The 57,671-nt window shown below is 32.2% G+C and carries 59 protein-coding genes and 1 other RNA gene (1 of these 60 cut by a window edge); 47 read left to right on the forward strand and 13 right to left on the reverse strand.

Annotated features, from left to right (window positions below):
• On the reverse strand, nucleotides 1-1,135 hold a 1,135-nt coding region (locus tag HMPREF3023_RS03980; protein ID WP_070700966.1), incomplete at its 3' end, for an alanyl-tRNS synthetase.
• 75 nt (nucleotides 1,136-1,210) lie between these two features.
• Here HMPREF3023_RS03980 and HMPREF3023_RS03985 point away from each other — a divergent pair.
• The 3 genes from HMPREF3023_RS03985 (at nucleotide 1,211) to rpsT (ending at nucleotide 4,821) form a co-directional block, all read left to right on the forward strand.
• Complete coding sequence (locus tag HMPREF3023_RS03985) at nucleotides 1,211-3,484, forward strand: DNA internalization-related competence protein ComEC/Rec2 (protein WP_070700968.1); 2,274 nt, start codon at nucleotides 1,211-1,213, stop codon at nucleotides 3,482-3,484.
• The gene (holA, locus tag HMPREF3023_RS03990; RefSeq protein WP_070700970.1) at nucleotides 3,456-4,466 is read left to right on the forward strand and encodes a DNA polymerase III subunit delta; all 1,011 of its coding nucleotides are present in this window, start codon (nucleotides 3,456-3,458) and stop codon (nucleotides 4,464-4,466) included. Before HMPREF3023_RS03985 ends, holA begins: the two co-directional genes overlap by 29 nt.
• 85 nt (nucleotides 4,467-4,551) lie before the next feature.
• Nucleotides 4,552-4,821, forward strand: coding sequence for a 30S ribosomal protein S20 (rpsT, locus tag HMPREF3023_RS03995; RefSeq protein ID WP_070700973.1), 270 nt, complete (start codon nucleotides 4,552-4,554; stop codon nucleotides 4,819-4,821).
• Nucleotides 4,822-4,938: 117 nt separating this feature from the next.
• Here the strand turns inward: rpsT and hemW are convergent, their stop codons facing one another.
• The 3 genes from hemW to lepB are packed head-to-tail and all read right to left on the reverse strand — an operon-like array spanning nucleotide 4,939 to nucleotide 8,430.
• Complete coding sequence (hemW, locus tag HMPREF3023_RS04000) at nucleotides 4,939-6,078, reverse strand: radical SAM family heme chaperone HemW (protein ID WP_070700975.1); 1,140 nt, start codon at nucleotides 6,076-6,078, stop codon at nucleotides 4,939-4,941.
• Complete coding sequence (gene lepA, locus HMPREF3023_RS04005; RefSeq protein WP_070700977.1) at nucleotides 6,065-7,876, reverse strand: translation elongation factor 4; 1,812 nt, start codon at nucleotides 7,874-7,876, stop codon at nucleotides 6,065-6,067. The genes hemW and lepA overlap by 14 nt, the downstream gene beginning before the upstream one ends.
• A 35-nt stretch (nucleotides 7,877-7,911) precedes the next feature.
• Nucleotides 7,912-8,430 carry a signal peptidase I gene (gene lepB / locus HMPREF3023_RS04010; RefSeq protein WP_246829181.1) on the reverse strand — a complete coding sequence of 173 codons (519 nt, stop codon included), beginning with the start codon at nucleotides 8,428-8,430 and terminating at the stop codon, nucleotides 7,912-7,914.
• 249 nt (nucleotides 8,431-8,679) lie between these two features.
• Between lepB and hrcA the strand changes: the two genes are divergently transcribed.
• The 34 genes from hrcA (at nucleotide 8,680) to HMPREF3023_RS04180 (ending at nucleotide 38,876) form a co-directional block, all read left to right on the forward strand.
• A complete protein-coding gene (hrcA, locus tag HMPREF3023_RS04015) occupies nucleotides 8,680-9,702 on the forward strand; it encodes a heat-inducible transcriptional repressor HrcA (protein ID WP_070700981.1) in 1,023 nt (340 codons plus the stop codon).
• 8 nt (nucleotides 9,703-9,710) lie between these two features.
• Nucleotides 9,711-10,238 (forward strand): nucleotide exchange factor GrpE, encoded by a 528-nt coding sequence (gene grpE, locus HMPREF3023_RS04020; RefSeq protein WP_070700983.1) that lies wholly within the window; start codon nucleotides 9,711-9,713, stop codon nucleotides 10,236-10,238.
• Between the two features lie 21 nt (nucleotides 10,239-10,259).
• Nucleotides 10,260-12,080 (forward strand): molecular chaperone DnaK, encoded by a 1,821-nt coding sequence (gene dnaK / locus HMPREF3023_RS04025; protein WP_070700985.1) that lies wholly within the window; start codon nucleotides 10,260-10,262, stop codon nucleotides 12,078-12,080.
• 169 nt (nucleotides 12,081-12,249) lie between these two features.
• On the forward strand, nucleotides 12,250-13,380 hold the full coding sequence (dnaJ, locus tag HMPREF3023_RS04030) for a molecular chaperone DnaJ (protein WP_070700987.1): 1,131 nt from the start codon (nucleotides 12,250-12,252) through the stop codon (nucleotides 13,378-13,380).
• A 73-nt stretch (nucleotides 13,381-13,453) separates the two neighbouring features.
• Complete coding sequence (gene prmA / locus HMPREF3023_RS04035) at nucleotides 13,454-14,359, forward strand: 50S ribosomal protein L11 methyltransferase (protein ID WP_070700989.1); 906 nt, start codon at nucleotides 13,454-13,456, stop codon at nucleotides 14,357-14,359.
• Complete coding sequence (locus HMPREF3023_RS04040) at nucleotides 14,352-15,041, forward strand: RsmE family RNA methyltransferase (protein ID WP_070700991.1); 690 nt, start codon at nucleotides 14,352-14,354, stop codon at nucleotides 15,039-15,041. The genes prmA and HMPREF3023_RS04040 overlap by 8 nt, the downstream gene beginning before the upstream one ends.
• Nucleotides 15,041-16,339 carry a tRNA (N(6)-L-threonylcarbamoyladenosine(37)-C(2))-methylthiotransferase MtaB gene (gene mtaB / locus HMPREF3023_RS04045; RefSeq protein WP_070700993.1) on the forward strand — a complete coding sequence of 433 codons (1,299 nt, stop codon included), beginning with the start codon at nucleotides 15,041-15,043 and terminating at the stop codon, nucleotides 16,337-16,339. Before HMPREF3023_RS04040 ends, mtaB begins: the two co-directional genes overlap by 1 nt.
• Nucleotides 16,340-16,723: a DUF1284 domain-containing protein gene (locus HMPREF3023_RS04050; protein ID WP_070700994.1), complete on the forward strand. Its 384-nt coding sequence runs from the start codon at nucleotides 16,340-16,342 to the stop codon at nucleotides 16,721-16,723.
• A 2-nt stretch (nucleotides 16,724-16,725) separates the two neighbouring features.
• Nucleotides 16,726-17,064, forward strand: coding sequence for a histidine triad nucleotide-binding protein (locus tag HMPREF3023_RS04055; RefSeq protein WP_070700996.1), 339 nt, complete (start codon nucleotides 16,726-16,728; stop codon nucleotides 17,062-17,064).
• 193 nt (nucleotides 17,065-17,257) lie between these two features.
• On the forward strand, nucleotides 17,258-18,097 hold the full coding sequence (locus tag HMPREF3023_RS04060) for a patatin-like phospholipase family protein (RefSeq protein WP_070700998.1): 840 nt from the start codon (nucleotides 17,258-17,260) through the stop codon (nucleotides 18,095-18,097).
• A 15-nt stretch (nucleotides 18,098-18,112) separates the two neighbouring features.
• Nucleotides 18,113-18,871 (forward strand): TVP38/TMEM64 family protein, encoded by a 759-nt coding sequence (locus tag HMPREF3023_RS04065; RefSeq protein WP_070701000.1) that lies wholly within the window; start codon nucleotides 18,113-18,115, stop codon nucleotides 18,869-18,871.
• Nucleotides 18,872-19,007: 136 nt separating this feature from the next.
• Entirely contained in the window at nucleotides 19,008-19,187 is a 180-nt protein-coding gene (gene rpsU / locus HMPREF3023_RS04070; RefSeq protein WP_005957648.1) for a 30S ribosomal protein S21, read from the forward strand.
• 13 nt (nucleotides 19,188-19,200) lie between these two features.
• The gene (locus HMPREF3023_RS04075) at nucleotides 19,201-19,644 is read left to right on the forward strand and encodes a GatB/YqeY domain-containing protein (protein ID WP_070701002.1); all 444 of its coding nucleotides are present in this window, start codon (nucleotides 19,201-19,203) and stop codon (nucleotides 19,642-19,644) included.
• Nucleotides 19,645-19,748: 104 nt separating this feature from the next.
• On the forward strand, nucleotides 19,749-20,660 hold the full coding sequence (locus HMPREF3023_RS04080) for an HAD family hydrolase (RefSeq protein ID WP_070701003.1): 912 nt from the start codon (nucleotides 19,749-19,751) through the stop codon (nucleotides 20,658-20,660).
• A 154-nt stretch (nucleotides 20,661-20,814) separates the two neighbouring features.
• Nucleotides 20,815-21,537 (forward strand): NfeD family protein, encoded by a 723-nt coding sequence (locus tag HMPREF3023_RS04085; RefSeq protein ID WP_070701005.1) that lies wholly within the window; start codon nucleotides 20,815-20,817, stop codon nucleotides 21,535-21,537.
• A gap of 8 nt (nucleotides 21,538-21,545) precedes the next feature.
• The gene (gene floA / locus HMPREF3023_RS04090) at nucleotides 21,546-22,538 is read left to right on the forward strand and encodes a flotillin-like protein FloA (RefSeq protein WP_070701007.1); all 993 of its coding nucleotides are present in this window, start codon (nucleotides 21,546-21,548) and stop codon (nucleotides 22,536-22,538) included.
• Between the two features lie 20 nt (nucleotides 22,539-22,558).
• Nucleotides 22,559-23,212, forward strand: a complete 654-nt coding sequence (locus HMPREF3023_RS04095) for a hypothetical protein (protein ID WP_144019625.1) — start codon at nucleotides 22,559-22,561, stop codon at nucleotides 23,210-23,212.
• Between the two features lie 81 nt (nucleotides 23,213-23,293).
• Complete coding sequence (locus HMPREF3023_RS04100; RefSeq protein WP_144019626.1) at nucleotides 23,294-24,307, forward strand: PhoH family protein; 1,014 nt, start codon at nucleotides 23,294-23,296, stop codon at nucleotides 24,305-24,307.
• Complete coding sequence (gene ybeY, locus HMPREF3023_RS04105) at nucleotides 24,307-24,753, forward strand: rRNA maturation RNase YbeY (RefSeq protein ID WP_070701011.1); 447 nt, start codon at nucleotides 24,307-24,309, stop codon at nucleotides 24,751-24,753. The genes HMPREF3023_RS04100 and ybeY overlap by 1 nt, the downstream gene beginning before the upstream one ends.
• Before the next feature lie 5 nt (nucleotides 24,754-24,758).
• Nucleotides 24,759-25,466: a diacylglycerol kinase gene (locus HMPREF3023_RS04110; protein ID WP_070701013.1), complete on the forward strand. Its 708-nt coding sequence runs from the start codon at nucleotides 24,759-24,761 to the stop codon at nucleotides 25,464-25,466.
• Nucleotides 25,467-25,880 (forward strand): cytidine deaminase, encoded by a 414-nt coding sequence (locus HMPREF3023_RS04115; protein ID WP_070701015.1) that lies wholly within the window; start codon nucleotides 25,467-25,469, stop codon nucleotides 25,878-25,880. It begins immediately after the preceding gene.
• The gene (gene era, locus HMPREF3023_RS04120; protein WP_070701017.1) at nucleotides 25,867-26,772 is read left to right on the forward strand and encodes a GTPase Era; all 906 of its coding nucleotides are present in this window, start codon (nucleotides 25,867-25,869) and stop codon (nucleotides 26,770-26,772) included. The genes HMPREF3023_RS04115 and era overlap by 14 nt, the downstream gene beginning before the upstream one ends.
• Complete coding sequence (gene recO, locus HMPREF3023_RS04125) at nucleotides 26,756-27,460, forward strand: DNA repair protein RecO (RefSeq protein ID WP_083315509.1); 705 nt, start codon at nucleotides 26,756-26,758, stop codon at nucleotides 27,458-27,460. The genes era and recO overlap by 17 nt, the downstream gene beginning before the upstream one ends.
• 10 nt (nucleotides 27,461-27,470) lie before the next feature.
• Nucleotides 27,471-28,355 (forward strand): glycine--tRNA ligase subunit alpha, encoded by an 885-nt coding sequence (locus HMPREF3023_RS04130; protein ID WP_070701019.1) that lies wholly within the window; start codon nucleotides 27,471-27,473, stop codon nucleotides 28,353-28,355.
• Nucleotides 28,348-30,417 (forward strand): glycine--tRNA ligase subunit beta, encoded by a 2,070-nt coding sequence (glyS, locus tag HMPREF3023_RS04135; RefSeq protein WP_070701021.1) that lies wholly within the window; start codon nucleotides 28,348-28,350, stop codon nucleotides 30,415-30,417. Before HMPREF3023_RS04130 ends, glyS begins: the two co-directional genes overlap by 8 nt.
• Nucleotides 30,418-30,429: 12 nt before the next feature.
• On the forward strand, nucleotides 30,430-31,059 hold the full coding sequence (locus tag HMPREF3023_RS04140) for a transcriptional regulator CcpN (protein WP_070701023.1): 630 nt from the start codon (nucleotides 30,430-30,432) through the stop codon (nucleotides 31,057-31,059).
• 8 nt (nucleotides 31,060-31,067) lie between these two features.
• Nucleotides 31,068-31,889: a pyruvate, water dikinase regulatory protein gene (locus HMPREF3023_RS04145; protein WP_070701025.1), complete on the forward strand. Its 822-nt coding sequence runs from the start codon at nucleotides 31,068-31,070 to the stop codon at nucleotides 31,887-31,889.
• A 4-nt stretch (nucleotides 31,890-31,893) separates the two neighbouring features.
• Complete coding sequence (locus HMPREF3023_RS04150) at nucleotides 31,894-32,904, forward strand: deoxyguanosinetriphosphate triphosphohydrolase (RefSeq protein ID WP_070701027.1); 1,011 nt, start codon at nucleotides 31,894-31,896, stop codon at nucleotides 32,902-32,904.
• Nucleotides 32,905-34,695, forward strand: a complete 1,791-nt coding sequence (gene dnaG, locus HMPREF3023_RS04155; RefSeq protein ID WP_070701029.1) for a DNA primase — start codon at nucleotides 32,905-32,907, stop codon at nucleotides 34,693-34,695.
• Entirely contained in the window at nucleotides 34,688-35,776 is a 1,089-nt protein-coding gene (gene rpoD / locus HMPREF3023_RS04160) for an RNA polymerase sigma factor RpoD (protein ID WP_070701031.1), read from the forward strand. The genes dnaG and rpoD overlap by 8 nt, the downstream gene beginning before the upstream one ends.
• Nucleotides 35,773-36,465 (forward strand): tRNA (adenine(22)-N(1))-methyltransferase, encoded by a 693-nt coding sequence (locus tag HMPREF3023_RS04165; RefSeq protein WP_070701033.1) that lies wholly within the window; start codon nucleotides 35,773-35,775, stop codon nucleotides 36,463-36,465. Before rpoD ends, HMPREF3023_RS04165 begins: the two co-directional genes overlap by 4 nt.
• Nucleotides 36,449-37,225: a Nif3-like dinuclear metal center hexameric protein gene (locus HMPREF3023_RS04170; RefSeq protein WP_070701035.1), complete on the forward strand. Its 777-nt coding sequence runs from the start codon at nucleotides 36,449-36,451 to the stop codon at nucleotides 37,223-37,225. Before HMPREF3023_RS04165 ends, HMPREF3023_RS04170 begins: the two co-directional genes overlap by 17 nt.
• Before the next feature lie 25 nt (nucleotides 37,226-37,250).
• Nucleotides 37,251-37,576: RNase P RNA component class A (gene rnpB, locus HMPREF3023_RS04175), an RNA gene on the forward strand.
• 169 nt (nucleotides 37,577-37,745) lie between these two features.
• Entirely contained in the window at nucleotides 37,746-38,876 is a 1,131-nt protein-coding gene (locus tag HMPREF3023_RS04180) for a C40 family peptidase (RefSeq protein ID WP_070701037.1), read from the forward strand.
• Nucleotides 38,877-39,012: 136 nt separating this feature from the next.
• Here HMPREF3023_RS04180 and HMPREF3023_RS04185 read toward each other — a convergent pair whose 3' ends face one another.
• The 4 genes from HMPREF3023_RS04185 to amaP form a co-directional block, all read right to left on the reverse strand.
• The gene (locus HMPREF3023_RS04185; protein WP_070701039.1) at nucleotides 39,013-39,903 is read right to left on the reverse strand and encodes a radical SAM protein; all 891 of its coding nucleotides are present in this window, start codon (nucleotides 39,901-39,903) and stop codon (nucleotides 39,013-39,015) included.
• Nucleotides 39,904-39,985: 82 nt separating this feature from the next.
• A complete protein-coding gene (locus HMPREF3023_RS04190) occupies nucleotides 39,986-40,549 on the reverse strand; it encodes an Asp23/Gls24 family envelope stress response protein (protein WP_070701041.1) in 564 nt (187 codons plus the stop codon).
• Between the two features lie 32 nt (nucleotides 40,550-40,581).
• On the reverse strand, nucleotides 40,582-40,917 hold the full coding sequence (locus HMPREF3023_RS04195; RefSeq protein ID WP_083315510.1) for a DUF2273 domain-containing protein: 336 nt from the start codon (nucleotides 40,915-40,917) through the stop codon (nucleotides 40,582-40,584).
• A 9-nt stretch (nucleotides 40,918-40,926) separates the two neighbouring features.
• The gene (gene amaP, locus HMPREF3023_RS04200; protein ID WP_070701043.1) at nucleotides 40,927-41,472 is read right to left on the reverse strand and encodes an alkaline shock response membrane anchor protein AmaP; all 546 of its coding nucleotides are present in this window, start codon (nucleotides 41,470-41,472) and stop codon (nucleotides 40,927-40,929) included.
• A 323-nt stretch (nucleotides 41,473-41,795) separates the two neighbouring features.
• On the opposite strand from amaP, the gene HMPREF3023_RS04205 reads away from it, so the two are divergent.
• A complete protein-coding gene (locus tag HMPREF3023_RS04205) occupies nucleotides 41,796-42,989 on the forward strand; it encodes a dicarboxylate/amino acid:cation symporter (RefSeq protein ID WP_070701045.1) in 1,194 nt (397 codons plus the stop codon).
• Between the two features lie 69 nt (nucleotides 42,990-43,058).
• On the opposite strand, the gene gltS (HMPREF3023_RS04210) is transcribed toward HMPREF3023_RS04205, so the two are convergent.
• Complete coding sequence (gltS, locus tag HMPREF3023_RS04210) at nucleotides 43,059-44,288, reverse strand: sodium/glutamate symporter (RefSeq protein WP_070701046.1); 1,230 nt, start codon at nucleotides 44,286-44,288, stop codon at nucleotides 43,059-43,061.
• A gap of 594 nt (nucleotides 44,289-44,882) precedes the next feature.
• Nucleotides 44,883-46,112: a sodium/glutamate symporter gene (gltS, locus tag HMPREF3023_RS04215; protein WP_070701048.1), complete on the reverse strand. Its 1,230-nt coding sequence runs from the start codon at nucleotides 46,110-46,112 to the stop codon at nucleotides 44,883-44,885.
• Between the two features lie 177 nt (nucleotides 46,113-46,289).
• Here gltS (HMPREF3023_RS04215) and HMPREF3023_RS04220 point away from each other — a divergent pair, with 177 nt between their 5' ends.
• The 3 genes from HMPREF3023_RS04220 to HMPREF3023_RS04230 all read left to right on the forward strand — a co-directional run bounded on the left by HMPREF3023_RS04220 (nucleotide 46,290) and on the right by HMPREF3023_RS04230 (nucleotide 48,155).
• Complete coding sequence (locus HMPREF3023_RS04220) at nucleotides 46,290-46,718, forward strand: flavodoxin (RefSeq protein ID WP_070701050.1); 429 nt, start codon at nucleotides 46,290-46,292, stop codon at nucleotides 46,716-46,718.
• The gene (locus tag HMPREF3023_RS04225) at nucleotides 46,718-47,305 is read left to right on the forward strand and encodes a DUF3793 family protein (protein ID WP_070701052.1); all 588 of its coding nucleotides are present in this window, start codon (nucleotides 46,718-46,720) and stop codon (nucleotides 47,303-47,305) included. Before HMPREF3023_RS04220 ends, HMPREF3023_RS04225 begins: the two co-directional genes overlap by 1 nt.
• Before the next feature lie 184 nt (nucleotides 47,306-47,489).
• Nucleotides 47,490-48,155, forward strand: coding sequence for a hypothetical protein (locus HMPREF3023_RS04230; RefSeq protein WP_070701053.1), 666 nt, complete (start codon nucleotides 47,490-47,492; stop codon nucleotides 48,153-48,155).
• Nucleotides 48,156-48,241: 86 nt separating this feature from the next.
• On the opposite strand, the gene HMPREF3023_RS04235 is transcribed toward HMPREF3023_RS04230, so the two are convergent.
• The gene (locus HMPREF3023_RS04235) at nucleotides 48,242-49,954 is read right to left on the reverse strand and encodes a zinc ribbon domain-containing protein (protein ID WP_246829182.1); all 1,713 of its coding nucleotides are present in this window, start codon (nucleotides 49,952-49,954) and stop codon (nucleotides 48,242-48,244) included.
• 148 nt (nucleotides 49,955-50,102) lie between these two features.
• Complete coding sequence (locus HMPREF3023_RS04240; protein WP_070701057.1) at nucleotides 50,103-50,384, reverse strand: hypothetical protein; 282 nt, start codon at nucleotides 50,382-50,384, stop codon at nucleotides 50,103-50,105.
• A 190-nt stretch (nucleotides 50,385-50,574) separates the two neighbouring features.
• Here HMPREF3023_RS04240 and dnaX point away from each other — a divergent pair, with 190 nt between their 5' ends.
• The 5 genes from dnaX to HMPREF3023_RS04265 all read left to right on the forward strand — a co-directional run bounded on the left by dnaX (nucleotide 50,575) and on the right by HMPREF3023_RS04265 (nucleotide 56,673).
• Complete coding sequence (dnaX, locus tag HMPREF3023_RS04245) at nucleotides 50,575-52,305, forward strand: DNA polymerase III subunit gamma/tau (protein ID WP_070701059.1); 1,731 nt, start codon at nucleotides 50,575-50,577, stop codon at nucleotides 52,303-52,305.
• A gap of 8 nt (nucleotides 52,306-52,313) precedes the next feature.
• Complete coding sequence (locus tag HMPREF3023_RS04250) at nucleotides 52,314-52,655, forward strand: YbaB/EbfC family nucleoid-associated protein (RefSeq protein ID WP_070701061.1); 342 nt, start codon at nucleotides 52,314-52,316, stop codon at nucleotides 52,653-52,655.
• A 1-nt stretch (nucleotide 52,656) separates the two neighbouring features.
• The gene (recR, locus tag HMPREF3023_RS04255) at nucleotides 52,657-53,259 is read left to right on the forward strand and encodes a recombination mediator RecR (protein ID WP_070701062.1); all 603 of its coding nucleotides are present in this window, start codon (nucleotides 52,657-52,659) and stop codon (nucleotides 53,257-53,259) included.
• Nucleotides 53,260-53,314: 55 nt separating this feature from the next.
• Nucleotides 53,315-55,219: an ATP-dependent zinc metalloprotease FtsH gene (gene ftsH, locus HMPREF3023_RS04260; RefSeq protein WP_070701064.1), complete on the forward strand. Its 1,905-nt coding sequence runs from the start codon at nucleotides 53,315-53,317 to the stop codon at nucleotides 55,217-55,219.
• Nucleotides 55,220-55,374: 155 nt separating this feature from the next.
• The gene (locus HMPREF3023_RS04265) at nucleotides 55,375-56,673 is read left to right on the forward strand and encodes a Na+/H+ antiporter family protein (RefSeq protein ID WP_070701066.1); all 1,299 of its coding nucleotides are present in this window, start codon (nucleotides 55,375-55,377) and stop codon (nucleotides 56,671-56,673) included.
• Nucleotides 56,674-56,858: 185 nt separating this feature from the next.
• Here the strand turns inward: HMPREF3023_RS04265 and HMPREF3023_RS04270 are convergent, their stop codons facing one another.
• Nucleotides 56,859-57,272 carry a Fur family transcriptional regulator gene (locus HMPREF3023_RS04270; RefSeq protein ID WP_083315511.1) on the reverse strand — a complete coding sequence of 138 codons (414 nt, stop codon included), beginning with the start codon at nucleotides 57,270-57,272 and terminating at the stop codon, nucleotides 56,859-56,861.
• A 121-nt stretch (nucleotides 57,273-57,393) separates the two neighbouring features.
• Between HMPREF3023_RS04270 and HMPREF3023_RS04275 the strand changes: the two genes are divergently transcribed.
• A protein-coding gene (locus HMPREF3023_RS04275; RefSeq protein ID WP_070701068.1) for a metal ABC transporter substrate-binding protein crosses the window boundary here: on the forward strand, nucleotides 57,394-57,671 show its 5' portion. It continues 796 nt past the right edge of the window; only the first 278 of its 1,074 coding nucleotides appear in the window; it begins with the start codon at nucleotides 57,394-57,396; its stop codon lies beyond the right edge, outside the window.

Here is a 57,671-nt window from a genome sequence, read left to right on the forward strand (position 1 = left end):
TATCGTGGAAAAATTTTGCATCATACTTTTCTACATTTTTATTTTGAGACTTTGATTTGTTCTCTTCTTTATCATTTTCACTTGAAGATTGTTCTTTGTTAGACTTATTAAACTTGTTTAAGTCCTTAAAGGCTTCAAGCCTATACTTTTCATGGAAAAGTTTAGAATCATATTTTTCTTTTGTGCTCTCACTTTTTGATTCTTTATCTTCTGTAGCTTCTTCATTATTTGTGACTTTATTTTTATTTTCAAATCCTATCTCTTGATTCTTATCTTTAGAATCTTTAACTTCCATAGGTGAAGAATCTTTTTGATCATTTGATTTTATCTTGAAATCTTCAGAAAGATTTGAAGATTTTTCGTTCTTTTCTTTTTCTTTGTCTCTTTCGAAATCCTTATTAAGGCTTCTTGATGAAGAAATATTAGATCTTAATTTTTTAACATCAGAGAAGACTGAGTTAATGCTGTCGCTATTGAGATACATCTTCATATTATCTAGGATGTTTAAAGAATTACGAGCCAGCTTATAGGCATTTTCTCCTGATGTAATTGTAAGTCTAATCACTGAATTTAACTTTTCAACAGAAGAAATTAAAATCATTCCAATTTCCCCAGTCCTAGTTAAAGCTGGTCCTTCATAGGGAATGTCCGCAAGTCTTTCAATGGATATGTGGTCATCAAAATTTTCGATGGCAAGATTAGAAAAGACTGCATAGTTTGCAAGAGACTCAATATTTTTTGCTGTCATGAACTTAAAGTCTTTTGCGGATACGTCGATGTAGGATGAAGAGTTTTCAACCTTGTAGTTAATAATTTCTATGTTAGTGTTTGTAACAAGAAAATGTCTAACTAAGGCGTTACCAAGATTTTCTTGCATAAGAAGGAGCCTGTTCTTCCAGCCAATTTCAACTTCAACATTTTTAGTATCTTCATCAATCTTAAAATAGGACTTGTTGCCTGATAGAAATTCTGCTTCTTCTCCATTTATTATTATTTGGTCAGCTACAACTCTCTCACTTCCCACAAAGAAAGGAGGGTTTTCAAGCTTTCCATAAGTAATCCCGTCACGATTTATTTTATTAATTATTTCTAATTTGTATTTTGTTTTGTAAGGGTTTTTGTAAATTGAATTCATAATTACCTCCTCTAATATATTATCATATTTCATGGTCCATAAGATAAAAAAGATATATAATGAAGAGGGGTGCCTATGTATTTATTCGCTGGAGTTATGGCTGGGATTATACTTTCCATTTACATAAAATCCTATATTCTTGTAGGAATAATTTTATTAATATGCACTGGCTATATTTTGTCTTTAAAAAATAGATATAATTTTTTATACCTGCCTCTTGTGGCCCTCTTAGTATTTATAAATTTTAACGCAAGAGATTATAAACTCAATTCTTTTGATGGAGACGTAGTGGGTAAAGTGGTCCTCTCAAATGAAAATAAGTCTGTCATTAAAACAGATTTTATTAAGGGGAAAAATTTTAAAACTAAAGTATTAGTCTATGAAAAATTAGATAGGGGAGGAACCTATAAAATTCGTGGCAAGTTTTATCCACCCCTTCCTGACATGAACAAGGGGACCTTTGACTACGAAAAAAATAATAAGGCTCAGGGGATTTATCTACTTGGGAAAATTAGTGGATATGAAAAAATTTCCGAACCAAGGGGAACTTATAAAATCTCAAATATATTTGTTGATAGGGCAAAATATTTTTTCAACAAGAACTTAAATGAAAGGAATGCAGGCTTACTCGCTTCTTTAATCTTAGCTGATAAGTCCCTTGTTGATTCAATGGATAGGGACAGGTTTGATTCTCTTGGCATTAGTCACATCTTGGCTGTGTCTGGACTTCACATTGGAGTCTTGGCACTATTTTTGGAATTTATAATAAAAAAGATAAGTAAAAATAAAAAGTTTACAGACTTAGCCCTGGTAATAATTTTATTCTTATACATAATGGCAATTGGTTTTCCAATTTCTGCAGTTCGTGCCTTCTTGTTTTATATTTTATACAAGGGGAACACCTATCTCGAAAAGGACATAGACAATAGGGATATATTCTTCTTAAGTCTTTCTATAATACTTTTTATAAATCCCGTGGCTATTTATTCTATTTCACTATTATTGTCTTATGGAGCAATTTTTGGTTTGATATTTGTTTATCCTCAACTTATTGAAAGAGTTTCTAGTAAAAGTCTTGTAAATAAATCAATAATCGGGACCTTGTCAGTATTAATTTCTGTTTTTCCTCTGATTAATTATTATTTTTCTGGATTTTCACTTTTAGTTTTTGTTGCAAACTTATTTATTGTTCCAATTTATTCTATTATTATTTCCCTTGGATTTATTATGGGTATTGGAATTTTCCCTAGCTTAATAGGTAGTTTCTTAGACATACTAATGAACGCAACCTATGGACTTGAATCTTTATTAATCTCAAAGGGATCAATATTTTTAATATTAAAAGCCTTTAAGTTTGAATATATTTTCGTCTATTATATTTTTCTTATTCTTATACTAAATACACATAAGATTAATGAAATTATTAGTACAAATTTAAAACTTATTGAAATTTATATGACTGTTTCTTTTATAGTTATGGGTATTGGGATTTATAAAGACCTTATGACTTTTGAGATAAGTCAGCTTTACGTTGATCAAGGGGACTGTACACTAATTTCTTATAGGGGAAAGACTTATTTAATTGACACAGGCGGAGCAAGGTTTGAGAATAAGATCGCAGAGAAATATTTATTTCCAAGTCTTAAGTTAAGGGGAATTTCTACCATTGATGGAATCTTTATTTCTCATTTTGATGAGGACCATGCTGGTAATTTAAATAAAATCTTAAAAAACTATAGGGTTAAGAATGTTTTTGTAAATCATATTCCAGAAGATGAGAGTATTTTAGATAATGCCGAAAAGTATTCAAATATTATTCAATTATCTAAGAGAGACAGGGTTAAACTTTTTAAAGACACAAGCATGGAAGTTTTATTGGACAATAAAGACAGGTCAGATGAGAATGACAAGTCCATGGTCCTACTCCTAAACCACAAGGGCTTTAAGAGCTTATTTACTGGAGATATTTCAGCAGAAGTTGAAAGTCAAGTTGATAGAGAGATTAATCTATTAAAAGTTGCTCATCATGGATCAAAAACATCAACAAGTGAAGAATTTTTAGAAAAAACAAAACCCGTATTTGCCATGATTTCAGCAGGTTATGAAAATTCTTATGGACATCCTCACAAGGAGGTTCTGAAGAATTTGGAAAAACATGGTATCATATACTATGTCACTTCAAAAGATGGTGAAACTGATTTTAAAATTTTTGGAGATAAGCTTCAAATTGATATTCATAACAAGGAAGAGGATTATAAAACTTATTTACTTTTAATTATTTTAAAGACAGGTTTATTATATATTTTTGCGAGGAAAAATTATGAACTACAAGAAAATTTACAGAGATAAAGACCATTCAGGGGCCTATTTATTTTATGGAAAAGAAAAATATTTAATAGAGAATGCCGTTGGCTATTTAATAAATAAATATGTAAAGGGGACTGAGGCCTTTAACTACACTAAGTTTAAAGGAAGTGAGGTCAAGCCAGAAGATATTATTTCTGCCTGCGAGACCTATCCTGTTATGAATGATAAAAAATTAGTCCTTGTTCGAGATGTGGTAGACTTCCTAGGTGAAAATGACTTAAAAGATTCTTTTTATGATTTTTTAGATGACCTATCTGACTTTGTAATTCTAATTTTTTGGGACACTGGAAGTTTAAAAAAGACTACAAAGTTTTATAAATTTTTTAAGAAAAAAGATAGGGACATGGATTTTGCAAAATTGAGCCCAGCAGACTTAAATAACTTTATAAAAGGCTATTTTATAAGGAAGGGCAAGGAGATTGGCCCTAGTGAACTTGCACTTTTTATCTCAGAAAGTGGCTATAATTCTAAAAATGAAGATGTGAGTTTATTAGATTTAAAGACAGAAATGGATAAGATTGCAGCCCATGCCAAAGATAAAAGAATTTTGCGAGAAGACATATCAAGCTCAATAACAGAAAATATTGATACAAATATTTTTAAATTCTTAGACTCCATGATGGGAAGAAGAAGTGAGGAGGCCTTAAAGGAACTTCACAACCTCTATAAACTGAGAGAGCCTTCTCTTAGAATTTTCACCATGATAATTAGACAGGTAAAAAACTTTTTGTCCTATAAAATTTTATCCAATAAAAATATTAGTCAGGCTGATATAATGAATAAGATGGAAGTAAAAAAATATGAGTTTGGAAAAATAAAGTCCTTTGAAAAGAACTTTACAAAAGAATTTTTAATTGATTTTTATGAAGAACTCATAAAGTCTGATGAGCTCTTTAAGACGTCATCAATTGATGAAAAACTAATTATGGAGACCTTAATAATTAAATATTGCAATAATTTTTAATTTTGTAGGACTTAATTAAAAAACCTTGCAATGACATAAAATTCATGGTAAAATAGCAAAAGCGTTAAATATTGGAGGTGAAATAATGGCAAATATTAAATCAGCTATCAAAAGAATTGATATTGCAAAAAGAAACTCTGAACACAATAAACCAATTAGAACAGAAATGAAAACTGCAGTTAAAAACTTTAGAACAGCTCTTGACGAAGAAAGAATTGACGATGCAAAGGAACTTCTTATCGTTGCAGACAGAAAACTAAAGAAGGCTGCTAACAAAAATATAATTCACAAAAAACAAGCTTCCAGAAAGCTAAGTCGACTAGCTAAGGAACTTAACAGCAAGATCGCTGGCTAAGAGAAATTTTCCCGGGAAAGTTTCTCTTTTTTATTTAAGTTTGACAAATAAAAGTGAATAAAAAAGAGAATAAAAGAAGAGGTAGATTAAATAGTCTACCTCTTTTTGTGTGCAAATTTATTTAAAAAAGTCTAACTCCACTTGATTTGAAAGGTCGCGTCCCTTTTCTGTAAGTTTGAGATTATCGTCGTCTAAAATAATTAAATCTGATTTTAAATTCTTTTCTATTTCTTGTTCATAAATTTTTAAAAAGTTTTCATTAAATTTTTCATTGAATTCATTTATGTCCACGCCAGAATTAAGCCTTAGGCCCATCATTACAAACTCGTTCATCCTATCAGTTTTACTTAATTTTTCAGAAAAGACTATAGGACTTTTATTTTTTTCGAGAGCTTCATAGTAATCTTTGAAGTCATAAAAATTTGTGTATCTCAAGTTTCCAATATTTGATGATGCAGAAAGTCCAAAGGAAATATAATCTCTTAGTTTCCAATAAGACATGTTGTGGCGACACTCAAAGCCTTCTTTTGCAAAATTAGATATCTCATACTGCTTTAGGCCTATTTTTTCGAGCTTATTAACTACATAGTGATACATCTTCCTGTCTTCATCTTCATTAGGGAAGGCAAGAGGAGACTTCTCATGGTCCCTATGAAGTTTAGTCCCTTCTTCAAGAATAAGTGAATAATATGAAATATGCGGAAGTTTTAATTTTTCTACTTCTCTTATAGACTCTTCAATATCTGAAAACTTTTGACCAGGTAGGGCAAGCATTAAATCTAAATTTATATTTTCGAAGCCTGCTGATCTTGCATTTTCTATGGCCCTATAAATATCATCTTTTTTGTGAATTCTTCCAATTCTTTTTAAAATTTCTTCATTAAAAGACTGAGCTCCTATAGAAATCCTATTTATTCCTGAAGAAAAATAAGTTTTTGCTTTTTCTAGAGTAAGAGAATTTGGGTTTGACTCAATTGTAACTTCGATGTCTTTTGAAAATTCAAAGGCAGACAAGTCTTCCATAATTTCTTTTATAAATTTAGGGTCTACAGAAGAGGGAGTTCCCCCTCCAATAAAGACAGTATCAATTATCTTGTCCCTTAAAAAGTCTTCTTGTAACTTTATCTCCTTGCGCAAATATTTAAAATATTTCTCTACATTAGATCCTTCTAAAAGAGAAGAGCAGAAGTCACAATAGTGACATCTACTCTCACAAAAGGGTATATGAATATAAATTGAAATTTTATTTGTCTTCATCGTATTTTAATACAGATAAGAAGGCATCTTGTGGAATTTCTACGCTACCCACAGTACGCATTCTCTTCTTTCCTTCCTTTTGTTTTTCAAGAAGCTTTCTCTTTCTTGAAATATCTCCACCATAACATTTTGCAAGTACGTCTTTTCTAAGAGCACGAATTGTCTCTCTTGCAATTATTTTATTTCCAATTGCTGCCTGGATAGGAACTGCAAATTGGTGCCTAGGTATTACATCCTTTAATTTTTCACAAACATTTCTTGCACGAGTGTAGGCAGAAGATTCGTGAACAATTAGGGAGAAGGCGTCAACAAGTTCTTCATTTATTAAAATATCAAGCTTAACAAGATCAGATACTTCGTAGCCAATAAGTTCGTAGTCATAGGATGCATAACCACGTGTCTTTGACTTAAGGGCATCAAAGAAGTCATAAATTACTTCGTTGAGTGGCATGTGGTAGGTGATAAGGGCCCTAGTTTCTTCTAGGTATTGCATATCCTTAAAGACACCACGCCTGTTTTGGCAAAGCTCCATAACTTGTCCAACATAATCAGTTGGAGTCATAATCTCTGCCTTAACAATTGGTTCTTCCATGTATTCAATTTCAGTTGGGTCAGGAAGGTTTGATGGGTTTTGAATAGAAATCATTTCGCCATCTTTTTTCATTACATTGTAGATAACAGATGGGGCAGTAGTGACAATATTTAAGTCAAACTCTCTCTCAAGTCTTTCTTGGATAATTTCCATGTGAAGAAGACCCAAGAAGCCACATCTAAAACCAAAGCCAAGGGCTACAGAAGTTTCTGCTTCAAAGTCTAGGGCTGCATCATTTACTTGAAGCTTTTCAAGGGCTTCACGAACGTTGTTGTATTCTTCGCCTTCGCCAGGATAGACACCACAGAAAACCATAGGTACAACTTTTTTGTAACCTGGCATTGGTTCTGGAGTCCTATTGTTCTTAAGGGTAATTGTGTCCCCAACTCTCGCATCCTTAACATTTTTAATGGAAGCAGTTATGTAACCAACTTCTCCAGCACTTAAAGTATCAAGAGGGATATGTCCATTGGAAGTAACACCAACTTCAACAACTTCAAAAGACTTGCCTGTTGCCATCATAGTTATTTCATCACCAGGCTTAACTGATCCATCAATAACTCTTACGTGGCAGATTACTCCCTTGTAAGAATCGTAGAAGGAGTCAAAGATTAGGGCCTTAAGTGGTGCGTTGTGGTCTCCACTTGGTGCAGGAACCTTATCTATAATAGCATGGAGGACATCGTCAATACCAATACCTTCTTTTGCAGAGATTAGTGGAATACCTTCAGTGTCTATTCCTATAATATCTTCAATTTCTTCTTTTATTTCATCTGGCCTAGCACTTGGTAGGTCAATTTTATTTATCACTGGCACAAGTTCAAGGTCTTGGTCAATGGCAAGATAAACATTGGCAAGAGTTTGTGCTTCAACACCTTGTGCAGCATCAACAACGACTATGGCACCTTCACAAGCTGCAAGGGAACGTGAAACTTCATAGTTAAAGTCTACGTGTCCTGGAGTATCAATAAGGTTTAGGATGTATTCTTGTCCATCTCTGTCGTCCTTATAGATTAGTCTAACTGCCTTTAATTTAATTGTAATTCCTCTTTCACGCTCAAGATCCATGGAGTCAAGAACTTGCTGTTCCATTTCTCTCTTTGTAAGCATGCCTGTTGATTCAATTAGTCTGTCGGCAAGAGTTGATTTTCCATGGTCAATGTGTGCGATTATTGAAAAATTTCTTATATTTTTTTGATTTCTCAAATTTTTTACCTCCGATTTCTTGGGGATTTTATATTTTAAATTTTTCCTCTATTATTAAGAGGTAAAATCCTATAAACTGCGGCTGACTTTATTCTTTTCTTTTCAATTGGTCCAAAGTATCTTGAGTCAATGCTCATACCAGGAAGTCTGTTGTCTCCCATTACGAAGTACTCATCATCTTTTAGTGTAAAACTTTCTACATCGGACTCAGTGTAATCAGTAGAAGTGTAAGATTCTTCTAAAACTTTTCCGTTTAATATAACCTGACCATCTTTAAATGCTATTGTGTCCCCAGGCTTTCCTATTAATCTCTTAATATAGTTTCTATTGTCGTTAGGTGCATCTATGACCACAATTTCTCCGCGAGGTAGGTCGGTGTATCTCTTGTAGGAAAGGCAAATTAATTTATCCCTTTCATTTAAAGTAGGGTGCATAGACTCTCCATTAACTACAGCTATATTAAAAATAAAAGTTCTCACAAAAAGTGCAATTAAAACTGCAGCTACAATTGTAACAACAAAAGATAGGGTTTCATTCTTCTTCAATGTAATCATCTCCAATTTCTAATTTTATCATAAATAGAGGAAAGAATGGATAACTATTTATACGTTATAACGTATATATAGATTGATTTGTAAGAAGCTAGATTATAAATTATCAAAATAATAGGAAATAAATTATTTAAAAGAAAGTCAAAATTAGTCAAAATAATTTTTAAAAATCCTTGACAAAGTCCTAGGTGTGAAGTATTATATACATAGATTAGCACTCGGGGTTAATGAGTGCTAACAAAAGGAGGGGTTATGGATACTAGAAAAATTAATATTTTAAATGCCATAATTGAGGCATATATCGATATGCCTACTCCCGTTGGATCGAGAACTCTCTCCAAAGATTACAATCTTGGAGTTAGCTCTGCAACTATAAGAAATGAAATGGCAGATCTTGAAGATCTTGGTTTTTTAAATAAGCCCCATCAATCAGCAGGAAGAATTCCTTCTGACAAGGCTTACCGCTTCTATGTCGATGAACTTTTTAAAAACTTTAATAGCTTTCACGACCTAGATGCCTCACAAAAAATCATGGAGAGACTCTTATTCTCTTCGAGAAATCACGAAGAATTTTACAAGAATGTAGTCAATCTCCTAGCCAATATAAGTTCTTGTACGGCTTATCTCATAACACCACAGAAGGCCGATACAAAAATAAAAAGACTTACTCTAGTTAAGTTAGATGAATACACAGCTCTTTTAGTTTTAATAGGAGACAAGGGAGTTATTGAGAAATACTTTTTAGAAATAGAAAATATTTCTGACGAAGATTTTTATCTAATAGAGAAGGTCTTAAATGAAAAGATATCGGGAATTGATTTCAGCGAAATTGAATCTCTTAAGATTTCACTTTCAGATGACTATATAAGGCATGGAAAATTTATTTCTGATATTGTAAAAATTGCTAGTCAATTTAACAAAAAAGTCTCTTCTATTGACATCTATTATGATGGTCTTACAAATATTTTAAACTTTGATGAATATAAGGACATAGACAAGGCAAGAGATTTCATGAGTCTAGTAGAAGATAGGGACAGCCTATTTCAAATTCTAAAAAATGATAATTTTACCAGCGATGTTGAGGTTATTATTGGAGCAGAAAATAGTGCAAGTCTCATGAAGGAAAATACTATTATTAGAGCTCCTTTCTCTAGAGAAAATGGAATCTATGGAAGTATTGGACTTATTGGACCAGTTAGGATTGACTACATGAGATTGGTTAAAGTTGTTAAAGTATTTAGCGACGCTGTGAAAAGTGGATTGAAAGAAATGTGAGGGAGTACATGACGAATGAAGATATAAAAAAAGATGATTTACAAAATGAAGAAGATATAGATATGAAAGAAGAAGAACTTGATATAAATGAAGAAGCTGAAGTAGAAGCTTCTGATGATGAAAAATATCAAGACTTAACAGATAAATTTATGAGACTTCAAGCAGACTTCTCTAACTATAAGAGAAGGACTGAGGCACAAAAGTCTGAATATGTTGAACTTGGAGTTAAAAAAATTGCAAATGACTTACTTCCTGTCATAGATAATTTTGAAAGAGCCTTGGATTCCATAAAGGACAAGGACTCAACTTATGAAGGAATATTAATGATAAAAAATCAACTTACTGACGTTCTTGCAAAAGACGGTATAGTTGAGATGGAAGCATTGGGACAAGAGTTTGATCCAATGTATCATCACGCAGTACTCACTGAAGATTCTGATGAATACGACAGTGGTTATGTTATAGAAGTATTGCAAAAAGGTTATTTAATTAACGAGAAAACACTAAGACCTGCAATGGTCAAAGTTTCACAATAAGAATTTTAGGAGGAAATATATATGGGAAAAATAATTGGTATTGACTTAGGTACAACTAACTCTGCAGTAGCAGTAATGGAAGGTGGAGAATCTGTAATTATTCCTAACATTGAAGGTAACAGAACTACTCCATCAGTAGTAGCTTTTACAAAAGATGGCGAAAGATTAGTAGGTGAAACTGCTAAGAGACAAGCAATCACAAACCCTGATAGAACAATCTCTTCTATTAAGAGACACATGGGTTCTGATTTTAACGTAAAAATTGACGACAAAACTTACTCTCCACAAGATATTTCAGCTATGATTCTACAAAAATTAAAGGCTGACGCAGAATCTTATCTTGGAGAAAAGATTACAGAAGCTGTTATTACAGTTCCAGCTTACTTCACAGATGCTCAAAGACAAGCAACTAAAGACGCAGGAAGAATTGCAGGACTTGATGTAAAGAGAATTGTAAACGAACCAACTGCAGCTGCACTTGCTTATGGAGAAGACAAGGACACTGAAGCACAAACTGTTATGGTTTATGACCTTGGTGGTGGTACATTTGACGTATCTATCCTTGAACTTTCTGACGGTGTATTCGAAGTACACGCAACTCGTGGTAACAACAAACTTGGTGGAGATGACTTCGACAATAGATTAATCGACTATATTGCTGAAGAATTCAAAAAGGAAAATGGAATTGATCTTAAGTCTGACAACATGAGTCTTCAAAGACTTAAGGAAGCAGCTGAAAAGGCTAAGAAGGAACTATCTTCTACAATGTCAACAAATATCAACCTTCCATTTATCACAGCTTCACAATCTGGTCCACTTCACTTAAATATGGACGTATCTCGTGCTAAGTTCGATGAACTTACAGCAGATCTTGTTAAGAAGACTGAAGGACCTGTTAAGGATGCTTTAAAAGATGCAGGACTTAATGCAAATGAAATAGACAAGGTTCTTTTAGTTGGTGGTTCTACAAGAATTCCAGCAGTTCAAGAATGTATTAAAAAGTTAACTGGAAAGCAACCTCAAAAGGATATTAATCCAGACGAATGTGTAGCTCTTGGTGCAGCTATCCAAGGTGGAGTTCTTTCTGGAGATGTTAAGGACTTACTTCTTCTTGACGTAACACCACTTTCTCTAGGAATTGAAACAATGGGTAACATTACAACAAGACTTATTGAAAGAAATACAACAATCCCAACTAAGAAGTCACAAGTATTTACAACTGCAGCAGATAATCAAACTTCTGTAGAAATTCATGTACTTCAAGGTGAAAGACAAATGGCAAAAGACAACGTAACTCTTGGTAGATTTACACTTGATGGTATTGCACCAGCAAGAAGAGGAGTGCCACAAATTGAAGTAACATTTGATATTGATGCAAATGGTATTGTAAATGTAAGTGCTAAGGACAAGGGTACTGGTAAAGAACAACACATCACTATTACATCTTCAACTAACTTAAATGAAGAAGAAATCGAAAAGAAAGTTAAGGAAGCAGAAATGTATGCTCAAGAAGATGCTAAGAAGAAAGATTTAATCGAAGCAAGAAACAACGCTGATTCAATGATTTACCAATCTGAAAACACACTTAAGGATGTTGAAGGAAAGATTTCTGATGCAGACAAGACTAAGATTGAAGAAGCAATCAAGGGACTTAAGGATGTAAAAGATGGCGAAGATCTTGAAGCTATTAAATCTAAGACTGAAGAATTAACTCAAGCCTTCTACGCAATTTCAGAAGAAATTTATAAACAACAAGAAGGTCAAGCTGATGGTGGACAACAACAAGCTGATGACGATGTAGTTGACGCTGACTATGAAGTTGTAGACGAAGACGAAGAATAATAATTAAATAAAAATGTTGCAGTTTCGGCTGCAACTTTTTTTATGTAGAAAATTATATTCTGAATTTTTATAAATTTTCTTTTTAAATCTAGTATAAAAACATAAAAGTAGAATTAAACTTTCTTTTTTGTAGTTTTTATATTAGAATATAGAACTATTGAGGTGGAAGATGAGAAATTTTTATGAAATTCTTGAAGTTGAAAAAAATGTAACTAAAGAAGAATTGAAGAGATCTTATAAGAAGCTTGCTAAAAAGTATCACCCCGACTTAAATCCAGGAGATGAAGTTGCTGAGGCAAAATTTAAAGAAATCTCCTATGCCTATGAAGTCTTAGCCGATGATGAAAAAAGACAAATCTACGATGTCTATGGCGAAGAAGGACTTAAGGGCAACATGGGTGGATCTGGAGGCGGTGGCTTCGGAGGTTTCTCTGATATCTTTGATGACATCTTTGATATTTTTGGCGGCTCAAGATCAAATAGATATGAATATGCAAACAGAAAAGACATGCCAAAGAAGGGACCTGATGCAAGAGTAGACATAACTTTAGATTTCTTTGAAGCAATTTTTGGTGTAGAAAAAGAAATTTCTGTAAAGGTTAGGGAAGAGTGTTCCCACTGTCACGGCAGCAAGATGGAACCGGGAAGTGAAAAACACACTTGTGAGACTTGTAACGGCTCAGGTCAGGTTACCTCAGAACAAAACACACCTTTTGGTAGGTTTGTAAGGACTTCTGCATGTGAAGATTGTAATGGAACAGGCGAAGTTATAGAAAAGCCTTGTAAGGAATGTGGCGGAAGAGGATCTAAGGCACGAACTAAGAAGTTAAAAGTAAACATTCCTAAGGGAGTTGACACTGGAAACATTATTTCACTTAGGAACCAAGGATCTGTTGGAGAAAATGGTGGAGAAAATGGAGACATTTTTGTCTACATTAGAGTTAGGTCAGACGCAGTCTTCAAGAGAGAGGGCAATGATATTTACCTAAATATTCCAATTTCTTATTCAGACGCAGTCCTTGGTGCAAAGATAAAAGTTCCAACACTTGAAAAAATTGTTGATTATGATATTCCAAAGGGAACTACAGGTGGAACTGTCTTTAGACTAAAGGGAGAAGGAGTTTCTTATGTCAACAGGGACAAACAAAGGGGAGACCTCTTCTTCAAAGTTGACATTATAATTCCTAAGAAGGTTAGCAATGAACAAAGAAAACTCCTTGAAGAGTTAAGAGAGACTGAACCAGAAGTTGCAGAAAATAAAAAATCATTTTTAGATAAGTTGAAAAATTTATTTGATTAATGCGGATCACTGATTCGCATTTTTTAAATTGTATAAAAAAATTATCTATAATATAATGAAACAAGGTGATTAGATGAAATACATTGAAATGACAATAAATACTTCAAAGGATAAAAAAGATATCATTGAAGGAATTCTATTTGATTATGGAATTTATACAACAGAAGAAATTTCTAGCGACATAGTGGATGAGCTTGACCAAGATGAGAAGGATTGGGACTTTATTGACTATCCTCTTTTAAATTCAAATGAAGATATCTTTGCTCTTAGGGTTTATCCAGAAAATATGGAAGATGCAAATAATTTAAAGGCTGAGTTAAGTGAAAAGAAACTTGGTCAATGTCTTGTTGAAGAAAAGGACGATGAAGACTGGGCGAATAATTGGAAAAAATATTATAAACCACTAGAAATTGGCGAAAAGCTTGCCATAGTTCCTGAGTGGGAAGATTATGACAATGATAATAGAGTCGTTATAAAAATTAATCCAGGTATGGCCTTTGGTACAGGAACTCACGAGTCAACTTATATGTGCCTTGAACTCTTAGAGAGATATGTAAATAAAGACGATGATATTTTTGACATAGGTTGTGGTTCAGGCATACTTGCTATAGCAGGTCTAAAACTTGGGGCAAAGAAAGCTCTTGCAGTTGATATAGATGATAAGTGCATTGATGCTTCTCATGAAAATGCAGGTCTAAATAATCTTGAAGACAAGGTGGAAATTAAGAAGGGAAATCTTCTTGATGTTGTTAAGGGAAGAGCAGACCTAATAGTTTCCAATATTATTGCAGAAATAATTGTAGATGAGATCAAAAATCTCAAGAACCACATGGAAAAGGGTGGAATTTTTATAACTTCTGGAATTATAAAAGAGAGAAGGCAAATGGTAATTCATGCCCTAGAAGAAAATGGTTTTGAAATCATTGATGAACTAGAAAAAAATAATTGGGTTGCCATTGTAGGAAGATTAAATGTATAGATTTTTTGAAGATAGAAGGTTTGAAGGTAATACAAATCTTAAAGAAGAAACCCTCCACCACCTTAGAAATGTAATTAGAATAAATGATGGGGAAGTCTTTCAAGTTGTTTTTGAAGATGGGATTTTTTCTTTCGTTTATGAAGGTGGAAAAATAAAAAATCTTGGGGAAGTTCAAGAATCCAATGAATCTAAGGTGAGACTTTCCTTATTTTTTGGTATCCTCAAAAACAACAAGTCTGAAGATGTCTTAAGGCATGCAACAGAAATTGGAGTTAGCGATTTTTATCCGGTTATAATGGACAGGTCTATCTCAGATATTTCTAAGAAAAAAGAAAAGAAAATGGAAAGATTTCAAAAAATCGTAGAATCTGCTGCAAAGCAATCAAAAAGAGATGTCATACCTCTTGTTCACGACATAATAAAGACAGAAGACATTTTAAAGTTTTCTGGAGATTTAGTTTTATGTTATGAAGATGAAAATAGGACCCAATTAGGAGAAATAACAAGATCTCTTAGTAACAATATTGGACTTGTCATTGGTCCAGAGGGTGGCATATCAGAAAGAGAACTTAAAATTTTAAGTGAAGCTAAAAAAGTTGGGCTTGGCAGAAGGATACTTCGCGCAGAGACTGCAGCAATAACAGCTTCTTTTTATATAATACACGCAAAGGAGTGTGAGTAATGGAAAAAACTTTTTCAATTTTAACTCTTGGCTGTAAGGTTAACCAGTACGAATCAGAAGCCATGAGTGAACTCTTTGAAAGTAGGGGATATAGACAAGTTGAAAATGATGACTTTAGTGACGTTTATATTGTTAATACTTGCACAGTTACAAATTTATCAGATAGAAAATCAAGACAGTTTATTAGGAAATCAAAGAAAAACAACCCAGATTCAGTTGTGGCAGTAGTAGGTTGCTATTCACAAGTTTCTCCTGATGAAGTAAAAAGTATTGAGGGAGTTGATGTTGTTGTTGGAACAACTGAAAGAGATAGGATTGTTGACTTAATTGAAGAATCTAAAGAAAGTAATGAAAAAATAAATATTGTTAAGAACTTAAAGAATGTACGTGAATTTGCAAATACGACAAATTTTGACAGCAACAACAGGACTCGTGCCTATATGAAGGTCCAAGATGGCTGCAACAGATTTTGTACCTACTGCATAATTCCTTTTGCAAGAGGACCCATTAGGTCTAGAACAATTGAAGACTCAGTAAGAGAGGCAAGAACACTTGCAGATAGGGGCTTTAAAGAAATTGTCTTAACAGGAATTCACATTGGGTCTTTTGGCAAGGACCTTGGCGATATGAGATTAATTGACCTAATCGAAGCTATTGCTGAAGTTGATGGAATCGAAAGAATTAGACTTTCTTCAGTTGAACCGCTTATTATTACAGATGAATTTATGGAAAGGGCAGTAAAGACAGGAAAATTATGCGATCACTTCCATCTTTCCCTTCAAAGTGGATCTAACAATATCTTAAAGGCAATGAATAGAAGGTACACTCGTGAAGAATATATTGAAAAGGCAAAAATAATTAGAAAATATATGCCTCATGCAGGACTAACAACTGATATAATAGTTGGCTTCCCTGGAGAAAGTGATGAAGATTTTGAAGATTCAATGAATATTGTAAGAGAAGTTGGATTTTCAAGGATTCATGTCTTTAAATATTCCAAGAGAAAGAATACAAAAGCTGCTGAAATGAAAAATCAAATTGATGGCAATATTAAAAAAGAAAGGTCTGAAAAATTAATTGCACTTGGGGAAGAATACCAAGAAATATTTGAAAGAGAAAATATGAAAAACCCTCAATCAGTTTTATTTGAAGAAGAACATGATGGAGTATATTATGGCTACACAACAAACTACATTAGGGTAAAGGCTAAATCCAATGAAGACCTTACAAATAAAATTAAGAAAGTAAAAATTTTGGACACAGGTGAAATTGCAAATTGTGAAGTTATTGGTGATTAAATGTTAAAGATTAGAGCACACCACCTCTTGTGCACAGAAAACTTTGTTGGTGAGGGTTACAGTGATGACTTTTCAAAAAATATGGCAAAAGTCATTGGACAGCTAAAAGAGAATCCGAAAGTTAAATTACTTGCAGACCTTGACGATATTTGTGGTCCTTGCCCAGAAAATCTCGGGACTAGGTGCGAGAATGATGACTTGGTAAAATCTTATGATAAAAAAGTTTTAGAAGTTTTAAACTTATCAGAAGGTGAAATTTATTCATGGGCCGACATAAGAAAGCTTGCCTGTGATATAATATTTGCAAAGAATAGGCGAGAAGAAATTTGTGGAGAATGTCAGTGGAATGAACTCTGCAAAGAAGTTGAAGCCAAAAGGAGGTAAGTATGGACTGTTTATTTTGTAAAATAATTAAGGGAGAGATTCCCTCAACAAAACTTTATGAAGATGAACTTGTGTATGCTTTTAGAGATATAGACCCACAAGCTCCTACTCATTTTTTGATTGTTCCTAAAGAGCACATTGGATCAGCTGATGATCTTGATGAAGACCATAAAGAACTAATAGGTCACATCTTCTTAGTTGCGAAAAAGCTTTGTGCAGAAGAAGGGCTTATAAAGGGATACAGAATTGTAAATAATTGCAAAGAAGACGGAGGTCAAACTGTAGACCACCTTCACTTCCATGTACTTGGAGGAAGAAGTTTAAATTGGCCACCAGGTTGATAAAAAATTTTACTAATGCCGGGATTATGTCCTGGCATTTTTTTATTTGTATAATAACTTATAATAAAAAAATTTTTAATTAAAAATTGTAACACTTTTAAACTTTTGGTTATATCAATAATTGAAAATATTTAATATAATAAATTTAAGAATACATTATGGGAAAACAGACTCTAAAGAAGGAAGATGATTTATGAAATTAGGATTTGTTGATGTTGGTGGAGGAACACGTGGAATTTATGGAGCAGGAGTTTTTGATTATTTAATGGAAGAGGGCATAAGCGGAGACTACTTTATTGGAGTTTCTGCTGGAGCTGCTAATGGTGCGTCTTTTCTTGCCAAGCAACCAAGAAGAAATTTTGTCTTTTATAATAATTATGCCTTTAGAAAAGAATATATGAGTCTTAAAAATTATTTAAAAACGGGTTCATATATTGATTTAGATTATATCTATTCGGACTTAAGTGCATCAAATGGAGAAAATCCACTTGACTATAAAACTATGATGGAAAATCCCATGGAATTTGAAATAGTTGCAACAGATGCAAGGACAGGCAGGCCAAAATATTTTAATAAGAAAGACCTTATTATTGATGAGTATGATCCAATTAAAGCATCATGTTGCGTTCCAGTCCTTTGTAATCCCTATGAGGTCAATGGAGTCCCTTACTTTGATGGCGGTCTGTCTGACCCAATTCCCTTTAAGAAAGCCTTTGAAGCAGGCTGTGACAAGGTTATTCTTGTTCTAACAAGACCCAAAGATTATTTTAGAGAAAAGAGGAAGGACAAAAAGTTTGTAAGATTACTTAGGAGAAATTATCCAAGAGTTTCAAAAACTTTTGCGAAGAGATATGAAGTTTACAATCAAAGTCTAAGGGAAGCAATCAAACTTGAAAAGGAAAATAAAATTATAATTATTGCACCAAGTGACATTGGAAACTTAAAAACTCTAAGCCAAGACCATGGACAGTTAGAAGACTTGTATGAAATGGGAAGAAGGGATGCAAGAGAAGTTCTTAGTTCAAAATTATAAAAATGAGATGATTATATGAAAAATATAAAAGAAAAGTTAAAACAAATAGAAGATAGGGGAGAAAAAAACAATAACTTAAGTGAGAGCGATAAAAATATAAAAAATAGATTTAGAAAAATCCAAATTGTTGCCTTAGTTTCTTTCACTTTAATAGTAATACTCTTAATTCTAACTCGAAGTGGAAATATGAGTATTGATTCTGTAATTGAAAACGCAAGTGGTAACCCAAGGAAGTCTATTATTTCTCTTTTAAGTCTATTTGCTCTTAAGAGCCTTACAATTATAATTCCTCTTCCATCTCTTTACCTAGCAAGCGGAATTTTATTTGAACCAGCAAAAGCTATTTTGGTGAGTTATCTTGGTTTAGCCATTACACTCACAATTCCTTTTGTATTGGGAAGATGGTCCGGTACAGAAGAAATGGATTATCTAAAGAAAAAATATCCAAAGATTGATAAACTTGTTGAGATGCAAAAGAGAAATGAATTTCTTGCAAGTTTTATAATCAGGCTAATAGGTTGGTTTCCCTGTGATATTTTAAGTTTTTATTTTGGAGCCTGTAAGACCAATTATATAAAATACATAACTTCATCATTATTAGGTGCGTCCATTGGAGTTATAACAAACACCCTTCTTGGAGATGTTATCTTAAATCCACTTTCTTGGCAGTTTATGGTGCTAATGCTAATAAAGATTTTAATTTCAGCTTCTGTCATAGGAATAACTTATCTTGTTAATAAGAAGAATGAAAGAAAAAATCACGACCTTAGATAAATAAAATATTCAAGAAATATTTTAAAAATTAAATTTTAAATAAGAAAAATATTATTGAAGTTTTGGGATTTATAGAGTATAATAAACCTAAATTGGCCGAAAGGCCATACTCTTTTCTACGAGAGGAGGTTAAAAAATGTCCGAAATCAGGGTTGGTGAAAACGAATCTTTAGACAATGCTCTAAAAAGATTCAAAAGACAATGTGCCACAAGTGGAGTTCTCAAAGAAGTAAGAAAAAGAGAACATTACGAAAAACCAAGTGTTAGAAGGAAGAAAAAATCCGAAGAGGCACGCAGAAAAAAACACAGATACTAAAGAGGGTGTTCTTATGTCTCTAAAAGAGAGACTCATGGCAGATCTAAAGGATGCTATGAAAAATAAAGATAAACTTCGAAAAGATGTTATCACCATGGTTCGTGCAGCTATTAAACAAAAAGAAGTAGATGAACGAGTTGAGCTTACTGACAGTGATGTTGAAAACATTATTGGAAAACAGCTAAAAGAAAAGAAATCGTCAATTGAAGAATTTAAAAAAGGTAATAGAGAAGACTTGGTTGAACATACTAACCAAGAAATTGAAATATTACTTGATTACTTACCTGAGCAATTATCAGATGAAGAATTAAAAGGAATTATACAAAAAGTAATTGACGAAAATGAAATAACATCAATGAAGGATATTGGAAAATTAATGAAAAATGTCATGCCATTAATTAAGGGCAAGGCAGATGGCAAGCAAGTCAATGCTATTGCCAGAGAATTATTAAATTAAAACTCGGGGAATTTCCCTGAGTTTTTTTTTACAGATTTTTATATTTAACATATTGAAATTAAATAATATTTTAAAGAAAATTAAAAATTTCAAGAGGAGTATTTATGTTTAATGATAATTATTCAAGAAGAAATAAGGGAAAAAAACCTGTTGTAGCTATATGCTATGACTTTGATAAAACACTAACACCTAATGAGATGCAGGCTCAAGGATACATTCAATCTTTGGGATATAAAGTTAGTGAATTTTGGAATAAGTCTAATGGTATGGCAGAAGATAATGATATGGATGAAAACCTAGCCTACATGTATATGATGGTAAAAGAATCCATAGACCATCATAAGTTAGATAGGAAGACTTTAGAAGAATATGGTTCTGAGGTTAATTTATTTCCAGGAGTTGAGGATTGGTTTAAACGCATACGAGAATACGGCGCTGAGAGAGGCGTTATTGTAGAGCACTATATAATTTCTTCAGGAATTAAGGAAATGATTGAGGGAACAGATATTGCCAAGAAGGGTGAATTTGAAAAAATATATGCCAGTTCCTTTTATTACAATGAAGAGGGTGTGGCAGAGTGGCCAGCACAAGTTGTGAATTATACCAATAAAACTCAGTTTTTATTTAGGATTCAAAAGGGCACTTTAGATATTAATGATCCTGGCATTAATGACTTTTTTCCTCCTGATGAAATAAGAGTCCCCTTTAGAAATATTGTATATATTGGAGACAGTGATACTGATATTCCATGTATGAAGCTTGTTAATACTTATGGAGGATATTCTATTGGAGTTTTTGATCCTAAGCATAAACATTCAAAGGATAAAGTTTATAAAATGATTAAGGATAAGAGAATAAAATATTTTGCTCCAGCGGACTACAGGGAAGATGGAAAGTTAGATTTGATAATAAAAAACATAATAGAAAGAACAGTTTTTAATGAAAAATTAGAAGCTACACATTATACTTGTATTAGAGAAGCATATGAAGATGAGAAGAAAAGCCCAAGAGATTAATAATAAAAAATAAAAATAAAATCTATATATTTTTTACAAACAAAATGTTTTTTATTAATAAAGAAAATATAAAATGAATTTATAAACGAACTAGTAGATTTTAAAAGTTAGAAATTTTGGGTAAAATTATAAAAAAATAGAGAAGGAGGTTAAATTGAAAAAACTAAATAAATTATTTTATAGTCTCCCAATTTTAATGATATTAATAAATTTTGTTTATGCACAAGATGGGAGTGGAAGATCTATAGAAAGTATTTTTTCAAATGATTATGTTTTTACAGCCTTATTAATTATTGCAATTGTCACAGCTGTCTTTGAAATAATGACTCCAGGCTTTGGAATATCTGGGATCTTATCAATAGCTGCTTTCTTTACCTTTTTCTGGGGCTCAATTAAGATGGGCAATACAAACTTTTTTGAAATATCTCTTTTTGTTGTGGGTCTACTCTTAATAGCCTTTGAAATTATGATACCTGGATTTGGTGTAGCTGGAGTAAGTGGAATTATCGCAGTCTCTGCTGGATTAGTTTTATCTATGAGTGACTTGTATTTTGCCTTATTTTCTTTAGCATTAGCCCTAGTCATAGCCTTAATCCTTGGTTATGCACTTTTTAAAAGAGGTATTAAATCTGATGCAATAAATAAACTCAGACTTTTTAAAGAAAGTTCAAGTGAGGAAGGTTACTTGAGTGTCGAAACTGAAGAAGTTTCGCCAGGTGATGTTTTAATAACTAAGACTTCTCTTAAGCCAACAGGATTTGCCCTAATGGGAGATAGGAAGATAGAAGTAGTGTCAGACGCCGGATTTATTGGTAAAGATGAATCTGTAGTTGTTGTTAGAATTAGCGGCGCAAGAGTTTACGTCGAAAAGAATTAGGAGGATTTATGTCTAATTATCCAATCGGAAGTATTTTTATTATTGCAGTAATAATCATAGTAGTTTCTATGTTTTTGTCCTTTGTACCAGTTGGGCTTTGGGTAACTGCATTTTTCTCTGGTGTTAAAATTAAGATATCAGAGCTTATAGGAATGAAACTTAGAAGAGTTAAGCCATCAAGAATTGTTAGACCAGCTATAAAGGCGACTAAGGCTGGACTTAATCTAGAAATATCAAGTCTTGAAGCTCACTATCTTGCAGGTGGTAATGTAAATACTCTTGTTGATGCTCTTATAGCTGCTCAAAGGGCCAATATACCTCTTCAATTTGAAAGAGCAGCAGCAATTGATCTTGCAGGTAGAGATGTTCTGGAAGCAGTTCAAGTTTCTGTCAATCCAAAAGTTATTGAAACACCAAATATTTCTGCTGTTGCACAAGACGGAATTGAAGTTATGGTTAAGGCTAAGGTTACTGTTAGGGCAAACATAGAGAGATTAGTTGGTGGTGCAGGTGAACAAACTATTATTGCAAGAGTTGGAGAAGGTATTGTAACAACTGTAGGTTCCTCACAAAGCTATAAGTCAGTTTTAGAAAACCCTGATTCAATTTCAAGAGTAGTATTAGATAAGGGACTTGACTCAGGTACAGCTTATGAAATTTTATCAATTGATATTGCTGATGTTGACGTAGCAAGAAATATTGGTGCAAGATTACAAACTGATCAAGCTGAAGCTGATAAGAGAATATCTGAAGCAAAGGCATCTGAAAGACGTGCTATGGCCCTTGCTCGTGAACAAGAAATGAAGGCTGAAGTAGAAGCCATGAGGGCAAAGGTAGTTGAAGCAGAATCTCAAGTTCCTATTGCCATGGCAGAAGCTCTAAAAAGCGGAAAACTTGGAGTCTTTGATTATTATAAAATGCAAAATTTAAACTCTGATACTGATATGAGGAAGTCAATTTCTAAAATTCCTGAAAAAAACCACAAGAAGGAAAATAAATAATGGGACCTGTTTTTAGCCTTTTGATTGGTATTATTTCTCTCATGCCAGCTATAATCTTTATTGTAATATTTAAAGTCCTAATCACTATTTTAAATAGGGGCAAGAAAAAGGTTACAGAAGATTTTTATGAGGATGAGAGAAGAAATAATAATTCTAAAGGTTCTCGAGGAAACACATCATCAGATTCAGAAAGTTTAATAGATGAAATAAAAAGAATAATCAAAGAAGAAAAGGAAAAAGAGAAAGAAAAAAGTAAAGACAAGAAAGAAAGCTTAGGTAAAAGTTTTAAAGAAATTTTCAATGAAGAAAAAGATAAATCTAAAAATAAAGTTAAGGAAAAAAAGGATAAGAAATTAATCAATAAAGATCCTATTTATGCTCAAGGAGAATTAAAAGAAAAGATTTTAGAAAAAAAGTCTTCCCTTGATAAAGATTCCAGGAAATCAAAACTTAAACCTGATAAGGAAATCTTGGAGGGTTCTATGAATCTTGAAAAGATGTCTGATAAAATTTTTGACAGTGAATTCATAAAAGAATGTGAATCTGACAGGGTGATTTATGAAGATGAAGAGGATCAAGTTTCAACTGGGGATTTTCTAGACTTTGATGAAGATGATTTACCTAAAATTCAAATATATAAAGAAATTTTTGATAAACCTTTAAGTCTAAGATAAATCAAGGCTTGCTTTCCATAATATATGGAAAAGTAGGCCTTTTTATGATATTATTAAAGTCATGTTTAAGGGGGTATATTTTTGGCAAAAATGGAAAAATCCATTGAAATTAATGATATAAATTTAATGTCAATTGTATTTGGAAAGTTAGATGAAAATATTAATCTTATAGAGAAAGAACTTGCTCTTAATATAAAATCTAGGGCAGATAAAATTTTTGTAAGTGGTGAAGAAGATGCAGTTGAAGATGGAGTAATACTATTAACAAACTTAGTTGAGACTGCTAGGAAACAAAATAGCTTGAGCCTATCTGATGTAAGATATGCTATTTCACTTATAAAAAACAATGAAAAGAGACCTGTCTCTGAACTTTTAAAAGACACTCTTGTATATACATCTATGGGTAAGCCAATAAGGGCAAAGACTCTAGGGCAAAAGAGATATATTGACAATATAAATAACAACGACATTGTTTTTGGAATTGGGCCTGCTGGTACAGGTAAGACTTATCTTGCTATGGCAGCAGCAGTTCGTGCTTTTAAAGCAAAGGAAGTCAATAGAATAATACTTACAAGACCTGCTGTTGAAGCTGGAGAGAACCTAGGCTTCTTGCCAGGAGATTTGCAAAATAAGGTTGACCCTTACTTGAGACCACTTTATGATGCCCTCTTTGAAATACTTGGACACGACACATACAACAATTTATTTGAAAAAGGACTAATTGAAGTTGCACCCCTTGCTTATATGAGGGGTAGGACCCTGGATTCAGCCTTTGTAATTTTAGATGAGGCTCAAAACACTACAAATGAGCAGATGAAGATGTTCTTAACAAGGCTTGGATACGGGTCTAAGGCAATTGTAACTGGTGATGTTACACAAATTGATTTGCCAAGTGGCAAGCAATCTGGATTAAAAACCGTACTAAAAATTCTTGCTGGAGTTAAGGGTATAGGAATAACTTATCTAAATAAAAATGATATAGTTCGTCATGCTCTAGTTCAAAGAATTATTGATGCTTATGAAAAATATGAAAAGACAAATGATAAGGGCAAAAAGGTAATTGAAGCTAAGAAGTCAAAGAATTGGAGTAAATAATGGAAGTTTACTATGACGACAGGCAAGATGATATAGAAATAACAGAAAAAATAAAATCTCTAGTTGAAAAATCCATAGCTTCTGTCTTAAAGGTGGAAGGAATTGATGATGAAGTAGAAGTTTCAGTTTCCTTTGTTGGCGATGAAGAAATAAGAGACCTCAACAGGGACTACAGAGGAGTTGATAGGTCTACTGATGTATTGTCGTTTCCCATGGATGATGAATTTATTATAGACAAGAGGATTCTTGGAGATGTTATAATAAATACAAGAAGAGTTATGGAACAAGCAGAAGAGCTTGGTCATTCTCATGAGAGAGAATTATCATATTTGACAGTCCACAGTATCCTTCATCTTTTAGGCTATGACCATGTAGATGATGAAGATAAGAAGGAAATGAGAGAAAGAGAAAAGTTATCCATGAAGGAACTTGAAATTTATAGGTGATTTTTATGAAAAAGGGACGCTTTATTTCATCTTTTAACTATGCTGTTCAGGGTATTATCTCTGTTTTAAAGACGGAAAGGAATATGAAATTCCATTACCTTGCTGCTCTTGGAATTATCATCCTGTCACTTTTTTTTGATATATCATCTACAGAATTTCTACTTATGCTCTTTGCCATAACCCTAGTAGTATTTGCAGAAATGATTAACACAGCCATAGAGAGGACTATTGACTTAGTAGTTCAAGAATACAATCCTATTGCAAAGTATGTAAAAGACGTTTCGGCAGGTGCTGTTTTAATTACGGCTCTTAATGCTATTGTTGTTGCTTATCTAGTTTTTTATGACAAGTTTGCGTCTTTTGGTGATCTGCTCTTATTTAAAATAAAAAATATGCCAAATCACTTGGCCTTCGTGTCTCTGCTTATAATTATAATAGCGACAGTTGGTGCTAAACTTTTAATGGCGAAAAAAAGTGGTGGCACCTACTTTCAAGGTGGCGGACTAAGTGGTCACTCTGCAATTTCTTTTTGTGCAGCAACAATAATAACTATGATTGCGGAAAATTCACTTGTCACACTTTGTTCCTTTGGGCTTGCCTTTCTAGTTGCAGAAAGTAGGGTTGAAGGGAAGATACACAAGGTATCTGAAGTTGTAGTTGGAGCTATACTTGGGATTTGTGTTGCAATATTTGTTTTCAAGGTGGTAGGATAAATGGAATACAAAGAATTAATAGAACTTGCGCTTGATGCAAGAGATAAAATGACATATACGCCTTACTCACATTTTAATGTGGGTTGTGCTGTTGAGATGGAAGATGGATCAGTTTACTCTGGTGGAAATATAGAAATAGTTTCTTATTCTCCAACCAACTGTGCAGAAAGAACTGCTATATTTAAGGCAGTATCTGAGGGCAAGAGAGAGATAAAAAAGATAGCAATAGTTGGGGACAGTGACTACACTTTTCCTTGTGGAGTATGTAGACAAGTTATTCGTGAATTTTCTAGAAATCCTGAAATTATAATAGCTAACTCTACAGATGACTATAAAATTTTTGGAATGGAGGATATACTACCACATTCCTTTGGTCCAGAAGACCTAGATGGAGATGAAAATGACAGAAAATAATTTTAAATCAGGATATGTATCAGTAATTGGTAGGCCAAATGTTGGTAAGTCAACATTATTAAATGCAATAATCGGAGAAAAGATTTCAGCTATTTCTTCAAAACCGCAAACTACTAGACAAAATATTACCTTCATTCACACAGATGATGAAGCACAAATAATATTTTTAGATACGCCTGGCATTCAAAAGCCTAAAAACAAGTTAGGCGAGTTTATGTTAACTGAATCAAAAGAGGGAATTGAAGATTCAGATGTTATCACTTATATAGTTGACATTTCTAAGAGAATAGGTAAGGCAGAAAGGTCAATTATAGATTTACTAAAAGAATACAAGGGAAAACTACCTATTATTCTTTTAATAAATAAAGTCGACACGATAAAAAAAGAAGAGCTCTTAGAAATAATTTCCATGTATGCTGAAGAAGATATATTCGATGATATAATTCCTATTTCTGCAATGAAAAATGATGGTGTAGATATTTATCTAGAAAGCCTTAAAAAGTATTTAAAGCCTGGACCAATGTATTATCCCGAAGATATGATTACTGACAAAAATGAGAGATTCATCGTAGCAGAAATTATAAGGGAAAAGGGCTTGATGTACCTTAATGAAGAAGTCCCTCATGGTCTTGCAATCTCTATTGAAAAATTCAAAAAAAGAGAAGACAAAAACATCTATGACATTGATGCAAACATCTACGTTGAAAGAGATTCTCACAAGGGGATTTTAATTGGTAAAGGTGGATCCATGTTAAAAAGAATTGGGACTGAAGCCAGAGAGGAAGCTGAAAGACTTCTCGATGCCAAGGTGAATCTTCAAATTTGGGTTAAGGTTGAGAAAAATTGGAGAGATAGGGACAATTTGGTAAAAAGATTTGGTTACGACAAATAATTATACTCTGGGAATTGTCTTAAACGAAATGGAATTCGGTGAGTCTTCTAAAATAATTAGGGTTTTTACCAAAGAATATGGAAAAATTTCCATTATGGTCAAGGGAGCTATGAGTCCAAGATCAAGAAACTTAAGTGTTTCTCAAGTTTTTGGTCTAAATGAATACCTATTAAAAAAGGGACAAAGTTTTTTTTATATTAGTGATTCAAAAATTTTAGAATCAAATTTTAAAATAAGAGAAAACTATGATAATTTAATTTATGCATCTTTATTACTAGAAATTATAGATAAATCTTCAATAAATGGTGAGGCCAATAAAAAGGCTTTTGATCTTTTGAGAAAAACCTTAAAATTTTTCAATTTCACCAAAGATCCCATTGGTCTTGCCTTGGCTTTTGAACTTAAGTATCTTAGCTTTATAGGTTACAGGCCTAAACTTGATATAAAAGAAAAATCTTACTTTTCCATAAGAGAAGGAATTATTGATTTTCAGGATCCTTATTCTTATTCACTGACAAGAAGGGATTTGATCTTTTTAAATTCAATTTTATATGGAAAGTTAGAAGATTTAGAAAATATAGAAGATTTCGAAAATAGCAGAAAAAAATACCTGCATAATATTATAATAAAATATATAAAATACAATTTAGATATAAGCAGTTTTAAGTCTGACAAGCTGTTTAATTAAGGAGGAAAAAATGTATTTCCAAGATTTAATAATGACATTGGAAAATTATTGGAAGGAAAAGGGAGCTATTATAATGCAACCCTACGATATTGAAAAAGGTGCTGGAACAATGAATCCAAACACTTTCTTAAGGTCTCTTGGACCTGAGGAATGGAAGGTAGTTTACGTTGAACCTTCAAGAAGACCTGCTGATGGTAGATATGGGGAAAATCCAAATAGACTATACCAACATCACCAACTGCAAGTTATCTTAAAACCATCTCCAGAGGATGTCCAACAACTTTACTTAGATTCTCTTTTTGCAATTGGAATTGACCCAAAAAAACACGACATCAGATTTGTTGAAGATAACTGGGAATCTCCTACACTTGGTGCATGGGGTCTTGGTTGGGAAGTTTGGCTTGATGGCATGGAAGTAACTCAGTTTACTTATTTCCAACAAGTAGGTGGAGTCAACCTTGATCTTGAAAGTGCTGAATTAACATATGGACTTGAAAGAATTGCTATGTATCTTCAAAATGTTGAGTCAGTTTATGACATCCAATATAACGAAAACATTACTTATGGAGAAGTATTTAAGAAAAATGAGTTTGAACACTCCAAGTATGCCTTCGAAACAGCTGATGTTGATATGCTTAGAAAACTTTTTGATATGTATGAAGCTGAAGCTCAAAGAACTATTGAAGAAGACATTGTTATAGATGCTTATGACTACACTCTTAAGTGTTCTCACGCATTTAACTTATTAGACGCTAGAGGAGCTCTTTCTGTTTCTGAAAGAACAAGCTATATTCAAAGAGTTAGAAATCTTGCAAGAATTGTAGCAAAGACACACTTAAAGCACAGAGAAGAAATGAACTATCCCCTTATAAACAGAGGTGAAATAGATGAATAATTACTTACTTGAAATTGGAGTTGAAGAGTTGCCATCAAGATTTGTCAACATGGCAATAGAACAACTTGAAGAAAAATCTCAAAAACTATTAGTTGAAAATGAACTTGGATTTGAAGATGTGAAAGTTTATGCAACTCCAAGAAGACTTAGTCTAATTATCGAAGGCTTAGATGAAAAACAAAAGGACATTACAAAAGAAGTAAAGGGACCTGCTGTAAAAATTGCCTATGACGATGAGAAAAATCCTACTAAACCTCTTTTAGGATTTATGAAATCTCAAAAAATCACTGAAGATGATATTTTAATTAAAGAAGTAAAGGGTACAGATTATGTATTTGCCCACATTTCTTCAATTGGAAAAGAATCTGCAGAAATATTAAAGGATATAATACCAGGTCTTATTAAAGATATTAACTTCCCTAAAAATATGCGTTGGGGTGGTAAAAACATTAGATTTGCCAGACCAATAAGATGGGTTGTTTCACTTTTAAATGACAAGGTTGTTGAATTTGAATTTGAAGGAATCCATGTTGGAAATACAACTAAGGGACATAGATTTTTAGGTTCATCAGAAATTAAAATTGATAATGTAGAAATTTATGAAAAACTTCTAGAAGATAACTATGTAATTTTAGATCAAAACAAGAGACGAGAAATCATAAAATATGAATCTACAAAAATTGCAAAATCTCTTGGTGGGGAAATTCACGAAAATGAAGATCTATTAGAAGAACTTACCTACATTGTTGAATACCCAAGTCCAATCAAAGGAAGTATTAAAGAAAAGTACCTAAGTCTTCCAAAGGAAGTTGTAACTACAACAATGATTGACCACTTGAGATTTACTCCTATCTATTCTCAAGACGGAGAACTCTTACCATACTTCATAACAGTTAGAAATGGTACAAGAGATTACGAAGATATAGTAATTGCAGGAAATGAAAAAGTTCTTGGAGCAAGACTTGAAGATGCTAAATTCTTCTATGATGATGATATCTCTAAGCCACTTGAAGATTATGTAGAAAATCTAGGTGGAGTTTTATTCCATGATAAGCTTGGAACAATGCTTGAAAAAGAAAAAAGGGATGGAGTTGTTGCAAAGAAAATTGCAGAATCTCTATCTTTTGCAGATGAAGCAATTGACGCAATAGAAAGAGCGGCACACCTATCTAAGGCTGACTTAACTACAAAAATGGTAATTGAATTCACAGAGCTTCAAGGTGTTATTGGGGAAATTTACGCCCTAAAATCAGGCGAAAAGGATATTGTTGCTACTGCAATTAGAGAACAATATCTTCCTAAGTTTGCAGGAGATGCTCTTCCAGAATCAAGTGTAGGTTCTATCTTCTCACTTGCAGATAAAATTGATACAATTGCAGGACTTTTTGCAATTGGAGAAATTCCTACTGGTTCTACAGACCCCTTTGCATTAAGAAGGTCTGCAATAGGTGTAATAAATATTATTAGAAATAATTCTTGGAAATTAGACTTAAATGAAGCTGTAGAAGCAAGTTTATACGAATATATTAACGATTTAGGACTAACATTTAACCACGAAGAAGTTATTGAAAATGTAAGAGACTTTTTCTTTGGAAGAATAAAAACAATGCTTCAAGAAGAAGGAATAAGATACGATATAATTGACTCTATCCTAATTCCTGAGAGTGAAATCCACAATATATTTGACAAAGCCAATGAATTGAATGACTGGTTTAATGAAGATAGAAGCAAATTTGTTGATGCATACAATAGAATAAACAACTTAACTAAAAATGTAGACTTCTTAGAAATTAATGAAGAACTTTTCAAAGAAGATGCTGAGAAAGACTTATATAATAAGTTTGTAGAAGTTGATAATAAGTTTAATGAAGCCATATCATCTGAGAATTACAAAGAAGCTATGGACTTGTTAAATGAACTAATTCCTGCAATAGATGTATTCTTTGACAATGTAATGGTAATGGATGAAGACGAAAAAGTAAGAGAAAATAGACTTGGACTAATCAATAGGATAGAGGAAAATATTCAAAAAATATTAAAAATCGAAAATATTGTGGAATAGGTCGGTGAGTAAATGAAATTCAGCGATAGGCAGACTGAAATAATTGATATTGTAAAAGAAAAGGGACCTATTACTGGCGACGACATTGCAGAAATTCTCGGACTATCTAGGGCTACAATTAGGTCTGATCTTTCTGTTCTTACTATGATAAATATATTAGGAGCAAGACCAAAGTTTGGTTATTTTTATACAGGTAAATCTATTTTTTCTCAAATTTCTAATGACCTCAAGAATTTACGATTAAAAGATTACATGTCTCTTCCTTTTTCATGTGATCAAAAGACTTCTGTTTATGATGTAGTTGTAGATCTTTTTATGGAAGATTTGTCTTCTATGTTTGTGACAGAAGGGGGATATCTTGCAGGGATTGTGTCGAGAAAGGACCTAATAAGATTTATGATAGGGGATGCTGATATAAAGGAGACTCCTATTAGCGTAATTATGACTAGGATGCCTAATATTTTTTATGTAGATATAGAAGACAGTGTTTACAAGGCTGCCAACTTAATTGTGACAAAGGGTATTGATGCCCTTCCTGTTGTTAAAAGAAAAAATGAAAAGGATCTTGAAGTTGTGGGCAGATTTACAAAAACCAATGTAACTAGACTTTTTGTAGATGTTTGCGACCAAGAGATAATATAGGAGGAGAAATGAATAAAGACGATAATCAACTCACTATTTTTGTAATCTCAGATTCTATTGGAGAAACTGGAGAATTAATTGCAAAGTCATCTGCAAGACAGTTTGAAAAAGAAAATTATGAAATCATCAGGTATCCTTATCACAATAGTATTGAGCAGATAAAACCAGTTCTTGAAAAGGCAGCTGAAATTAAAAACAGTCTTATAGTTTATACAAATGTTGTAAAGGAAACAAGGGATTTCATTCAAGAAAAAACTCATGAATTAAATCTTCACACAGTTGATGTAATGGGTGAGCCTCTTCTTCAAATTCAAGATATTCTAGGTTATGAACCTTTAAGAGAACCAGGCCTAATTAGAAGACTTGATGAAAATTATTTCAAAAAAGTTGAATGTGTTGAGTTCGCAGTTAAGTATGATGATGGTAAGGACCCTCGTGGTGCAAAAAAAGCTGATATATGTCTAGTTGGAATTTCAAGAACTTCTAAGACACCCCTTTCTATGTATCTTGCAAATAAGCTTTACAAAGTTGCAAATATTCCACTAGTGCCAGAGGTTCCTGTCCCTAGAGAAGTTTATGAAAAAGATGTAGACAAAATAATAGGGCTTACTGCAAATCCAGAAAAAATTATCTCTGTAAGAGAACAAAGATTAAAGTCTCTTGGACTTACTTCAGGAGCAAAGTATGCTAATTATGACAGGATCAGAGAAGAATTAAACTATTCAAAACAGGTTATGGAAGAGTTGGGCTGTTTTGTTATTGATGTTTCAGATAAGGCAATAGAAGAAACTGCTGAAATCATTATTAACCACATGGAATCTAGGAAGTGATTAAATGAACCTTCGAGTTGAGAGAGAGAAACTTGAGCACAAAATGTTATTTGAATATGCAACTTTTGCAGATTCTAGTTTAGGTAGGAATAAAGAAGAAAAATGTAATCTTAGGACTGATTTTCAAAGGGATAGAGACAGGATTATCCACTCAAAAAGTTTTAGAAGATTAAAACACAAGACCCAGGTCTTTATTTCTCCTGAAGGAGATCATTTTAGGACAAGACTCACTCACACACTTGAAGTCAGTCAAATTGGCAGAACTATAGCAAGAGCCCTTAGATTAAATGAAGATTTGGTTGAGGCAATAGCCTTGGGTCATGACTTAGGGCATACTCCTTTTGGTCATTCTGGAGAGGCTGTTTTGAATGAATTAAAATCCACTGGATTTATTCATGGTGAACAGTCCTTGAAAGTTGTGGACTTTTTAGAAAGGTCAGATACTAGGATTGGTTTAAATTTAACTGAAGAAGTTCGAGATGGAATTTTAAATCACTCAGGGAGTGGAAATGCCAAGACTCTTGAGGGAAAAATAATAAAATTTGCAGATAGGATTGCTTATATAAATCACGATATTGATGATGCCATTAGGGCTGGGATAATTTCCTCTGACTCATTACCTAAAGAGTTGACAAAAGTTTTAGGTAATTCTTCGTCACAAAGAATAAACACAATGATAAATGGATTAATAGATAAGTCTTATGGTAAACCAATTGTCGAGATGGAAGATGAAGTCTATGAGGCCACAATGGAACTAAGACAATATATGTTTAAAAATGTGTATATGGATCCAGTGGTTAAGTCTGAAGAAGTAAAAATCAAGAGACTTTTAACAGAACTTTATAAATTTTATATGGAAGACTTAAGTAGAATTCCTGAAAACCACTTAAATCTATATAATGATAGAAGTCATAGTGACGAAGATATAGTTTCGGATTATATTGCAGGTATGACAGATACCTATGCAAAGAAACAACTAAAAAATATTTTTATACCGAAGGGATGGAGCATTTAATTGTACGTAATAAATGATAATGTTCTTGACGAAATTAGAGATAGGGCAGATATTGTTGATTTAATTGGAGAGTATGTGGACCTTAAGAGGTCAGGATCCAATTATATGGGACTCTGCCCTTTTCATTCTGAAAAAACTCCTTCTTTTTCTGTTTCACCATCAAAGTCTATTTTCAAATGCTTTGGTTGTGGAGTAGGGGGAGATGTAATTACCTTTGTAATGAAAAGGGAGAATCTAAGCTTTCCTGAAGCCGTAGAATTTTTAGCAGACAAATACAATGTAAGGCTAGAAGTATATAAGGATGAAAACAAAGAAGCTCGTGAGAAGAGAAATAGGCTTTATGAAATTAATAGAGAAGCTGGTCTTCATTTTTTAAATAATTATCAGGCATCACAAAAAGCGCAATTATATTTAAAGAATAGGATGCTAAGTGATAAGACTATAAGGTCATATGGTATAGGTTATTCAAAAGATTCTTGGACAGATCTTTATGATCATTTGACAAAAATGGGTTACAAGGAAGACGAACTTTTAGAACTAAATCTAATTTCAAAAAGCAAAAACGGCAACTATATAGATAGATTTCGCGACAGGGTCATGTTTCCAATTATAAATAGAAATAACAGAATAATAGGTTTTGGAGCACGAGCCTTTGGAGACGCTAAACCAAAATACTTAAACTCTAGAGAAACTCCGATTTTTCACAAGGGAAGCAATGTATTCAATATGAATATCATCTCAAGAGAGTCCACTCGTGAAAGAATTATCCTAGTAGAAGGCTATATGGATGTTATTTCTTTATACAATAGTGGTATAAATTATAGTGTAGCAAGCCTTGGTACTTCACTAACTATAGACCAGGCTAATATTATTAAGAGAATGGCAAAAGATATATATATTTGTTATGACAGTGACAATGCAGGCATTAATGCAACTTCAAGAGCTATAGATATATTTTTACAAGCTTCAGTTAAACCAAAAATAATAGAACTTAAGGGAGGTCTTGATCCCGATGACTTTATTAAAAAGAATGGCTTAGAAGCTTTTGAAAAGAAAATTAAATCAGCTATATCTTATATTGAATTTAAAATAAAAAAGCTCAAGGAAAATTTTAATCTAGAAGATAGCGAAGGCCTTAGTAATTTTACTATTGAATCTGCTAAAATTTTATCTAGTATTAAAAATCCCATAGAGAGAGATATTTTTGTAAAGGACTTTTCGACAAAATATAATATTTCCTACACAGCAATAGAAAATTATATAAATTATTTAAATAGAAATAAGCTTAAGGAAGCGAAGAGGGAAAAAGTCAAAGTAAAGAAAAATATAAATGTTGTGAAATCTAATAAGACAAGAGCACAAGAGGAATTATTATCTTATTCTTTACTGGACAATGATATTTACAAATATATAAAAAATAAAATTGAGGTTTTTTATTTTGCAAATGCAATGACAAGGGCTGTTTTTGAAGAGATACCTAGGCTCTTTGAAGAAGAGATGGAAATCAGAGATTTTCTATCAATTTTAGAGTCCAATAAACTTGTAACTAAGGAATTTGTAGAAAATATTATGAGTCTTATTAGTGACATTCATGTTGATGACAAGATTGTTGATGAATTAATAAAGACCATAGAACGAAATTATATCCAAGATAGAAAACACAAAATCCTCGAAAATATCGAAAAGCTTCAAGGGGAAGAAAATAAAAATCTTCTACTCGAATCTTTAAAAGAATTACAAGAAATTAATTTAAAGCTTAACGAGTTGAAAGAGGAGGGCAATTATGAGTGAAAATATAAAAAATAAAGAATCAATTGAAGAGATTAAAAGTAAGCTTATAAAAGATGGCAAAAAAGATGGAAAGCTAACTTATGAAGAAATAGGTGATGCCTTCGAAAAATTTGAAATTGATTCTGACGATATAGATGATCTATACAAAGTCTTTGAAAAAGAAGGAATAAATCTAGTTGATAAAAAAGATTCAAAAGATGATGAAGACGAAGTAGATGTTACTAAAGAGGACTTATCAGTTCCAAAGGGAGTCACAGTTGATGACCCTGTTAGGATGTATCTAAAGGAAATTGGTAAAATTTCTCTATTAACTGCTGAAGAAGAAGTAGAGATTGCAAAGAGAATGGAAGCAGGAGACGAGTTTGCAAAAAAAGAACTTGCTGAAGCCAATCTAAGACTTGTTGTATCTATTGCAAAAAGATATGTGGGTAGGGGAATGAGCTTCCTGGACTTAATTCAAGAAGGTAATCTTGGACTTATGAAGGCGGTAGATAAGTTCGACTATACTAAGGGATTTAAGTTTTCTACTTATGCAACTTGGTGGATCAGACAAGCTATAACAAGGGCTATTGCAGACCAAGCAAGAACAATTAGAATTCCAGTTCATATGGTTGAGACCATTAATAAGCTCGTTAGAGTTCAAAGACAACTTGTTCAAGACTTAGGACGTGATCCACTTCCAGAAGAAATTGCACAAGAAATGAATTTAGATGTAGAAAGAGTTCGTGAAATTCAAAAAATTGCTCAAGAACCAGTGTCACTTGAAACTCCAATAGGTGAAGAAGAAGACTCACATCTAGGAGACTTTATACCTGATGATGAAATTCTTTCTCCACAAGATGCAGCTACCTTTACACTATTAAAGGAACAACTCAACACAGTTCTTGAAACCCTAACTGAAAGAGAAAAGAAAGTTCTAACTCTTAGATTTGGACTTGATGATGGAAGGGCTAGAACTCTAGAAGAAGTAGGAAAAGAATTTGATGTTACTCGTGAAAGAATTAGACAAATTGAGGCGAAGGCACTTAGAAAGCTTCGTCATCCATCTAGATCAAAGAAGTTAAAGGATTATTTAGAATGATAAAATTATCAAAGAGGCTTAATAAAATTGCAGAACTTGTAGATTTTGGGGCTTCGGTAATTGATGTGGGCACAGATCATGGATATGTGCCCAATTTTTTATGCGAAAATAAAATCTCGAGTGACATTATAGCAACAGACATTTCAAAAAATTCTCTTGAAAAATCTATAGAATTAACAAGAGAATTGGGAAATGAAAAATTTATTAGGAATATTTTGGCAAATGGTATTGTAGATGAAAACCGTGACAATATTATTATTGCAGGTCTTGGAGGAATTCAAATTGCAGAAATAATTGCTAACTCTATTGAAATAGCAAAGTCGTCAAAAAAATTAATCTTACAGCCAATGCAAAAGACAAATATCCTTCGTCGTGAGTTAAATAATATGGGATTTGAGATATTTGATGAAGAAATAATTTATGAAGATGAAAGATACTTTGAAATTATTCTTGCTAAATTTTCAAATAAAATTGATAAGGGTTTAAAAGAAGAAGACTTTTATTTTTCTAAAAAATTAATTGAGAAGAAAGATAAAACATATCTTTCATATCTTGAGGAAAAGAAAACTTATCTCAAGTCTATTATTTCTAGTTTTGACCCCAATAGCACAAGGTCCAAGAAAAGAAGTGAGGAGTTAAACAACTTGTTAAGCTTGGTTGAGGAGGCAATAGATGAAATATCAAATTAAAGAAATTAAAAATTTTATGGAAAGATGGGCAAAAGATGAATACCAACTTTCCTGGGATAACTCTGGGAGTCAAGTTGAATTTAAAGGGGATACAGGCTCTGTAGTCCTTGCTATGGATGTAACTGATAAAGTTATAGATATGGCCATAGAAATGGACGCAAAACTCATTATAAGTCACCATCCTATGTTTTTTTCTGGTTCAAAAAATATAATTGAAGGGACTTATCTAGGAGATAACATAATAAAATTAATAAAAAACAATATTTCAGTTTTTTCTTATCACACTTCGATGGATATAGCAGAAGATGGAGTTAATGATACTTTATTTGAAAAATTAAATTTAAAAAATAAGGAAGTATTAACTTATGAAGAAGAAAAGCCCATGGGACTTATAGGAGAGTTTGAAAGAGAACTATCCCTTGAAGACTTAGATAAATTTTTAAAAAATAAATTACAAGTTAATAAAATAAAATATTATGGGCAAGAAAAGAAGAAAATAAAAAAAGTTACCATACTTGGTGGAAGTGGATCAGATTTCATTAAAGAAGCTAAAGAGGCAGGAGCAGAGGCCTACATCACATCAGATATAAAGTATCACGATGGTCAAAGAGCCTATGAGGAAGACTTGATTCTAGTTGATGTTGGACACTTTTATTCTGAAAGAATTATTCTTCCTAAAATTAAAAACAGACTCCAAGAAAATTTTAAAGATTTAGACTTTTATATTCAAGAGGAATCAAGCTTTGAGCTTGATATTTGAGTGATTCAGTGGTAAAATTATCTGGTAAGTAAATTGGTCAACTGCACATATGTGAGGAAAGTCCGCGCTCCACAGAGCAAGGATGCTGGCTAACGGCCAGTGGGGGTGACCCCAAGGCTAGTGCAACAGAAATATACCGCCCATCTGGGTAAGGTTGGAAAGGCGAGGTAAGAGCTCACCAGGTCATTAGTGATAATGATGCTATGTAAACCCCATTCGGAGCAAAACCAAATAGGAATAACAGATGCTGCTCGCATCTGCCGGTAGGTAGGTTGCTAGAGATTATAGGCAACTATAATCCAAGATTGATAGTTGACAAAACAGAACGCGGCTTATAGATTTGCTTACTACATACACTTAAATATAAAACTATGCAAAAAGTTACAAAAAAGTTAAATTATTTTTAACAATTTTGTAACTTTTTGTTGTTTTTTTGTAATTGTTTTGCTATACTTAATGAGTAATGAAAAGAGTACGCATATAATTAATTTTAAAATACAAGGTATAGGAGTTGTTAGTATTGTTTTCCTTTAAAAATAAATTGCCACTAGGCCTATTTGCACTATGCGCAGTTTCCATAGTGGGCATGAAAGATACGGGAGTATTTATTAACGAACATGTACAAAAAGCATATAGTGGTAATGAAATCGACTTTTCTATAGGAGAAAAAGTTGAAGTCTTAGAAAGAAAGGGTAATGACTACTTTGTTCAAAAGGGCAAAGCTAAGGTTACAATCCCACAAGATAAAATTTTACTCACAGAAGTAAATGTTCCTACATATAAGGTTGTTAAGGCTAGTCCAATCTTAGATGATAATGGAAAAATTATTAGAAGTTTATTTGTTGATGAATATGCAATAGGTGTTTCTACTAATAATGACAAAGCTAAGATTAAATGCAACGATGGAACTGTTGGTAATGTTGATATTAAAGCACTTAAAAAGGTTGCTGACAAGAGAAACAATGTAACAAATGTTGAAGTTAAAAATAAAACTGTTGCAACAAGTGACAATGGCAAGAAATTAAACTTAAACAAAAAACAAGTTGTTAATGTTGTTGACTTTGCTGAAGGACTTTTTGTTATCGAAGACAAGGGTACAAACTACAATGTTCCAGCTAAAGATTTAGACATAGTTTCTGGAATCAAGATAGAAAAAGAAGAAGAAAATAATTCTGATTCAATAATTTCTAATGATGAAAAAGAAATTCAAGAAGCAATAAAAAATAAAAATGTTATAAAAGTTAAATTTGAAGCAAAAAAAGCACCAGGACCAAATGCCTCAATAGCTGGAAAAGTAATCTCTTCTGCAGAAGATAAACTTGGATCTACATATGTTTATGGAGATACTGGTAAAGCTGGATTTGACTGTTCAGGTCTTGTTTATTCAATTTACAATGATGAGCTTGGTATCTCAATCCCAAGATCTTCTAGAACTCAATCTACTTTTGGACAACAAGTTTCAAAATCTGACTTACAAGAAGGGGATTTAGTCTTCTTTAATACAACAGGTAACGGAGTTAGTCACGTTGGTATTTACGTTGGAGATGGCAAATTTATCCACGCTTCATCAGGACAAGGAAAGGTTATGACTTCTTCTTTAAGTGAAGAATACTACCAAGATAGATATGTAAATGCAACACGTGTATTATAATTAAATTTTAAATTGAGAGCCTCAGAGCTCTTTTTTTAGTAGAAAAAATAGTGTAAGAAAAGAAGTAATTCATATCTTACACTATTTTTCTTAGCAGGTTTTTAAGGACAAAAAAATAACTCCCAATAAATAGGAGTTATCTTGCAATTTTTTGATTTGTCATATCTAAAATTTTTGGATCAATAGTTTCAAGAGAGTGTTTTATTTTATTTATCATTTCTTCTTTATCTTCCACATAGCCTGTGACATTTATCATGTTAACCATATGTCCAGAGGAATATAGGGTCTTATTTGGTAAATCTAGATTTTCTAAAAGACAAATTTGTTCTTCTAGATTTTCTCTGTTTGTAGTTTCCACAAATTCTCCCTTTTCTCTCATATAATAAAGAGGGGAGGGTTCTATAACTGACGTGCTCATTACATATACGCCCTTTGGTGGATAGTAATTTAGAATTTTTGCAGTCTCAATTGCATTTTCTTTAGATTTACTTTTTCCACCAACACCTTGCATTATTATTGCGTGGTAGTCCATATTAGCAGACTTCATCTTATCTAGTCCACGATAATATCCGTCAATGTCTGTTCCTTTGTTTAAAAATTTTAGTATTTCAGGATTTCCTGTCTCTACACCAAACCACAATTCATTATAACCTGCTTCTTTCAATTTTTTCATATCTTCAACAGATTTATTTTCTAAATTATAAAAAGAGCAGTAGGCTGTAATAGTTTTTACTTCTGGTATATATCTTTTTATTAAGTCAGAAATTTCTAAAAGTCTTTCCGTCTTTAAAACAAAGGGATCACCATTTAGAAGATAAATCCTTTCCATAGGCCTATAGGCCCTTGATGGTGAGCTTGCAAGTTCAATAATGTCCTCTTCTATATCTTTTAGGGGAGATATACCAAAGGATGTGTTGTTATACATTGTACAAAAAACACAATCATTATGGGAACATCCATGAGTTACCTCTAAAAGAGGTGTGTAAGCCTCAAGGGGTGGTCTGTAAACTTCTCCAGTGTAGTGCATAATTCTCCTTTCATATTCTTATTAAATACTTACAAATAAAAAGAAGCTCGACAAAATCGAGCTCCTTAAAGACTTTAAACTATTATCTTAGAGATGGTCCTTGGTTGTAACCTTGTCCTTCGTTTCTATCGTCTCTGTTTTTAAGTTGAAATTCTTTTCTTGTCATAACGTCATCAACACGAACGTTAACTTCAACAACTTTTAAACCAGTCATTTGTCCAACTGATTGAGCAATATTTCTCTTAAGTTCTTCAAATACCTTTGGTGCTGAATGTCCGTATTCAAGGATTATTGATGCGTCAATTGCAGCTTCTTCTTCTCCAACATCAGCAGAAATACCTTTTGTTAGGTTGTATCCACCAAATTGTTCAGAGATACCTGAGAAGAAACCACCCTTCATATCAAGAACTCCTGGAACTTCGTGACATGCAATTGCAGCAATTTTTTCGATAACTGAATCTTCAAAAGTTAATTTAGATTCGTGTTTTTCTTCTTTTTCAGCTGCATCTTTTACATTATCTTGAGCTTCTCTGAAATCTTCTTGAAGGTTTTCTTTAAATTCTTCTCTTTTTTGAGCTTTTTCTCTTTTTTCTTGTTCTTTCTTGTTTACGCCTGCTAATTCGTTATATTTTGCTTCTGATGCCATTATAAATCTCTCCTTTTAAAAATAATACTTATTTAATACTTTCTAAACATTTTCTCTAACCAAAATAAAATTCTAGGATCACCATCTTTAAATTTACCATAGGAATTTCCTATGAAAAATAGAATCATAATCAAGAGTGTTCTGAAAAAACCTATTGTTAAAAATAATACTGCAATGATTAAGCCAAGTAGGGTATACTTGAATTCATTCCAATGAAGACTTGTATAATTTCTAAATTTTTCTTTTAATATAGAAATATCTCTGTCCTTTTTCTTTTCAACAAAAATAATTCTTTGATCATCTTGGTCTTTTCTAGAGTTCTCATAATTATTTTGATAATCCGGAAAATTTCCATAATTATTTCTCATATGAGCCCCCTAAACAACTCTTTTACCAGAATCTTCTTTGATATTGTAGAATTCTACATCTACCTTTGTTACTGAATAACCAGTAAGCTCTTCTAAGTTAGAAGACACATCTCTTTTGATTTGTTTGCCTAAGAGACTTAAATCAATGCCTTCTCTTACTCCGCAAGTTACTTTTGCGCTGATTTCATGTTTACTACCATTATTTACTCTTACATCAACATCTGACTTTTTCACTTCATTATAATTATCAACAGTTGTTAAAATGTTATTTTCGACTGCCTTAGAAGTGATAAGCATTTCGCCGTTTTCATCCTTGTCTACAACATAGGAGTTGAGGGAAGGAAGGACTATAACCCTAATTAAAGTAAATAGGGCAAATAATCCGGCTATTGCTGATACAGTAGTTAGGAAATAGAAAAACCATTCTTGTCTATAAAATTCTCCTAACTGTGCCGTTATTTTGCCATAATCGTATAATAAAAAATACGTGCAAAATAAGGATAAGAATAAGGCGATAGAAAAAATTGCATCAATCCATTTACGCCATCTCTTCAACCTAATTCCTCCTTTAAAAAGAAAATCATCAACTAGTGAAGCTCTTCTTAATTTATTTATAACCAAAGAAATTAAATTTAATCGTTTTTTTTAAAAATATTAGGGAAAAGGTATGAAGTTAAAAATTAACAATTTAAAAATTATGTAAATAAGCGATTTTATTGTTCACAAAAAATATAATAAATTGCATAAAACTAATAATATCCTCCATCTCAAGTTTAATTAAATTAACAAAAAACTATTAGTATCACTACAATTGAAGGGTAAAATAATATATAATATATAGAAGTTAAATTTCAGTTTTATATTTATAAGGAGGAGAAATGAAAAAAAATAATTTTTTTAATTCATTAGTTTTTAAGCTAATACTTGGAATAATTATTGGTATTCTTGTTGGCAGCTTTTCTAATGAGAGTGCAATTGTTGCAATTGATTCTATAAAAAGAATTATAGGCGACTTAATAGGCTACATAGTTCCCTTAATTATTTTAGGATTTATAACACCTGCCATTGTTTCATTAAAAGAAAGTGCAGGTAAAATTTTAAGCGTGACACTTATTATTTGTTACGCATCAACAGTTGGAGCTGCTACAATGTCATTCTTGGCAGGAAAAGCAATTATACCTAAGCTTAACATAGCTTCAAATGTTGGGGGAGGTAATGTAGTACCGGAGTCCATATTTAAAATATCAATTGATCCGATTATGCCTGTTATGACAGCTCTAGTTACGTCAATCTTATTTGGTATAGCAGTTATAGTGACTAATTCTGAAACTTGGGAGAAAATGCTTATTGAATTAAATAAGATTGTCTTATCTATTGTAAATAATGTGGTAATAAAAATTCTTCCACTATATATTGCTACTACTTTTGCAGTATTATCCTATGAGGGTGTAATTATTTCAGAATTACCAATCTTTTTAAAGATTATCTTAATTGTAATAGTTGGACACTTTATTTGGATGACAGTTATGTACTCTCTTGCAGGACTAATTTCAAAAACAAACCCTAAAGAAGTTTTTAAACACTATGTGCCAGCTTACTTAACAGCAGTAGGAACAATGTCCTCTGCAGCAACACTTCCAGTTGCTATTGAATGTGCGAGAAAATCCACAACTCTTGATCCTAAGATTAGGGACTTTGGAATTCCATTATGTTCTAACACCCACCTTTGTGGATCAGTTTTGACAGAAGTATTTTTCGTAATGACAGTTTCTCAAATTTTAACAGGTCAGCTTCCTGAGACAGCAAATATGATTGTATTTATTCTTTTACTTGGAATATTTGCCATAGCAGCACCAGGAGTGCCAGGTGGAACAGTAGTTGCATCTCTAGGGCTAATTACATCAGTCTTAGGATTTAACGATACAGGAACAGCTCTTATGCTTTCAATATTTGCCTTACAAGATAGCTTCGGTACAGCTTGTAACGTTACAACAGATGGAGCAGTAGTATTAATGGTGACAGGTATTTTCGATAAGGTGCCTGGAAGGAATAGAGAAAAAGTTAAAAATTAATAATATTAGAAAAACCAGGCTTAAGCTAAGCCTGGTTTTTCTATTGATAAAATGATTGATTATTAAATTTTATTTTACAAAAGTTTTTATAAATGTAAGTACTATTGGTTGATAAATTATATCCACAAGGAAGGCTCCTACAATAGGAACAATCATCATGGCCCTTCTACTTAAGCCGTACTCGTCATTTATAGCTGTCATATTTACAATAGCTGATGGAGTTGCACCTAGTCCGTGACCACAAAGTCCAGCACACATAACTGCTGCATCATAAGATTTACCAAGTATCCTAAATACAATAAAGTAATTATAAATAAGCATAAAGATAATTTGGCAAATAAGGACTATTAGAACTCCGCCCATTAGGTCTTGTAGTTCCCAAAGTTTTAGGGTCATCAGGGCAAGAGCGAGGTAGAGGTTAAGCATGACATCTCCAATACCATCAACTAAGTTGCCATCAAATTTGTAGATATTAATTTTTTCGTTTAAATTTCTTAAGATAACTGCTATAAACATGGCACCAACATAATCTGGAAAATCCATATTTATTAAGGATCCAATAAACTTTGATACTAAAGTACCAAGAGCCATGGAAATAATAATTGCAGCAACATTCTTTATAATATCTAAGTTTGATAAGTCAGTTTTTTCTTCAGTAAATAAGGCATCTAATTTTGATGAATCAAAATCATCATTACTAGGTGTAAGTCCGTTTTTAACAATTAACCTTCTTCCCAGGGGACCACCAATTAAAACTCCGGAAATAAGCCCAAAAGTAGCTGCAGCTGCGCCAACAACAGGTGCCTGCTCGTAGCCCATTTTAGCAAAAGTTGATCCATAACTCATAGCAGCTCCATGTCCACCAATCATTGAGATAGATGATGCAAGTATCCCATAAGCTGGCTCAATATTTACTAGTTTAGAAACACCAACACCAATAGTGTTTTGTCCAAGTGAAAGAATTCCACAAACTAACCAATACACAATTAATAAAACTCCACCAGATTTTAATATTTTTAAATTAGCACCAAGCCCAACAGTTGTAAAAAATACAAGCATGAAGGTTGACTGAAAAATATTTTCATAAGTAAAATTAAAAGTATTAGTTTTATAGCCAAAAAAGCTAATAAACATAAATAAAAATCCACCTATAACTGGGGCAGGTATACAATATTTTCTTAGAAACTTTAACTTATTCCTTATTCCATAACCCACTAACAAAACTATTACCGCAAGGGCAAGAGTTAATATAGAGTCTAAATTAATTGATAAAACTCCATTTTCTCTAATAAATTCCATTTTTTCCTCCCTTATAATTATATTTCCCTATTAAAAGCCTAACATTAATCTTTATTCCAAACAATAAGTTAGAAAAATCATGACGTATAGAAAGAAATAGTAAGATATTTTTAATAATCGAAAGAAAATTAATTTTAATTGGTAAAGTGAATGATTTTATAAATAAAATTGTAAAAATTTTCATATTTGTAAAATATAAATACAACAAGATGTTAACTATTTTTTTATATATCAAAGTGAATCAATAGATATAGATCACTTAGTTGTGTAAATAAGTTTATATGTTAATTTTAAAGTTTTATTTGAAGTCATATATCTCAAAATCATTTTTAAGTAATTTACATCTAATAAGGAAATCTCTTAAGGAAATCTCTGTTTGTTTATATGTGTATTCATTTTTCCATACTTTTATTACTTGCACTGTAAACTTTCATTGTTTTTCATTTGTTACTCTTTCACAAATGTGCAGATATATCTGTAATAAATTTTTAGAGTTTTATTATCTAAGAGTATAAATATAAAATATTAATACGAAAAGAACCAGGCTTAAATTAAACCTGATTCTTTGAAAGATAAAATGTATATTCTGAAAATTTATTTAACGAATGTCTTAATAAATGTAAGTACAACTGGTTGATAAATTATATCTACCAAGAAAGCACCAACAATAGGAACAATCATCATTGCCCTTCTACTTAGTCCATACTCGTCATTTATTGCTGTCATATTTACAATTGCTGATGGAGTTGCACCTAATCCGTGACCACAAAGTCCAGCACACATAACTGCTGCATCATAAGATTTACCAAGAACTCTAAATACTATAAAGTAAGCGTAAATTAACATGAAGATAACTTGGCAGATTAGAACAATTAGCACACCACCCATTAAATCTTGAAGCTCCCAAAGCTTTAGAGTCATAAGTGCAAGAGCAAGGTAGAGGTTAAGCATAACGTCACCAATTCCATCAACTAAATTACCATTAAATTTATAGAACTTAGTTTTTTCATTTATATTTCTTAAAATTACTGCAACAAACATGGCGCCTACATAATCTGGGAAATCCATATCTATAAGTGATCCAATGAACTTCGATACTAAAGTACCAAGAGCCATGGAGATAATAATTGCAGCAACATTCTTTATAATATCTAAGTTTGTTAACTCAGTTTTTTCCTCACTAAATAAGGCATCTAATTTTGATGAATCAAAATCATCATTACTTGGAGTAAGTCCGTTTTTAACAATCAGTCTTCTTCCAAGAGGACCACCAATTAAAACTCCAAAGATTAGCCCAAAAGTAGCTGCAGCTGCACCAACAACAGGTGCTTGTTCATAACCCATTTTAGCAAAAGTTGATCCGTAACTCATAGCAGCTCCATGTCCGCCAATCATCGATATAGATGATGCAAGCATACCATAAGCTGGCTCAAGATTTACGAGCTTAGAAACACCTACACCTATTGTATTTTGGACTAAAGATAAAATTCCACATAATAACCAATACACAATTAATAGAACTCCACCAGATTTTAATATTTTTAAATTAGCACCGAGTCCTACAGTGGTAAAAAATGCAAGCATGAAAGTTGATTGAAAAATATTTTCATAAGTAAAATTAAAGCTGTTTGTTTTATAACCTATAAAAGTTATAAACATAAATAAAAATCCACCAACAACAGGAGCAGGTATACAATATTTTCTTAAAAATGCTGATCTGTTTTTAAGACCATATCCTACTAGTAATACAATTACAGCAAGTGCAAGAGTTAATATTGAGTCTAAATTTATTGTTAAAACTCCATTTTCTCTAATAAATTCCATAAAATCCTCCTTTATTAACATTTTATCTCATTAATATTTTATCACGATTACAATTTTGTCACAATCAATTTGTGTAATTTAATAAATTATAATAATAAAAATAAAAATTACCTTCTAAGTTATATTAAAATAAGATTAAATGATAAGTGATATCAAAAAATAAATGGAGGAGATAAAATGAAAAAAGTAAATGTTATATATTGGTCCGGCACAGGTAACACAGAAAGAATGGCTGAAGCTATAGTTAGAGGAGCTGAAGCCGAAGGTGCTGAAGTAAAATTAATTCAAGTTGGATCAGCAAGTGAAGATGATGTTAAAGATGTAGAAAGAATTGCCTTTGGATGTCCTGCCATGGGAGCTGAAGAGTTAGAAGAGATGGAAATGAGACCTTTTATGGATAAGGTAAATCCACTTCTTGCAGGGAAAAATGTAGTTTTATTTGGTTCTTACGAATGGGCAGATGGTGAATGGATGAGATTATGGCAAGAAGAGGTCGAAGACACTGGAGCGAAACTTCTTGCTGATGGATTTGCAGCCTATGATGATCCAGATCAAGATGCCTTAGAAGAATGTGAAGCCTTGGGAAGAGATCTTGCGAGGTCCTAATGTATGATAGAGTTTTAATAGATTTTTTAAATCATATTAATAATTTTAAAGATTATGATTATATTCTTGCCCTAATAAAATCTACCGTAGCACCAACTTTTAATGATCTTAAACTGGGAACAATGATGAACCTTAGGAATGCCAAGAGACCATTAAAAGATTATTGGATGCAAAATAAATTTATATTAAGGGATGCCTTAGGCCTGGATTTTTATGAATTGAAGGAAGGGGAAGATTTTGTTTTAGTTTATTTTTTTAAAAATAATAGACTTGAAAAGAAACTTTCGCAAATAAAGATTAAAGATTTTTTAAATTCATATGGATACATATCTTGTGTCTCTACAGGTGACTATCTAAATTTACTGAGCCAAAGGTTTAGAGAAACATGTCCTGATGAAATTGGAATATTTTTGGGTTATCCATTAAAAGACGTTATGGACTTTAAAGATAGGGATAAAAAAGCTTGTAAGTGTACAGGATATTGGAAGTGTTTTAATAACGAAAAGTCATCTCTTGAAGCCTTTAAAAGATTTGATGAGGTAAAGCTTCTTGAGATGAAAAATATTTTGAAAGCTTATAATTATTAATAAAAATTTAACTATAATTATCAAGAGGACCAAGCAAATTAAAGTTTGGTCCCTTATTTTATAAAAAATTAATAGCAAACAATCTTTATTTTATGTATCCTAGAAATTTTTTAAAATTTATTATAAAATTAAGGAGATTTATTAAGCGAATTTGCATTAAAATTTTTAATTAATGAGGTATATTATGAAAGAATTAGTTTTTAAATTTTTAGGGAAAAAAGATATTGACGATATTTATAAATTGACAAGTGAAGTTTATGAAGGTATTGAAAACAAGGAAATCTTCTCTCATGATTCCAAGGAAGATTTAGAGGCCTTAATAGATGGGGGAGGATCCTTCGTTGGAGTTTTTGATGGTGATAAGCTTGTGGCTTATAGGAGTATCAAGGTGCCAAGTGAGGAAGATAATCTTGCTCATGATGTTGACTTTTATATAAATCCAGAGTCAGTAATAGTTAATGACACAGTTGTTGTCCTAAAAGATTATAGGGGAAGAAATCTTCAAAATTTAACTAGAGAAAAACTTGAAGAAAGATATAAGGACTCAAAATTTACAAATAAGATGTCTACAATTTCTCCAAAGAATTACAGGTCTTACAAGAATACTTTAGATTCTGGTTATATGCTTGTATCTTTAAAGAAAAAATATCCTGATGAGTTTTCAGAAGAAGGCTATGACAGATTTATTTTATTGAAATCTGATGATTTAGAAATAAACATGACTGGAAAGGAAAGGACAATTCACTCAAGTGAGACTGATAAACTTAGAAAAGCCTTTGAAGAAAATTATTTTGGCCTTTCTGTTGATGAAGAAGGTTATATTCAATTTAAGGAAGTAGAAATTTTATAAATATTAGAAGTTAAGCCAGATTAAAATCTGGTTTTTTTCTTATAAAAATTTGCAAAATAAAAAACCGAGCTAAACTCGGTTTTTTTTTAAAAAAGTGTTACAAATATAAAATTAATAATGAACCAAACCATTTTGAATAATAATTCAAGTAAAGTGAAGGCTATTGCATACCATCCAATGAAATTTATCTTGGATCTGGCAATGAAGTTCTCTTTATAAAGATTTAGTACTATTAAAAGTGAAAGTCCAATTAATATTAAAGTTGCAAGAGGCATAGGAGTCAAGGCTTGCAAGATATTATATTTAAAGAATCCACCAAAAGGTGAAATAATAAATCCAACAAACAATACAACTTTACAAATTATCCAGTTAATTAGAGCAAATTTTTTAACTTCTGGATAAGATGTGTCAATGTCATCCCGTTCTGTTGCAATACTTAAAGGAAGATAAAATTCCAAGTAGTCAAAGGCTATTTTAAGAACAAGAAATAGGAGCAAGACAAATCTAAAAGATCCACTTCCAAGAATTAGCATTATTGCATTTAATAATACTCCTGTACCAATAACTATCTTACTTTCTTTTGAACCAAAGGAGCCTATATAATCAGATAATTTATTAGTTACCTTATCTAAAGAGAGTAAAACTTTGTCAATTCCCTTATTAGAAGTTTTTGAAATTTTTGATTCAACCTTGTTAACCTTATTTGATAAATTATTTTCTAAGGATTTTTCGAAATCAGAAGAAACTTTTTCAACATCTTTAACAGGTTTTTCACCCTTGTCCTTAAAAGTAAAGAGTTCTTTGAAATTTACTTTCTTTTTATCTTCAACTTTTACCTTAGAAACTTTATTTTCAGTCTTATCTTTTTTTATATTTTCTTCCTGCTTTGTGCCTGAAGTAGTTTTTGTATTTTCTTTATTAGACTTAGCTTTTTTATTATTAGATTCTTCAAGAGCATTTTCAATGTCAATCTTAGGTGTGCTAAGTGTATTTTCAAAAGATTTATCAGTATCTTGAACAGATTGACTTATCTCTAAGTTTCTAGTATCTTCTTTTTTCTTGGTATCATCTTTTAAGTCACCAAAAATAGAATATTCATCATCGTCTTCTGTGATAAAATTATTCCACTTTTCTTTTAGAGAAAACTTTTTGGAAGATTTTTCTTTAATATCTTTATCAGACTTATCTAAAGAAAAATTAGATTCGCTAGACTTAGAGGAAGAAGTCTTATGTGAAGATTTATTTTTTTCTTCATCGAAGTTTGATTTTTTTAATTCTTCTTGAACCCTACGAATTAATTCTTTCTGACTCATTTTATTAGCTGAGTCAGAATCCTTGAAGTCTTTCAAGATATTTTCATCAAAGTTTTCTTTATCAAGATTTTTTGACTTAGCTGGTTTTTCTATTTCTATATTTTCAAGGGTATTAATTAAATTTTTATCTGAAGATTTTTTAGATTTATCAGTAGATTTCTTTTCCTTTTTAGGTGTTTTAGTTTTAATATTATTATTTTCATAATCTTTTATATTTTTAGAAATCTTCCTATCAACTTCAGCAATAATATTTTTTAGTTCATCAGTAGTGTCAATTGCATCTAAAGATCTAGGGTCAAAAACTCTTGTATTTTGACTAACTTTTTCCACTCTATTTGTGTCTTCAAAGCTTTTTTTAACATCATTGTCGCTTGTAATATTTATTTTGACGTTTTTTAATTTATGACCACATGAATTACAAAAGTTGTCATCTTTAGAAACTGGATTTCCGCATTTTGGACAAAACAATGTAACACCTTCTTTCATTAAATTCTATAAATGTAATTATAACACATTTTTTTACCTAGATTAATTTTTTGTATATTAAAGTTTGAATAATATTTACCAAAATGAAATTTATTAATTTTATGTAAAAAAAGAAGCCCCTAAAGGCTTCTTTATAAGATAAGCTAAATTATTTTGCTTGTTCTTCAGTAGCTGCTTCGTTAGTAGTAGCTTCTTCTGCTTGTGCGTTGATTTCTTCTTTAGCTTGTTCTTCTTCAGCTTTTACTTCAGCTTCAGCTTCTTTAGCGTTAGCTTCAACTTTTGCTTTGTTAGCTTCAGCTTGTTCTTCTACTGCGTTGTTTTTAGCGTTTGCAGCTTCGTTAGCTTTTTTGTCAGCGCCTTGGCATGCTACCATACCTAGCATTAATACTGAGATCATTCCAACGCTTGCTAATTTCTTTAAATTTTTCATTTTAATAAATCCTCCTAAATTGAAACATATTGTTTCTTTGATTTGTCTATATCTTATACTCGCCATGTGAAAATTATGTGAAGATGATGTTAAATCTTTTGGAAGAGATTTCAAAGAAATTATTCACAAATAGATTAGAAAACAATTTAATATAAAGATTTTTCATGTATAATTATTAGCAGGTGAGAGAATGTATAAAGCTTTATATAGAAAATACAGGTCAAAGACCTTTGATGAGCTTTACGGCCAAGAGGCTGTAGTAGCTTCATTAAAAAATCAAGTAAAAAACAATGAAATAAGTCATGCCTATATATTTCAAGGTACTAGGGGAACAGGAAAGACATCTGCTGCCAAAATTTTATCAAGAGCAGTTAATTGCCTTCACCCTGTCAATGGGAACCCTTGTAATGAATGTGAGAATTGCAAGAGAATTTTAAATGAATCTGTCTTAGATGTTGTTGAGATGGATGCTGCCAGCAATAATGGTGTAGACGATATTAGAGACTTAAAGGACAAGGTAATTTACCCTCCTCAAGCTCTTAAATATAAGGTCTATATTATTGACGAGGTTCACATGCTATCAAAGGGTGCCTTTAATGCCTTACTTAAAATTTTAGAAGAGCCACCAAGACATCTTATTTTTATTTTAGCAACAACAGAAATAGAAAAAATTCCTGCAACTATTTTATCAAGGTCTCAAAAATTTAATTTTAAGAGAATATCTGTTGAGGATATTGAAAGTAATTTAAAGAGAATAACTGAGCTCGAAGGAAAATCTTGTGATGAAGAAGTCTTTACCCTAATTGCAAAAACAGCAGATGGGGCCATGAGAGATGCTCTATCAGTTTTGGATCAGCTTCTCACAAAAAATGAAGACCACATTAAACTTGAAGATGCCATGGAGGTTCTTGGGATATCATCTTCAGAATTATTATTTTCTCTATCGAAAGCAATGATTGAAAAAAATATAAACGGGTCACTCAATGCTATTGATGAAATCTATAGAGAAGGTATTGACTTCAATACACTTTCTTCACAAATCTTAAATCATTTTAGAGATATATTTTTGGTAAAAACCTTAAAGGATCCAAGAAAAATTGTTTACACTACTTACTTAAAGGAATTTCAAAATCTGGCAGGAAGTGTTGAGCTAGAAGACCTTCTAAATATAATAGAAATATTAAAAGAGCTTTCTTTTGAAATTAAGTATGCTGACAACAAAAGAGTTGTCTTCGAGATGAATGCAATTAAGATTTGCAAAAGGTCTAATAAAGATGATTTAGAAGGAAGAATTAAATCCTTAGAGGACAAGATTAATAATTTGGGAAGGGATATTCCATCTAATTCTAATTCCAATATTTCATCAAATAATATTGAAGACAATTTCAATAACTATGAAGATAATTATTATGATTATAATCCAGGAGATTTTTATAAGGCAGATGTGACTCCTAATAAAGAAAAAACCAGCAAGTCTTTTGTGGAAAATAATAGAGAAAACATCAATGGTGATGAAAGCTCTAGAATTGAAAAATCAAAGCAATCTGCTATAATTGAAAATGATAATACTAAAAATCTTGAGGAAAAAAAGGATAAGACCAATAATATTACAATTGATAGGATAAAATCAGATTGGGACAAGATAATAAATGAACTTATCTCTAGAGGTTTTAAGGGCTTTGCTGGTTTTGTAGGACATGCAAGACCAGTTAGTTTAAATGGTAATACATTGGAAATAGTATTTGAAGAAAAGGATAGCTTATTTTACGAATACTGCATGATGCAGGAAAATAAGAAGGTTTTGCCTGACCTACTAAATAATGTCTATAACACAAATATTGATGTTAGGATGAAGTTAAAAAAAGGTGGAGTAGATAAGCTAGAAGAGATTTTTGGAAAAGATAATATAGAAGAAATTTAGGAGGAAATATGGCTAGAGGTGGATTTAATGGCTTCCCTGGTGGAGGCGGAAGAAATAATATGATGAAGCAAATCGAAAAGCTTCAAAAGCAAATGGAAGAAATGCAAGAAAACTTAGCAAACGAAGAAATTTCTGCTACAGCTGGTGGCGGTGCAGTTCGTGCTACTGTAAATGGAAACAAAGAACTTATTTCTATTGACCTAGATAAGGATGCAGTTGATCCTGATGATGTTGAAATGCTTGAAGATTTAATTGTTGCTGCAGTTAATGAGGCACTTAGAAATGCTGAAAGTAAGATGAGTTCTCAAATGGGTAAATTCACAGGCGGACTAAACATTCCGGGGCTATAATATGGCTAAGGAAATAGGACCTATTGAAGATTTAATAAAGAGATTAAATCGTCTACCAGGAATTGGATCAAAAACTGCTCAAAGATTAGCCTATTATATAATTGGTCTTGAAGAAAGAGAAGTTAGGGACCTAGCAGAAGCTCTAGTCTCTGCAAAAAATAACACTGTTGAGTGTTCCATTTGCATGAACTATGCAGACAGTGACCCTTGTGAAATCTGTTCCAACAAAAGCAGGGACGATTCAATAATTTGTGTTGTTGAAAGTCCAAAAGATGTTGATGCAATGGAGAGGTCTCTTAGTTTCCGTGGCAAATACCATGTTCTTCATGGAGTGATTTCGCCTTTAAAGGGAAAAACTCCTGAAGATGTTACAATTAAGGAACTAATTAATAGGATAGAAGAAGGGGAAATAAAAGAAGTAATCGTTGCTACAAACCCAACTGTAGATGGGGATGCCACAGCTAGGTATATTAAAAATATCTTAGAAGATTACGATATAATTGTTTCAAGAATTGGATATGGTCTACCAGTTGGTGGAGATCTTGAGTATTATGATGAGATTACAATTCAGACAGCAATGGAAAATAGAAGAAGGCTAGATTAATTTTGGGACTTGGTCCCAAATTTTTTCTTTATTCACCTTTAAGAGGGGGAAAATTTTGTCAAACAAGAATAATGATTTTAAAAAATATATTCCCACAATAATTTATGTAATTTTGGCTATTTTAATTTTTTATACAGTAGCCATTGTACTTTTGCCAAGGTTAAATAAGGATTCAGAAATAAAAGAAACAGATTATGTGTCCTTTGTAAATATGGTAAATGGGAATCAAGTAAAGAAAGCAGAGGTAAGAGATAGGACAATTGCCTTTGAAGTTGAAAAAGATGGGAAGAAAATTAAATATGAAACTAACAGGATGTATGATCCCAATCTAGTTGATAGGCTAGTAAATAAAAATGTTAAGTCTGCCCAAGTATACAAGCCTGAAATGAATCCAGTTGTGTCCTTCATAATTTCAACTGTAGCAACTTTTGCAATATTTATTGCCTTTTGGCTTTTCCTTTCAAAATTTATATTTAAGAAAATGGGCGATGTTGGTCCAATGAATTTTGGAAAGAGTGGAGCAAAAATTTATGTTGAATCAACTGATGGTATAAAATTTGACAATGTTGCAGGCCAAGATGAGGCCAAAGAAGCTTTATCAGAACTTGTTGACTTTTTACACAATCCAAAAAAATATACAGAAATTGGTGCAAAACTTCCAAAGGGAGCTCTACTTGTAGGTCCTCCGGGAACTGGTAAGACACTTTTGGCCAAGGCAGTTGCCAGCGAAGCTGAAGTTCCTTTTTTCTCAATATCTGGCTCAGCCTTTGTGGAAATGTTTGTTGGTCTTGGAGCTGCTAAGGTAAGAGACTTATTTAAACAGGCAGTGGAAAAGGCACCATGTATAATTTTCATAGATGAGATTGACACTATTGGCAAGAAGAGAGATGGTTCTGGCTTCGCTGGAAATGATGAAAGAGAACAAACATTAAATCAACTTCTTTCCGAAATGGATGGCTTTGATGCAAAGGCTGGAGTTGTAATTTTAGCGGCAACTAATAGACCAGATTCTCTTGATCCAGCTCTTTTGAGGCCAGGTAGATTCGATAGGAGGATACCTGTTGAATTGCCAGACCTAAAAGGAAGGGTGGAAATCTTAAAAGTTCACGTAAAAGACATTAAGAAAGAAGATAACATTGACTATGAAAAAATTGGAAGGGCAACAGCTGGTGCAAGTGGGGCTGATCTTGCCAACATGGTAAATGAAGGAGCTCTTCGTGCAGTACGTGAAGGTAGAGATAAGATGAGCGAAAGAGATTTAGAAGAATCAGTAGAAGTTGTTCTAGCTGGATATGAAAAGAAAAACGCCGTTATATCCCCACGTGAAAAAAGAATTATTGCCTATCATGAAGTAGGACACGCTCTAGTTGCAGCTAAGCAAAAGGACTCAGCACCAGTTCACAAGATTACAATTATTCCTAGAACTTCAGGGGCCCTAGGTTATACAATGCAAGTTGATGAAGAGGAAAAATTCCTAATGAGTAAGGAAGATGCAATTAATAACATTGTAACTCTAACTGGGGGAAGGTCTGCAGAAGAATTAATTTTTAATATTAGGACAAGTGGCGCTTCTAATGATATTGAAAAGGCAACCAAAATAGCTAAGGCTATGGTAACAAGATTTGGAATGACAGATGAATTTGGCTTTGTTGCCCTTGAGTCTATGTCAAATGCATATCTTGGAGGAGACACGTCTCTTCAATGTTCTCCACAAACTCAATATGAAATTGATGCAGCAGTTCAAAAGATTATTGATGACGCACACGATGAAGCAAGAAAAATTTTAAGAGATAATATTAAGGCTCTTCATGCAATTTCAGAATATCTTCTTCGTCAAGAAACAATATCTGGTGAAGAGTTTATGGATATTTTGAAAAGATATGAAAAAGAGGAAACACTTTCACAAAAAAATATTGAGGATGATAGCGAAAAAAATATTAGTGACTCTTCTCTAAATTAAGGCTCGAATTACAAGTTTAAGATATATATTTATAAAAAAATAAATAATATTTATGGGAAAAAGATTTTTCTATTTTTAGAAAAGTCTTTTTTTTGATGTCAATTTAGATTAAAATAAACTTAAGCGAGGTAATAAAAAACTAGAAGGGAGAAAATATGATATTTACAAATGCAGTTGTGCTGTCAGTAATTATTTTGGCAGCCTTATGTTTAGCAAAAATTCCAGTATTTTTTGCTTTAATGATTTCAGCAATATCTGCAGGACTTATTTCAGGTATGGGAATTGCTGAAACTATGAACACCTTAATAGGTGGAATGGGAGGTAACGCTGAAACAGCCTTAAGTTATATACTATTAGGTTCTTTAGCTTACTGTATGGAAGAAACTGGTGCAGCAGGAATAATGGCTAAGAAGATTGGATCTCTAGTTAAGGGAAACAAAATCTTACTTTGTGGAATAATAATAGTAATAGCTATAATGGCTGAAACTGTTATACCAATCCACATTGCTTTTATTCCAATATTAATACCACCACTTCTTGCAGTTACAAATAAGATGAAAATGAACAGAAAAATGCTTTCTGTTTCCTTTGGATTTGGCTTGAAGGCACCTTACATTGCCTTACCACTTGGATATGGTGCGATTTTCCATGGATTAATTATTGATTCTTTTGGAAGGTCTGGACTTAATATTACAGATAAGGATGTAACAGGAACTAACTGGATTGTTGCAGCAATTATGTTCTTAGGTCTTTGTGCAGGATTAATTTTCTTTATGAAAGACAAGGAATATGAAACAAAGGATGTAGAGGGAGAAATAGTTGAAGTTTCAGATAAACTTGAAAAGAAGCATGTTTTAGTTCTTCTTTCAGGAGTCATTACTGTTGTAGTTCAACTACTAACAGATTCACTTCCTTTGGGAGCTTTAGTTGGCCTTATCTTTGTTGTAGTTACAAGGGTAATAAAGTGGTCCGATATGCAAAAGATACTTGACGGTGGTATTAACATGATGGGCTTTATTGCCTTTGTAATGTTAATTGCAGCAGGTTATGCAAATGTAGTTATAAAATCTGGAGCTATTGATGACTTAGTACAGGTTGCTCAAAATCTACTAGGTGGATCAAAACTAGTAGCTTCTTATGTAATGATTTTACTTGGACTAATGATAACCCTTGGAATAGGAACTTCTTTTGGTACTGTTCCAATTATTTCTGCAATTTATGTTCCAATTGCCATGAGTCTAGGATACTCAGTTAGAGCAACTATTTTACTTGTTACAATTGCAGCTGCTTGTGGTGATGCAGGATCTCCAGCGTCAGATACAACACTTGGACCAACATCTGGTCTATCTGTTGATGGTCAACACGAGCATATAAAGGATACATGTATACCACAGATGATATTCTTTGGTTTACCATTAATTATTCTAGGTGGATTTGTAACAACATTGCTATAAAAATATGAAATAAAAAATAAAAGAGACTTACTGCGGGGTGTACAGTAAGTCTCTTTTATTTTTTCGAAATATAAGTAAAGGATAGTAAAATAATTTTTTATTATTTCACTAAACCAATTATAACTATAAAAATTAAAAAAGTAAAGAAAAATCTTGCCATACGAAGAATGTTCCACTATACGGAATTAAGCTTTTTGACATTCTGGGCATAATCCCTTTAACTCAACAATATGGCCAATAACCTTAAATCCAGTCTCTTCTTCAGCAATTTTTTCAAAATCTGATATAGGACACTCTTTTATTGGTGATACTTTGCCACACTTTGAACAAACAATATAGTGTCTGTGCTCAGATCCTGCAAACTCATAGTAAAAAAGTCCATTAGAGTATAAGTTCTTTCTTATAATTCCCTTATCTGATAATTCGTTGAGCATTCTATAGAGAGAAGTGAAGCTAGGTATAGCATCCTTATCGGCAGCTTCAAAAATTTCTTCTGTGTTCATAGGTACTTGTGATTTATTTAATTCTTCTAAAAGAGCAAGTCGTCCTTTAGTGATTTTCATATTATTTTTTCGTAAAATGTCTTCAAAGTTTTTCACTATTCCACCACCTTTAATATCTTAATTATAACAAAATTTAAGTATTTTTAAAAAAGTACTTTTATTAATAAAAAATTCTGTTATAATACTAATGCAAATCATTATTGTTTAGGAGGAAAAAATGAAAAATATTAAAAAAATTATATTTTTATTAGCGGGAATTATTTTATTATCAGGATGTTCAAAGGCAGGAGAGGTAAAAAACTCCAATGAAGAAAGTAAGGGAGAAAACAAATTAAAAGTTTACGCTTCAGTATATCCTATGTATGATTTCACTAAAAAAATTGCTGGTGATAAAGTAGATGTGGAAATGATTATGCCACAAGGAACTGAACCTCATGGATGGGAACCGGATTCTAATGCAATTAAAAATCTAGAAAATGCAGATATGTTTATTTA

Origin of the sequence: Peptoniphilus sp. HMSC075B08 (assembly GCF_001815405.1) — a bacterium.
GTDB lineage: Bacteria > Bacillota > Clostridia > Tissierellales > Peptoniphilaceae > Peptoniphilus_A > Peptoniphilus_A harei.

Bases quoted from the DNA above. Each gene is read 5' to 3' on its own strand.
- HMPREF3023_RS03985 (WP_070700968.1), top strand. From the start codon at position 1,211: ATGTATTTATTCGCTGGAGTTATGGCTGGGATTATACTTTCCATTTAC.
- holA (WP_070700970.1), top strand. From the start codon at position 3,456: ATGAACTACAAGAAAATTTACAGAGATAAAGACCATTCAGGGGCCTAT.
- rpsT (WP_070700973.1), top strand. From the start codon at position 4,552: ATGGCAAATATTAAATCAGCTATCAAAAGAATTGATATTGCAAAAAGA.
- hemW (WP_070700975.1), bottom strand. From the start codon at position 6,078: ATGAAGACAAATAAAATTTCAATTTATATTCATATACCCTTTTGTGAG.
- lepB (WP_246829181.1), bottom strand. From the start codon at position 8,430: ATGATTACATTGAAGAAGAATGAAACCCTATCTTTTGTTGTTACAATT.
- hrcA (WP_070700981.1), top strand. From the start codon at position 8,680: ATGGATACTAGAAAAATTAATATTTTAAATGCCATAATTGAGGCATAT.
- grpE (WP_070700983.1), top strand. From the start codon at position 9,711: ATGACGAATGAAGATATAAAAAAAGATGATTTACAAAATGAAGAAGAT.
- dnaK (WP_070700985.1), top strand. From the start codon at position 10,260: ATGGGAAAAATAATTGGTATTGACTTAGGTACAACTAACTCTGCAGTA.
- dnaJ (WP_070700987.1), top strand. From the start codon at position 12,250: ATGAGAAATTTTTATGAAATTCTTGAAGTTGAAAAAAATGTAACTAAA.
- prmA (WP_070700989.1), top strand. From the start codon at position 13,454: ATGAAATACATTGAAATGACAATAAATACTTCAAAGGATAAAAAAGAT.
- HMPREF3023_RS04040 (WP_070700991.1), top strand. From the start codon at position 14,352: ATGTATAGATTTTTTGAAGATAGAAGGTTTGAAGGTAATACAAATCTT.
- mtaB (WP_070700993.1), top strand. From the start codon at position 15,041: ATGGAAAAAACTTTTTCAATTTTAACTCTTGGCTGTAAGGTTAACCAG.
- HMPREF3023_RS04050 (WP_070700994.1), top strand. From the start codon at position 16,340: ATGTTAAAGATTAGAGCACACCACCTCTTGTGCACAGAAAACTTTGTT.
- HMPREF3023_RS04055 (WP_070700996.1), top strand. From the start codon at position 16,726: ATGGACTGTTTATTTTGTAAAATAATTAAGGGAGAGATTCCCTCAACA.
- HMPREF3023_RS04060 (WP_070700998.1), top strand. From the start codon at position 17,258: ATGAAATTAGGATTTGTTGATGTTGGTGGAGGAACACGTGGAATTTAT.
- HMPREF3023_RS04065 (WP_070701000.1), top strand. From the start codon at position 18,113: ATGAAAAATATAAAAGAAAAGTTAAAACAAATAGAAGATAGGGGAGAA.
- rpsU (WP_005957648.1), top strand. From the start codon at position 19,008: ATGTCCGAAATCAGGGTTGGTGAAAACGAATCTTTAGACAATGCTCTA.
- HMPREF3023_RS04075 (WP_070701002.1), top strand. From the start codon at position 19,201: ATGTCTCTAAAAGAGAGACTCATGGCAGATCTAAAGGATGCTATGAAA.
- HMPREF3023_RS04080 (WP_070701003.1), top strand. From the start codon at position 19,749: ATGTTTAATGATAATTATTCAAGAAGAAATAAGGGAAAAAAACCTGTT.
- floA (WP_070701007.1), top strand. From the start codon at position 21,546: ATGTCTAATTATCCAATCGGAAGTATTTTTATTATTGCAGTAATAATC.
- ybeY (WP_070701011.1), top strand. From the start codon at position 24,307: ATGGAAGTTTACTATGACGACAGGCAAGATGATATAGAAATAACAGAA.
- HMPREF3023_RS04110 (WP_070701013.1), top strand. From the start codon at position 24,759: ATGAAAAAGGGACGCTTTATTTCATCTTTTAACTATGCTGTTCAGGGT.
- HMPREF3023_RS04115 (WP_070701015.1), top strand. From the start codon at position 25,467: ATGGAATACAAAGAATTAATAGAACTTGCGCTTGATGCAAGAGATAAA.
- era (WP_070701017.1), top strand. From the start codon at position 25,867: ATGACAGAAAATAATTTTAAATCAGGATATGTATCAGTAATTGGTAGG.
- HMPREF3023_RS04130 (WP_070701019.1), top strand. From the start codon at position 27,471: ATGTATTTCCAAGATTTAATAATGACATTGGAAAATTATTGGAAGGAA.
- glyS (WP_070701021.1), top strand. From the start codon at position 28,348: ATGAATAATTACTTACTTGAAATTGGAGTTGAAGAGTTGCCATCAAGA.
- HMPREF3023_RS04140 (WP_070701023.1), top strand. From the start codon at position 30,430: ATGAAATTCAGCGATAGGCAGACTGAAATAATTGATATTGTAAAAGAA.
- HMPREF3023_RS04145 (WP_070701025.1), top strand. From the start codon at position 31,068: ATGAATAAAGACGATAATCAACTCACTATTTTTGTAATCTCAGATTCT.
- HMPREF3023_RS04150 (WP_070701027.1), top strand. From the start codon at position 31,894: ATGAACCTTCGAGTTGAGAGAGAGAAACTTGAGCACAAAATGTTATTT.
- rpoD (WP_070701031.1), top strand. From the start codon at position 34,688: ATGAGTGAAAATATAAAAAATAAAGAATCAATTGAAGAGATTAAAAGT.
- HMPREF3023_RS04165 (WP_070701033.1), top strand. From the start codon at position 35,773: ATGATAAAATTATCAAAGAGGCTTAATAAAATTGCAGAACTTGTAGAT.
- HMPREF3023_RS04170 (WP_070701035.1), top strand. From the start codon at position 36,449: ATGAAATATCAAATTAAAGAAATTAAAAATTTTATGGAAAGATGGGCA.
- HMPREF3023_RS04185 (WP_070701039.1), bottom strand. From the start codon at position 39,903: ATGCACTACACTGGAGAAGTTTACAGACCACCCCTTGAGGCTTACACA.
- HMPREF3023_RS04190 (WP_070701041.1), bottom strand. From the start codon at position 40,549: ATGGCATCAGAAGCAAAATATAACGAATTAGCAGGCGTAAACAAGAAA.
- HMPREF3023_RS04195 (WP_083315510.1), bottom strand. From the start codon at position 40,917: ATGAGAAATAATTATGGAAATTTTCCGGATTATCAAAATAATTATGAG.
- HMPREF3023_RS04205 (WP_070701045.1), top strand. From the start codon at position 41,796: ATGAAAAAAAATAATTTTTTTAATTCATTAGTTTTTAAGCTAATACTT.
- gltS (WP_070701046.1), bottom strand. From the start codon at position 44,288: ATGGAATTTATTAGAGAAAATGGAGTTTTATCAATTAATTTAGACTCT.
- gltS (WP_070701048.1), bottom strand. From the start codon at position 46,112: ATGGAATTTATTAGAGAAAATGGAGTTTTAACAATAAATTTAGACTCA.
- HMPREF3023_RS04220 (WP_070701050.1), top strand. From the start codon at position 46,290: ATGAAAAAAGTAAATGTTATATATTGGTCCGGCACAGGTAACACAGAA.
- HMPREF3023_RS04225 (WP_070701052.1), top strand. From the start codon at position 46,718: ATGTATGATAGAGTTTTAATAGATTTTTTAAATCATATTAATAATTTT.
- HMPREF3023_RS04230 (WP_070701053.1), top strand. From the start codon at position 47,490: ATGAAAGAATTAGTTTTTAAATTTTTAGGGAAAAAAGATATTGACGAT.
- HMPREF3023_RS04235 (WP_246829182.1), bottom strand. From the start codon at position 49,954: ATGAAAGAAGGTGTTACATTGTTTTGTCCAAAATGCGGAAATCCAGTT.
- HMPREF3023_RS04240 (WP_070701057.1), bottom strand. From the start codon at position 50,384: ATGAAAAATTTAAAGAAATTAGCAAGCGTTGGAATGATCTCAGTATTA.
- dnaX (WP_070701059.1), top strand. From the start codon at position 50,575: ATGTATAAAGCTTTATATAGAAAATACAGGTCAAAGACCTTTGATGAG.
- HMPREF3023_RS04250 (WP_070701061.1), top strand. From the start codon at position 52,314: ATGGCTAGAGGTGGATTTAATGGCTTCCCTGGTGGAGGCGGAAGAAAT.
- recR (WP_070701062.1), top strand. From the start codon at position 52,657: ATGGCTAAGGAAATAGGACCTATTGAAGATTTAATAAAGAGATTAAAT.
- HMPREF3023_RS04265 (WP_070701066.1), top strand. From the start codon at position 55,375: ATGATATTTACAAATGCAGTTGTGCTGTCAGTAATTATTTTGGCAGCC.